Here is a 45,131-nt window from a genome sequence, read left to right as displayed (position 1 = left end):
CTTAGAGATCGGGGCTCCGCCCCGGGCCCCGCGCCTCAAACGCCGGCGAGGCTGGAATTGGCTGGTCTGGGTTGATTTGCCGTCGGCGAGATGGATGTGCGGCCGGGCAGGGTGGATGTGTCCCTGGTGGGGCTGGATGTGGCTGGCCTTGAGGGGCTTGTGCGGCTTAGAGATCGGGGCTCTGCCCCGGGCCCCGCGCCTCAAGCGCCGGCGAGGCTGGAATTGGCTGGTCTGGGTTGATTTGCCGTCGGCGAGATGGATTTGCGGGCGGGCGGGGTGGATGGGGGCTTGAGAGGGGCTTGAGGAAAACGGGGGTGGGGGTGGGGTGGGGCTAGCGTGCCCCCGTGCTCGACGACTTGGGGGAGTGGACCGTGCAGATTCAGGTTTTGGGTCCGTTGAGTGCCGAGGTCAACGGGGGGTCCATCGTTCCGACCGCCCGGAAGCCCAGGCAGATCCTCGCGCTCCTCGCCCTGTATCCGGGGCGGGTGATGCCGGTGCCCACCCTCATGGAGGAGATCTGGGGGACCGCTCTGCCGCAGAGTGCGCTGACGACCTTGCAGACCTACATACTCCAGCTGCGCCGGCGGCTCGGTACCGCCATGGGGCCCGGTGGGCCCGGAGGGGTGAAGGACGTGCTCGTCACGCGGCACGGGGGGTACCTGTTGCAGATACCGCCCGAGTGCGTGGACGTGCACCAGTACGAAACGCTGGTCGCTCGGGGGCACAGCGTCTTCGAGCAGGGTGACGACGAGACCGCCGCGGCCGCGCTGAGGGCGGCGCTCGCGCTGTGGCAGGGGCCCGCGCTGGTCGACGTACGGGCGGGGCCGATCCTCGACATCGAGGTGATGCGGCTGGAGGAGAGCCGGCTCGTCACCGTCGAGCGGCGGATCGACGTCGACCTGCGGCTGGGACGGCACACCGAGCTGCTGGCCGAGCTCACCGAGCTGATCGCCCGCCATCCGCAGCACGAGGGGCTCCACTCGCAGGCGATGGTCGCGCTGTACCGGTCGGGCCGGCAGGCGACGGCCCTGGACGTGTACCGGAGGCTGCGGGGCCGGCTGATCGAGGACCTCGGCGTGGAGCCGTCGCCGCAGTTGCAGCGGCTGCACCAGGCGATGCTGACGGTGGATCCGGCGCTGGACGTGCAGGCGGGGCCGAAGCGGGGCTCCACGTTTGATCTGTATGCCGTTTGACGTGCTTGGCTTCACCCCATGAGTGGTGGTGAGGGGCTGCGGGAGTTTCGGATCGACGTGGCGCAGGCGGAGCTGGACGACCTGCGCGAGCGGCTGGGGCGGGTGCGGTGGCCCGACGAGCTGCCCGGGGCGGGATGGGCGTACGGGATTCCGCTCGGGGAGATGAGGGAACTCGTCGACTACTGGCGCTCGGAGTACGACTGGCGCGCGGCCGAGGCGCGGCTGAACGCCTGGCCGCAGTTCACCACCGTCATCGACGGGGCGAACGTGCACTTCGCGCACCTGAGGTCGCCCGAGCCGGACGCCACACCGCTGCTGATGACCCACGGGTGGCCCGGCTCCTTCGTCGAGTTCCTGGAGGTGGCCGGCCCCCTGACCGATCCGCGGGCGCACGGCGGGGATCCCGCCGACGCCTTCCATCTGGTGCTGCCGCACATCCCGGGCTTCGGGCTGTCGGGGCCCACGGCCGAGGCGGGCTGGGAGTTCAAGCGGGTCGCGCGGGCCTTCGGGGTGCTGATGGAGCGGCTCGGGTACGAGGCCTACGGGGTGCAGGGCGGTGACTGGGGAGCCGCCGTGTCGAGGGAGCTCGGGCGGCTGCGACCCGGCAACGTGGTGGGGGTGCATCTGAACCTGCTGCCGGGCGGCGGGGCCACCCGGGAGCCGCTGCCCGAGGAGCTGGCCGCGCTCGGCCCCGCCGAGCGGGAACGGACGCTGGCCAGCTGGGAGCGGTACCGGAGCTGGGCGCGCGAGCGGCAGGGGTACGCGGACATCCAGGCGACCCGGCCGCAGACCCTCGCGTACGGGCTGAACGACTCGCCCGTCGGGCTGCTGGCCTGGATCGGGGAGAAGTTCGCCGAGTGGAGCGATCCCCGGTGCCCCGTCTCCCGGGAGACGGTCATCACCAATGTGATGCTGTACTGGGTGACCGGTACGGCCGGGTCCGCCGCCCGGATCTATTACGAGCGGGCGCACGCCGACTACGCCGGGCAGCCGCCCGAGGTGTCGCGGACGCCGACCGCACTCGCCGACTTCCCCCGGGACAACTTCATTCCGCTGCGGCACGTCGCCGCGCGCACCGACAACATCGTCCGCTGGACCTCCTACGACCGGGGCGGGCACTTTCCCGCGATGGAGGTGCCGGAGCTGCTGGTGGAGGATGTCCGGGCCTTCTTCCGCCTCCTCTGACGGCCGGCCGGCCGGCCCGGTCAGGCCTGGGCCGGGGCGGTGCGGGAGACGGCGTCCAGGGCGGCGGGCCACGGGAAGTGCGGCGGGGCGTCCTGGCCGGCCGGGCCGGGGACGAAGCCGCCCTCGCCGAAGAGGACCTCGACGCCGGCGGCGCGCAGGACGGCCAGGGACTGGTCGAACTGCGGGTGCGCGGCGAGGGCCGTGTTGGTGCAGGGCATGGCGACGGCGGGGACGCCCTTGCCGATCGCCTCGGCGGCGACGCCGACGGTGAAGCGGTCGGTGAGGCCGAGGGCCCAGGCGTTGACCGTGTTGAAGGTGGCGGGGGCGAAGAGCAGGGCATCGGCCGGCGGCCATACGTCGTCCTGCCCGGGCAGCTTGTACTGCCAGCGCACCGGGTGGCCGGTCAGGGCGGCCAGTCCGTCGAGGCTTCCGTCCAGCCAGTGCGCCGCGGTGGGAGTGAGACCGAGGCACACGTCCCAGCCGCGGGCCTGGGCGTCCTCGATCACGTGGGCCACGTCGAAGACGGGCGGGGCGGCGGAGCAGAACAGGTACAGAGTCCTCGTGGTCATGTCCTCATATGATCATATTGCTTGACCTCGGCCACGCCTGAGGGCCGCGCGGGCCCGGGCTACCTCTTCGGCCAGCCGATGTCGTCGTCCGGCTGCTCGTCCCGGACGGGGCCGGTGGAGCGGAGCGTGGCCGTCGGGGCCGCGGTGTGGGCTGCGGGCGTCCAGGACGCGCGGGACGCGCACACCGATGGCCTCATCGTCGACTCCAAGGCGCTGAGTTGCGGGAAGAGCAGGGCGCCGGCCGGTACGACGGCCGGATTCTGGAGAGTCTGCCTCGACGGGGTCGAGGTCCGCTCGAGGGCCGCACGAGGTCCGGATGAGGTCGGGACGAGACCGGCCGGGAATCCCTGGCAAAGGTTTGCCGGGCTGTTGCCGGGGACCCTACGCTCGGTGCCCGTTCCCGACAGATTCCTTGCCCGCTACCTCAAGGATGCCCATGCTGCGACAGCCTGCGTTCGGACACCGCCTGAGGAAGCTCCGGCTGGCCCGGGGCCTGTCGCAGACGGCGCTTGCGGGCGACGGGATGTCCACCGGCTACCTCTCCCGCCTGGAGTCCGGGGCCCGTCAGCCCACCGAGCGGGCCGTGGGCTACCTCGCAGGTCGGCTGGGCCTGGAGGTCTCCGACTTCGAGGAGCCCGCGACCGGCTCCCTGGCCCACGCCCTCACCCTCGCGGCGTCCACCGGTTCCCCCGACGCCATCGAGGCGCTCCGCCAGGCCCTGGCCGCCGAGGGCCACGAGAGCCCCGTACTGCGCTGGCAGGCACTGTGGCTGCTCGCCCAGGCCGCCCGCGTCCAGGGCGACCACGCGGCGGAGCGGGAGCGGCTCGCCCAACTGGTCGCGCTCGGAGAGGAAGTGGGCGTCAGCGAACTGCGCGTACGCGGCCTGACCCGGCTCGCCCGCTGTCTGCGCTCCATCGGCGAGATCACCCCGGCCGTCGACGCGGCCGTCGAGGCCCACCGGATCGCGCTGCGCGAGGAACTGGGCGTGGAGGACCGGGCCACCGCCCTGCTGGCGCTCGTCTCCGTACAGGCCGAGGCGGGCCGGATGGGGGACGCCCGGCTGCACGCGGACGAGCTGACCGCCCTCGTCCGGGGCCGCTCCGACGCGCTGTGGGCCGAGGCCATGTGGACCGCCGCCGCGGTGCGCATGCGCCAGGGCGACTACCCCGGTGCGCAGGCCTGCCTGGACGACGCCCTCGACCGGTTCAGCAGCCAGGAGGACCTGGTCCTGTGGATCCGGCTGCGCCTGGCCACCGGCCGGCTGCACCTGCAGAAGATGCCCGCCGACCCCGCGCAGGCGCAGCGCCGCGCCGAGGAGGCCGAAGCCGCCCTGGCCTTCGTGGGCACACCGGCCCTGCGGCAGGACCTGACCGCCCTCAAGGCCGATCTCGCCTTCGCCACCGGCCGCTACGACGATGCGCGCGCCCTGCTCGGCGAACTGGCCGCCGACCAGCCGAGGATGACGTACCGCGGGCAGGTGCGGCTGGAGATCCTGCGTCACCAGCTGCTGATCCTCGCCGGCGACCCCTCCGGCATCCAGGGCCTGCGGGCGCTGGCCCAGCAGGCCCAGGAGGACGCCAACATCGACCTCGCCGCCGAGATCTGGCGGGTGCTGGCCGATGCGCTGACGGAGGCGGGGCAGACCGGTCAGGTCGGTCAGGTCGGTCAGGTCGGTCAGGTCGGTCAGGCGGGCCAGGCGGGCCAGGCAGGTCAGGTCGTACGCGGCGGTCAGGCCGGCCGGCTCAGCGCGGCCGCGGCCGTCGGGGGTTGAGGAAGGCTCGAGTCCCCTGGTGCAGGCTTGGGCGCACCCGCACAAACGATCAGGGGAGGTGCCTCTCATGTCGTCGCAGCGCGTGCACGCGAGCGAGCAGACGGCGTGGATCGCCGCCCCGGCCGGCGTGGTCTACGGACTGCTGGCCGACGCCGTGCGCTGGCCCCTCCTGCTGCCCACGCCCGTCCACGTCGAGCGGATCGACTTCGACGGTGTACGGGAACGGCTGCGGCTGTGGGACGTGGCGGGCGAGCGGGTCCGGTCCTTCCACGTACGCCGGGTGCTGCACCCGCGGTCCAGGACCGTCGAGTTCGAGCAGGAGGACACCGCCCGCCCGGGCGCGCCCACGACCGGCACCTGGACCGTCGAGGCGCACGGCGAGGCGCAATGCCGCGTGACACTGCGCCAGGAGCGCACCGTGGAGGGGCTGCCCGCCGCCGGGACCGCGCGCAGCCGGCAGGAGTGGGACGAGGAGCCCGCCGCGCAGCTCGCCCACCTCACGGCGATCGCCGAGCGCTGGGAGCGCCTGGACGAACTGCTGCTGTCCTTCGAGGACAGCGTGCACGTCGACGGCCCCGCCGAGCTGGTCTACGACTTCCTCCACCGCATCGGGGACTGGCCCGAGCGCGTCCCGCACGTGGAGTCGGCGAGCGTGACCGAGGACGTGCCCGGCGTGCAGGTGGCCGCCGTCGACACCTGCGCCACGCCCGACGGCCGGACGCTCTCCACCAAGGCGGTGCGGCTGTGCTTCCCCTCGGCCGCGCGGATCGTCTACAAGGAGCTGGTGACGCCCGAGCCGATCGCCGCGCACACCGGCGAATGGTCCCTGCTCCCGGACGGCGACGGCGTACGCGTCGTCTGCGCCCAGCAGGTGGTGCTGCGGGAGGAGGCCGCCCTGCGGCTCCCGGGGGCGGGCGCGGCCGGCCTCGTCGAGGCCCGCCGGTACGTGCGCACGTGGCTGGGGCGGGCGAGTACCGAGACGCTGCGCCTGGCCAGGTGGCGGGCACAGACCACTGTGCGCCGGCTGCGATGAGTACGGGAAGGAGACCGTCGATGGCACCCGCACGGCCGGCCGCGGAGGCCCCCGGAGCCCTCGGAGCGCCCCTGTACGTCCCCGGCCCGGAGGGCCCCTGGGACGAGGTGGGCGACCGGCTCGACGACGTGGGCCGGGCGGTCGTCTGCACCACCTGGGGCCAGTGGCTGACCGCCGTCCTGCTCGACCCGGCGCTGCGCCCGCTGCTCGGGGACGACTGGCCGCGCTTCCGGCAGACGCCGGCCGCGGCCGGACGGATGCGGTTCGCCGTATCTCGCTTCGTCGTGAAGTACACCGCCGCCACCGCCCTGGACGTGCCCGTGGACACCCTGGACCTGGGCTACGGGCCGGGCGGGCGGCCCCTCCTGCAGGGGCAGGGCGCCGGCGTGGAGGTCAGCCTGGCGCACGCCGACGAGCTGATCGTGGTCGGCGTCAGCCGCACCGGGCCGATCGGCGTGGACGCGGAGCCCGCCGACCGGGACGTCTCCGTCGAGCTGCTGCGCGGCCACGTGTGCACGGCGCAGGAGGGGGCCGTGCTCGACGCGCTTCCCGAGGACGAACGCCGGGCGCGGCTGCTGCGGCTGTGGACCCTGAAGGAGGCCTACACCAAGGCCCTGGGGCACGGGGGGCGCCGTCGCTTCTCCACCTTCGGATTCGGCCTCGACGAAGGGGGCCGGGTGGCACTGAGCGAGGCGGCGGACGCGCAGGCCCCGCGGCCCGTGGGCGGGGAATGGAGCTTCGCCAGCCATCTCGTCCAGGACCGCTACCTGGTCGCCGAGGCGCACCGGTTGCGCCCCTGAAGGCCCTAGGCTGCGAAGAGGTCGAACGTCGAGGTGCGCCGCGGCCCGGCGACCACGTCGAGCTGCGGGTCGACGGCGAGCATGGCCTGGTGCAGGCGCTGCAGCTGGGGTGACGGCTCCACGCCGAGGTCCTCGATCAGCCGGCCCCGCAGCCTCCGGTACACGTCCAGGGCCGTCGCCTGCCGTCCGGACCGGTACAGCGCGACCATGAACTGCGAGTGGAGTCCCTCGTGCTGGGGATGGCGCGCGGTCAGCTCGGTGAGTTCCGCGATCAGTTCGGAGTGCCGGCCGAGCCTCAGGTCGGCGTCGATCCGCCGCTCCACCGTGACGAGGCGGCTCTCCTCCAGGCGCATCACCTCGATGTCCAGGATCGGTCCGACCCGTACGTCGACCAGCGCCGGGCCCCGCCACAGGTCCAGCGCGGCCCGCAGCCGGGCGGCGCAGGCCCGGTCGTCGCCGGACTCGAAGGCGCTCTGTCCCTCGCGGGTGAGGCGCTCGTAGTCGTACACGTCGACGCTCTCCTCGGGGACCTGCAGCAGATAGCCGCCGTGCCGGGTGGCCAGCACGTCCTTGGCGCCGCCCGGGGCGTCGGGGCCCATCGCGGTGCCCAGCCGGCGGCGCAATTGGAGGATGTACGTCTGGAGGGTGGTCAGCGCGCTCTGCGGCGGCTGCGTTCCCCAGATCTCCTCCATCAGCGTGGGAACGGGAATGACGCGTCCGGGATACAGCGAGAGAAGGGACAGGACCTGTCTCGGCTTCCCCGCGGTCGGAACGATGGATCCCCCGTTGACCTCGGCACTCAACGGACCCAGAACCTGAATCCTCACGGTTTCCCCCTCCGCACGCGTCGAGTTACCCGGCATTTTTCTGCCACCGGTGGCGAAGGAAGTGCCCCAACTGCCCCCGTGCCGCGCACGCTAGCCGGGGTAGACGTTTTTCATCCCTTTCCTTTAGTGGAATTCAAGCCACCTTCGGTTACGGCCAGTCGATCTGGCCGGTGGCCGGGCCGGCAGCCGGGCCGGTGGTCGAGGTCGGCGGGACGGGCCAGTCGATGGCGCCGCCGTCGGCCTGGGCGACGCCGCCGGCGGTGAACACGGCGGCGCAGACGAAGGCGGCGGTGGCGAAGAGGCGGGCGATGTTCTTCATGGTGACTCCTCCGTGGCAACTGTTTGATTCTTCTTGGCAAGTCCTCTGCCAAGAAGCTTGGCAACGCCCGCTCGGAATTCGCTCGGCAATCGCTCGAGACGTACTGGAGGGGGCTGCACAAACTGCTCTGACCTGCAAGGAAATTGACGGAGGAGGAGTGGGAAAGGGCGTTGCCAAGAGTTGCCAACGGGTCTGGAACTAGAGTTTCGCCGGAGCGGGTATTGCCCGACATTGCCAAAACCGCCGACCGCTGGGCAATGTATTGCCAAGCCTGTTGGCAATGCCTGGAAATGAGGGCGGCGAGCGTGCCGCGGTTCCGACAGCGGGGGGAGGCCCCTGAAATGAACGCGCCGACGTACCACGGGGAACGAACGGCCCACCTGAACACCGCGGGCACGGGCCGGATGCCGGACGGCGTGCGCGCCGTGCTCGCCGACTGCACGGCCCTCGACGACCGCTTCGGGCCGGCCGCGCTGGAGGAGCGCCTCGGCGAGGTCCTGCACACGCAGGTCCACGAACGCCTCGGCGGCCTGCTGGGCGTTCCCGCGGGCGACACCGTCCTCGCCGCCGGCGCCGCCGAGGCCTTCGAGGCCTTCGTCTCGGCCGCCGCCCTCGGCCCGCGCGACCGGATCTGGACCACGCCGCACGAGGGCGTGGACCGCCTCACCGCCCTGCACGCCCTGCGCGACCGCACCCGGTGCCGGCTGGAGGTGGTGCCGCTGCGCGCCGACGGGGACCTCGACCTGGACTGGATGCGGGCCCACCTCGACGAGGACGTCGCCCTCGTCTCCGTCGTCCACGTCTCCTCGGCCTGCGGAACCGTCAACCCCGTCGAGGAGATCGGCCGGCTGCTCGCCCCCCACCGGGCCCGCTACGCCGTCGACGCCTCCCACTCCGTCGGGCAGGTCCCCGTCGACGCCGCTCGCATCGGCTGCCACCTGCTCACCGCGGACGGCTGGCGGTTCCTGCGCGGTCCCGAGGGCGTCGGATTCGCGTACGTCGCCCCCGGCGCGTGGGAGTGCCTCCCGCAGCCGCCCGCCCCGGCCGCCGTCGCCGCACTGCACGCCGCCCTCGTGCACCACGCCGCCGCGCGCCCGCCGTCCGAGGACCTGCCGGCCCGGCTGCGCGCCGCCGTCGAGCGGACGCCCGGGCTGGAACTGCTCGCGGCGGGACGGGAACAGGCCGGCATCCTCGCCTTCCGGCACGGTGAGATCCCCGCCGCCGTCATCCGCAAGGGGCTGGCCCGGCGCGGGGTCGTCGTGTGGAAGACCGTCGCGCACGAGAACCCGCTGCACCCGGCCGGGCAGGACGCGGCCCCCGCGCTCCGCGCGTCCGTCCACCACGACAACACCGCGCAGGACATCGACCGCTTCGAGCGGGCGCTCGCCGACGTCCTGCGGGAGGAGCGGCAGGCCGCCGCTCCCGCTCCCGCTCCCGCTCCCGCCGAGGGGGCGCTCGCCGTCGCGGGAGCCTCCCGGGCGGCCGGCTTCGGGCAGCCGTCCCCCCACCGCCCGCGGCCGGTCAGGCGGCGCGGGCACCTCACGCTGCACCGGGCGACCTGAGACCCGCCATCTTCAGACCTGGAGGAGCACATGACCATCAGCGACGCGCCACCCCTGCCGGCCCTCGACAGAGCCGCGGAACTGGCCGCCATCAAGGCCCACGCCGTGGCCGGCCCGGACGAACGGGCCACCGAACGGCAGCACGCCAAGGGCAAGCTCACCGCCCGCGAGCGGATCGGGCTGCTGCTCGACGAGGGATCGTTCCACGAGATCGAAGCCCTGCGACGGCACCGCGCCAGCGGTTTCGGGCTGGAGGCCAAGAAGCCCTACACCGACGGCGTGGTCACCGGCTGGGGCACCGTACACGGCCGCACCGTCTTCGTGTTCGCCCACGACTTCCGCATCTTCGGCGGCGCGCTCGGCGAGGCGCACGCCGAGAAGATCCACAAGGTGATGGACCTGGCCCTCGCGGCCGGCGCGCCCCTGGTCTCGCTCAACGACGGCGCGGGGGCCCGTATCCAGGAGGGCGTCTCCGCGCTGGCCGGCTACGGCGGCATCTTCCAGCGCAACACCAAGGCCTCCGGGGTCATCCCGCAGATCAGCGTCATGCTCGGACCGTGTGCGGGCGGCGCCGCCTACTCGCCCGCGCTGACGGACTTCGTGTTCATGGTGCGCGACACCTCGCAGATGTTCATCACCGGCCCGGACGTGGTCCGCGCGGTGACCGGTGAGGAGATCACCCAGAACGGACTCGGCGGCGCCGACGTGCACGCCGCGGTGTCCGGAGTGGCCGCCTTCGCCTACGAGGACGAGCCGACCTGCCTGGAGGACGTACGGCACCTGCTCTCGCTGCTGCCCGCCAACAACCGCGAGACACCGCCGCGCGAGCACACCGACGACCCGGCCGAGCGGCGCACCGACGCGCTGTCCACCCTCGTCCCGGCCAACCCGCAGCAGGCGTACGACATCCGCAAGGTCATCGAGGAGGTCGTCGACGACGGCGAGTACTTCGAGGTCCAGCCGGCCTGGGCGACCAACGTGGTGTGCGCGCTCGCCCGGATGGACGGGCACGTCACCGGCTTCGTCGCCAACCAGCCCGCCAGCCTCGCCGGGGTGCTCGACATCCACGCGAGCGAAAAGGCGGCCCGCTTCGTGCAGTTCTGCGACGCCTTCAACATCCCGCTGGTCACCCTCGTCGACGTGCCCGGCTTCCTGCCCGGCGTGGACCAGGAGCACGGCGGCATCATCCGGCACGGCGCCAAGCTGCTGTATGCCTACTGCAACGCCACCGTCCCGCGGATCTCGCTCGTCCTGCGCAAGGCGTACGGCGGCGCCTACATCGTCATGGACTCACGCTCCATCGGCGCAGACCTCGCGCTGGCCTGGCCGACCAACGAGATCGCCGTCATGGGCGCCGAGGGCGCGGCGAACGTCATCTTCCGCCGGGAGATCGCCGCCGCGGCCGACCCCGACGCGATGCGCGCGCAGAAGATCAAGGAGTACACGACCGAGCTCATGCACCCCTACTACGCCGCCGAACGCGGGCTCGTCGACGACGTCATCGATCCGGGCGAGACCCGCTCGGTGCTCGTCGGAGCCCTGGCCATGCTCCGCCCCAAATACGCCGACCTGCCGTCGCGCAAGCACGGCAACCCGCCGGTATGACCGCCGGGGACGCGGCGCACGCGCCGCAGACGTGGCGGATCCTCGGCGGGGACCCCGACGAGGACGAGACGGCCGCCGTCCTGGCGGTCCTGACGGCCCTGCTGCTGAACAGGTCCGCGGCACGGGCGCCCGAGCCGCCGCGCACGGCCGCCGCCGGATGGGACCGGGTCCCGGCCGGCGGGTTCCGCCCGGCCGGCAGCTGGCGGCAGCGCTGACACCACCGGGGCCGCCGGGCAGGTGGCCCGACGGGCCGCCGCCCGGGGGCCGTGCGCGGGCCGCCGGGGGCCGCCTCCATCCCACTTCAGCCGCGCCACGAGTTCCCTGCGAGACGCTCGACAGGCAGAGGCGAGCGACGGAGGGATGAGGATGACGGTGAAGGCGATGGACAAGGCACCCGAGCGGCCCGTGGCCCTGGTCACCGGCGCCACCAGTGGCATCGGGCTTGCCGTCGCCCGCGACCTGGGCGCCCGCGGACACCGGGTGTTCCTGTGTGCCCGTACCGAGGCCAAGGTCAAGGAGACCGTCGCGGACCTCCAGGCCGAGGGGCTCACCGTGGAGGGCGCCGCCGCCGACGTACGCGACCGGACCGCCGTCGAGGGCCTGGTCGCCGCGGCCGTGGCGGCCTACGGCGCGCCCGTCAGCATCCTGGTCAACAACGCGGGGCGCAGCGGCGGCGGCGCCACCGCCGGCATCACCGACGAGCTGTGGCACGACGTCATCGACACCAACCTCAACAGCGTCTTCCTGCTGACCCGCGAGGTGCTCAACAGCGGCGGCCTCGGCGCCGAACCCTGGGGCCGCATCATCAACATCGCCTCCACAGCGGGCAAGCAGGGGGTGCTGCTCGGCGCCCCCTACTCGGCCTCCAAGCACGCCGTCGTCGGCTTCACCAAGGCCCTCGGCAAGGAGCTCGCGCCGACCGGCACCACCGTCAACGCGGTCTGCCCCGGCTACGTGGAGACGCCCATGGCGGCGCGCGTGCGCAGCGGATACGCGCAGGTGTGGGACACCACCGAGGACTACGTCCAGGAGCAGCTCGAATCGAAGATCCCGCTCGGCCGCTATTCGACGCCCGAGGAGGTGGCCGGCCTGGTCGGCTACCTGACCACCGACCTGGCCGCCTCCATCACCGCCCAGGCGCTCAACGTGTGCGGCGGGCTGGGGCAGTTCTGAGGCCGCCCGCCGCCGCGCGCGGAGCCGGACGTGCGAGAGGGCCCCGGACGGTCGAACCTCCGGGGCCCTCTCGGCCGCTCGTGCCGCGCCCTTCACAGGACCGACGGCGACCCCGACACGTCCCAGGTGAGGGCCTGCGGAGCGATCCCGGCGGACCGCCAGTCGGCCAGCACCGCGCCGTCCACCGGCTCGTCCGACAGCAGGACGTGCCGCAGCGCCGGCAGGCCGGTCCCCATCCCGCGCGCCGCCGCGTTCAGCCGCGCGAACGCGGACGGCAGCTGCGTCACCACCGTCACCTCCTGCTCCGCCAGCAGCCGCGCGAAGGCGCCCGCGTCGGAGGCCGTGTCCCGGTCCACGACGACGGTGCGGCCGCCCGACAGCAGCGGACCCCACATCTCCCGCATGCCGAGGTCCAGGCTCAGGGAGTGGAAGTACGTCCACACGTCGTCCGGACCCGACTCCAGCATCGGGACACAACCGTCCACCCACGACAGCACGTCCAGGTGGGACACCGGCCGCACGGCCAGCGCCCGCCCCGGGTCGCCACCCGAGGGCAGCGCCAGGAAGGCCGTGCCGGGCGGGATCTCGCGGCGCATCGCCGCCTCCGGCCGTACCGCGATGACGAACCGGCCGGACTTGGCCACCGGGATCTCGTCGCGCAGCAGTCCGCCGTCCGAGACGACCATCTCGGCGCCGGCGTCGCGCATCAGGAACTCCTGGAGCCCCGCGTTGTGTCCGGGCTCCAGCGGCAGCACCGCCGCCCCGGCGCGCAGCGCGCCGATCACGGCGCCGGCCGCCGTGCAGGAGCGCCGGGCGCGGACGGCGACGGCCGAGCCGGGGCCGGCCCGCCCCGACAGGCGCCGCGCGATGTCGTCGGCCAGCCACTCCAGTTCGAGGTAGGTCGCCTCCTCCTCCGCGTCCCGGGCGGCGACCCGCCCCGGATGGCGGGCGGCCGAGGCCGCGAAGCGGATGTCGAGGCGGTCCCGGCGCGCGGGCCACTCGCCGGCCGGGTCGAGCCCGATCCGTCCGAGCAGACCGGCCAGGTCGGCGGACAACCGGTCGAGCTCCGGATGGTCCGGAGTGGCGTTCATGCGGCCTCCCAGCGGCGGGTCGTGACTCCAGGGCCGATGGTGCCGGGCACGACATGAGAACCGCTCAAGTCTTGCCGCAGAGGACCGGTTGGGGGCGGGTCGGGGGCCGGTCAGGGACCGCTCAAGTTCCCCTGGACGGACCGTCCATGACGGGTCGAGGACCGCTCGGGACGCCCTGGCCCGCCCTGTGGGGGCATGCCTACGATTCTCGGGCTCATGCCGAAGCCACACGCTCCTCGTCGCGTTCCGAGCGACCCCTCGTAGACGCACGCATATGGAACTGAGCTTTGTGGCTATGGCTCGTCTCGCGAGACTGGACTTGACTGTACTCATGACTCAGAACGCGCAGAACACGCAGATCACCCTCGTCATCGGCGGACACGGCAAGACCGGCCGGCGCGTCGCCGAGCGGCTCACCGCCCTCGGCCGCCAGGTCCGGATCGGCTCCCGCACCGGTGAGCCCGCCTTCGACTGGCACGAGCCCGCCACCTGGGTGCCGGCGCTGGAGGGCGTCGACCGGGTGTACGTCACCTACTACCCCGACCTCGCCTTCCCCGGTGCCGCCGAGCAGGTCGACGCGTTCGCCAAGGTGGCCGTCGCGAACGGCGCGCGCCGCCTGGTGCTGCTGTCCGGCCGCGGCGAGGAGGCCGCGGGGATCGCCGAGGACAACCTGAAGGCCTCCGGCGCGGACTGGACCATCGTCCGCTCCAGCTTCTTCTTCCAGAACTTCTCCGAGAGCTTCTTCCTGGACCCCGTACTGGCCGGCGAGATCGCCCTGCCCACCGGGGACGCCGTGGAGGCCTTCGTCGACGCCGAGGACATCGCCGACGTGGTGGTGGCCGCGCTGACCGACGACAAGCACATCGGCAAGACCTACGAGCTGTCCGGTCCGCGCCTGCTCAGCTTCAGCGACGTGGCCACCGAGCTGACCAAGGCCACCGGCCGCGAGATCAAGTACATCTCCGTCACCAACGAGGAGTACCGCGCGGCCCTGCGCGAGCTCGGTCTCCCGGAGGACTTCGCCGACCTGTTCACCATGATCCTCGACGGCCGCAACGCGCACCTGGTGCACGGTGTCGAGGAGGCCCTGGGCCGCAAGCCCAAGGACTTCGCGGACTTCGCCCGTGCGGCGGCGGCCACCGGAGTCTGGAACGTCTGACCGGGCGGCTCCCCTTGCCGACCGCTCCATCCCTTTCGCTCCTTGACCGGGCGGCGACTCTGGTACGGCCGCCGCCCGGTACTCGGGGCACAGGAGGTTCCCATGCCCACGCCCCGGACGTACTCCAGCGAACACGGACTGGCCTCGCTCCCCCCGTACTTCCACGGATTCGCCCTGATGCACATCGCGATGCGACGCGACGCGGCCCGGTTGCGCGCCGCGGCCCCCGCGTGGAACGGCGCGGGGGCCGAATGGTGGCAGCGGCTGCGCGAGGTCATCGAATGGCACCACACCAGCGAGGACGACGTCCTGTGGCCGGGACTGCGCCGCCGCGACGCCGACTTCGACGCGCAGGCACGCGAACTGCACGAGGACCACGAGGAACTGGACGCCGCGATGGCCGCCGTGTCCACGGCGATCGCCCACCGGGGCGACGGCCTGGTCCGGGCCGCCCAGACCTTCGAAGGCGTGCTGCGCGACCACCTCCGCGACGAGGAGCGGATCGTCTTCCCCGTCTTCGACCGGCTCGGCGAGCGGGCCTACCTGGCCGAGGAGCGCAAGGTCGTCTCCAGCGCGCCGATGCGCGTGATGACGTACCTCCAGCCGTGGATGTTCGACGGCGCTCCGAAGGAGTCGGTCGCCCACGTCTCCGCCACCATCCCGCCGCCCGTCCGGCTGGTCGGTGCGACGCTGTTGCAGAGGCGCTACGCACGCACGCTGAAGGGACTGCAGAAGTGACCGGCACGACGACGCAATCCGTGACCCTGGTGGCCGCGACGGTGGGCACCGGCCTGATGGCCGGCCTCTACTTCGCCTTCGACATCTCGGTGATGCCGGGCCTGGGCCGCGGCGACGACCACACCTACGTGACCGCCATGCGCAACATCAACGAGGCGATCGACAACGGCCTGTTCGGCCTGCTCTTCCTGGGCGCCTTCCTGGCGACCGGCGTGGCGGCCGCGCAGCAGCAGCGCGGTGGCCGCCCGGACGCGGCGCGCTGGGGCTGGCTGGCCTTCGCGCTGTACGGGCTGTCGCTGGCCGTGACCGCGGTCGTGAACATCCCCCTCAACAACCAGCTCGCGCGCGCGGGCGCCGACGCCGCCGCGGCCCGTTCCCGCTTCGGCGGCCGCTGGGCCTCCGGCAACGTCGTCCGCACGGTGGCCTGTACGGCGGCCCTGGCCGCCCTGGGGCGCGCCCTGACGCTGCACGGCCGCGGCTCGGCGGCCTAGCACCCGGTCGACCCCCGCGAACGGCGCCCGCTCTCTTTCCGTCCCCCGCGGGAGAGCGGGCGCTTCGCGCGTCGTCCGCGCCGTGTTGTTTCCGTCGCGTTGTTCGAGAGGATGAGGCATGGACACGCTGACCGGTCTGCTGGAGGGTCCCAAAGCCCGCGGGGCCTTCCTCCTCAAGTCCGTCTTCAACCCGCCCTGGTCGCTGCGCGTCGAGGACCGGGCCCCGATCTCCGTCGTCACGATGGTGCACGGCGACGCCTGGCTGCTCCCCGACCAGGCCGCCCCCGTCCTGATCCGGCCGGGAGACGTGGCCGTCGTACGGGGGCCCGAGCCGTACACGGTCGCGGACGCCCCCGGCACGCCCGTCCAGATCACCGTCGGCCCGGAGCAGCGGTGCAGCACGGAGGAAGGGGAGGACGTCACCGACACGATGGCCCTCGGCGTGCGCACCTGGGGCGACACCTTCCAGGACGCCGGCTCCGCGGTGATGCTGAGCGGCACCTACCAGGCGCCGAGCGAGATCGGCCGCCGGCTGCTGAGCGCCCTGCCTACCATCCTCGTCCGCCCGGCCGAGGCCGCCGACAACACCCTGGTCACGCTGCTGACTTCGGAGATCTCCAAGGACGAACCGGGCCAGGAGATCGTCCTGGACCGGCTCCTCGACCTGCTGCTGATCGGGGTCCTGCGCACCTGGCTGGCCGCGCCCGGCAGCGGCGCCCCCGCCTGGTACCGCGCGCAGAGCGACCCGGTGGTCGGCCCCGCCCTGCGGCTGCTCCACGAGAACCCGTCCCACGGCTGGACCGTCGAGGAGCTCGCCCTGAAGGTCGGCGTCTCACGGGCCTCCCTGGCCCGCCGGTTCACCGAGGTCGTGGGCGAACCCCCGGTGGCCTACCTGACCGGCTGGCGCCTCGCGCTCGCCGCCGACCTGCTGCGCGAACCGGACGCCACGGTGGCGACGGTGGCCCGGCGCGTGGGCTACGGCTCCGCCTTCGCCCTGTCGACGGCCTTCAAGCGGGTCCGGGGCGTCAGCCCCCAGGAGTTCCGCACGGGCGCCGGACCGGCCGCCGCCCCGCAGGCCGCGCAGCCGCCGCGCACGGTGGTGCTGCCCGTTCCCTGAAGCGCACACCCCGAAGGCGGCAGCCCGCGGCCGTAGGAGGCCTACAGCGTCAGTGCGGCGACGGGCTGATCGCCGCTCAGTTCGCCCGTCGGGCGAAAGCCCAGGGCGGCGTAGAAGGGCGCCGGGCTGCCCTGGCCCGCGTGGTAGGTGACGTACGCGCGGGCGGCGCCGCGGCGGCGGATCTCGTCGGTGACGGCCCGGACGGCGAAGCTGCCGTAGCCCTTGCCCTGGTGGCCGGCGGAGATGTTCAGCCGCCACAGGCCCGAGCGGATGTCGGCCGGGTCCTGCGCCGGGTTCCAGGCGATGTCGAGGAAGGCCATGACGAAGCCGACCGGTTCGTCGCCGTCGACGATGAGCCGGGGCCAGGCGACACCGGGATGGACGTAGGCCTCGGCCAGGGACTTGACCACCGGCGAGACCAGGTGCTCCTGGTCGGGGCGGACGGAGATGGCGCAGGCCGCGTCGATGTTGTCGGCGGTGACCGGGACCAGGCGGGGTGACGGAGATGTGGTGCTCACATCCCGCACCCTACGAGGGCACGGGCGCGGAGATCATCGCGGGGGCCGGAACCATGGCCGGCCGGGCGACGGCGCGGGCCGCGCGGGTCACCGCGGTCAGGACCAGGCCCCGGCCGGCCAGCCAGCGGCCCTCGTACACCGGGTGCACGGGCGGCGGGACCGGCGGGTGCAGGGTGGCCTCGAACGTGCCCTCGGGGGAGAGGGTGAGGGTGGCTTCGCGGAAGCCGAGCCAGATGCCGGTGGCCGGGTACCAGGCCTTGTACGCCGCCTCCTTGGCGGAGAAGAAGACGCGGTCCCAGGGCACGGAGGGGTCCGCCGCCGCCAGGCCGGCCAGGTGGGCGCGCTCCGCCTCGGAGGTGATCAGCGCCAGGACGCCCGCCGGGAGCGGACCGGCAGGTTCCGCATCGATGCCCAGGGCCGCCACCGCCGAGGCCGGGGCGGCCACCGCCGCGCGGTAGCCCTCGCAGTGGGTGATGCTGCCGACCACGCCCGACGGCCACTGGGGGGCGCCGCCCGGGCCCGGGAGCAGGGCGACGGGCCGGCGGCCGAGCTCGGTCAGGCAGCGGCGGGCACAGGCCCGGGCCGTCGCGAACTGGCGGCGCCGCCGCTCCCGGCGGCCCTCCATCAGGGCCGCCTCGGCGGGGAAGAGAGGAGCGGGCGCCGCGTCGTCGAAGGCTTCCGATGACGTGACGCCCGGGGGCAGGAGTTCCTCGATCATCGTGAGGCGAGCTCGGACACCGCCGAGACCGCGAGGAGCGGGCGCTCCAGCGGGAGCATGTGGCCCGCGTCCGGGACGCGTTCGAAGCGGGCACCGGGGACGACCTCGGCGAGGGTCTCGGCCAGCGCGATGTCGATCACCTTGTCGAGCTCGCCGTGCAGGACCACCGCCGGGACGGTGACGGACTTCAGCGCCTCGCGCACGTCCCACCCGCGGGTGCAGCGGAAGAACTCCGCCCGGACCCGCGGGACCGCCGCCGCGAACAGCTGCCGGTTCACGTCACGCACGACGGGATCCACGTCCTTGCCCATGGTGGAGCCGAGCAGCTTGCGGCCCAGCCACGGCCGGCGCAGAGCCTTGGAGAAGACGGCGCTGCCCATCATCTTCACCTCGCTGTCCGGGGTGTCCTGGCCGTGCGCCGCCGTGCCCAGCAGCACCAGCCCGCGCAGCCGGCCCGCCGACGGCGAGGTGGCCGCGTACGTCAGGGCCGCGAACCCGCCGCCCGAGTGGCCGACGACCACCGCCTCGCGCGCGTCCGTCTCGCCGAGGACCGCCGCCAGGTCCGCGCTCAGCCGCTCCACCGAGACCGGCGTACGGCCCAGCGTGGAGGCGCCGTGGCCCCGCTGGTCGTACAGCACCACGCGGTGGCCGGCCCGGATCAGCCGGTCCGCGACGGTGCCCCAGACACGGCGGGTGTGCGCCCAGCCGTGCACCAGGACCACGTCGGCGGCCGAAGGCGTGCCCGCCAGCGGGGCGAGGACGGTCACCGCGAGGTCCGCGCCGTCGTCCGTACGGACCGTCAGTTCGTGCGTGGTCTCCGGGGCCGTCGTCACCGCGGCACCGCCGACAGCTGCCGGTTCAGGGACTCGAAGGCGGCGAGGGTGCCCTTGGAGTGCTCCGCGCCCAGGTCGGCGACCTTCGCCAGCAGCTTCAGCCAGCCGTGCGGGCTGCCGGTGAAGTGCATGGAGATCCGGGTGCGGCCGTCCGCCAGCGGTTCGAGGCGGAAGGTGCTGGGGCCCCGGAACACCCCGTCCACGTACTCGATGTCCAGGCGCCGGCCCGGCTCGACCGCCACCGTGCGCGAGGTGAAGCGCAGCTTCAGCCCGCCCTTGTCGGCGCCCTTGGTGTGCACCGTCACGCCCACCAGGCCACCGACCTCGTCGGGGGCGCCGGAGACCGTCTTGAACGTGTTGGCCGGGACCCACCACTTCTCCCCGCCGCGGAACTCCGCGACGAGCGCGTCCCAGACGGCGTCCGCCGGGGCGTCGATCACCGCCTCGTCGATCAGGTCGTACGTCGTCATGCCGAAGCCTCCAGGAGATACGGGGAACGTCCAGGAAAGGGAGCGGCGGGGGCGGGGTCCCTCTCCCCGCCCCCGCCCGGACTCCACGACCGGTAGGGCCGCCGTCAGGCGAAGAAGCCCTGGCCGGGCGTGAAGATGTTGTTGGGGTCGAACTTCCGCTTGGCGCTGCAGAAGCCCGTCCAGCGGTTGCCGAAGTGGGCCTTCCAGTCCTCCCGGGTCATGTTCGGCACCGAACCCACCAGGTACCGCTTGGCGCCCATGGCGCGCGCGATCTCGTACAGGCGGCGGTTCTGGTCGAGCATGCCCTGGATGTCGGCGCCCGGGTTGGGGAAGCGCAGCAGGTCGAAGAGGTAGCCGACCGACTCGTTCGGCTGCACCGCCAGCGGCCGCTTGATCTTCGAGGTGAAGTACGGGTAGAAGAGCAGGAACCCGCCGCCCAGCGACTCGGCGTTCAGCTCGCGCTCGACCTGCTGCATGAAGGTCTTCGTCTTCGACGCGGGCAGGAACAGGCTCAGCCACGGCTTGGGCTGGTACCAGTGGCCGGACTCCTTCAGGTACGCCTCGTACGCGTCGAGCCGGAACATGTACTCCCGGTACGTCACGTCCTCGATGACCGCGTCGGCCCGCACGTCGTGCAGGTCGCCGATCAGCGCGTCCCGGTTCGGCGGGGTCGTGTTGTAGGTGGCGCCGACCTCCATCTTGTAGCGCCAGCCCGACCCGTCGGCCTTTTGCAGCATCTCGCCCGCGTGGACCTGGAACCGGCCGTCGGCCAGCACCTTCTCCGAGTCGGCGAGGTACGTCGCCACGTCGTCGTAGAAGAGGCTGAAGATGACCGAGCGCTGCGGGGCCGGGACCAGCTTGACGTTGACCCGGACGATGATGCCGACCTGGCCGCCGCCCGAGAGCGCGGCGTTGAAGAGCTCCGGGCGCAGCCACGGGGTCGCCGTGACCAGCTTGCCGTCGCCGGTGATGATGTCGATGGCCTGCACGGTGTCGCACAGCAGACCGTACTTCTGCACGGTGCCGCCGATGCCGCCGATGCTGATGGTGCCGCCGACCGAGATGTACAGGTAGTCCGGCAGCGCCGGCGGGGTCTTGCCCAGCTTCAGGGTGGCGTCGGTCAGCTGGCCCCACGTCACACCGGCCTCGACCACGGCGTAGTCGCTGCCGATGGAGAGGATCTTCGACATGCCCTTGGCGTCGATGGAGATGCCGCCCGGCACCCGGGCCTGCCCGTACACCGAGTGCGACTCGATGTCGGCGCCCGTGCCGCCCTGCCCGTTGACCGCGAGCTTGATGCCGTTGACCCGCGCATAGTTGACGATCTTGACGATGTCGTCGATGTTGCCCGGCCGCAGCACCGCCCACGGCTTGTTGGCCGCCGCGTCCCACAGGTGGCCGAAGTCCTTGCCGAAGGAGTCGACCACGGCCGGCGTCGTCTCCAGCGTGCCGACCAGTCCCGGCACCGGGACGACGTCCGCGTTGCCCGCGGCCTCGGCGGCCGTCGCCCAGGTCTGGTCGACGGCGTTCCAGCCGACGACCGCGACGGCGGTGGCGGCGATCGAGCCGAGGACCTTGCGGCGCGACGGCTGCGCGGCGGAGTCCGCGGAAGTGCCGGCGGGGGTTCTTGGGGTAGTGCTCATCTGGGTACGTCTCCCGATTCCCATGGCGTGGCGTACTACTGCTGAGGTACCGGCTTGCCGGTGCGCACCTGCGAGGCGAGCTGGTACTCGCTCAGGTCGAAGCGCTTGGTGGCGCCGCGGAAGCGCCAGGTGTAGGTGGGCCAGATCGACGGGTTGCGGCCGTTGGCGTCCAGGTACCAGCTCTGGCAGTTGCCCGCGTTCCACACGCTGCCGTCGAGCTTGGCGTCGAGCGCCTTGTTGTAGGCGTCCTGCGCCTCCTGGCGGACCTCGACGCTGGCCAGGCCCCGCTTCTCGACCTTCTTCAGCGCGTCGAGGACGTAGGCGATCTGCGCCTCGATCATCACGACCTGGGAGGAGTGCCCCAGCGTCGTGTTCGGGCCGAGCAGCATGAAGAGGTTCGGGAAGCCGGCGATGGTGGTGCCGCGGTGCGCGGACATGCCGTCCTTCCACGCCTCGCGCAGCTGGACGCCGCCCCGGCCCCAGATCCGCTTCGCGACCGGGCGGTCGGTGGCCTGGAAACCGGTGCCCAGGATGATGGTGTCGACCTCGCGCTCGACCCCGTCCTTGCCGACGATCGACTTGGCGCGGACCTCGGCGATCCCGTCGGTGACCAGGTCCACGTTGGGCTGCTGGATCGCCGGGTACCAGGTGTTGGAGAACAGCAGCCGCTTGCAGGCCATCACGTAGTCGGGCGTCAGCTTGGCGCGCAGCGCCTCGTCCGGGACCGACTTCTTCAGGTGGTCGCTCGCCATCTTCTGCATCTTCCCGGCGACCTTCGGGCGGGCCATCACGAAGGCCAGGACCTCCCGGCCCCACATGTTGAAGTTCCGCCGGAAGTTCTGGTAGCCGGGCACCGAGCGCAGCAGCTTGGCCTGGAGCGGGCTGGTCGGCTTGTCGTTCTTCGGGCCGATCCACGGGGGCGTGCGCTGGTAGAGGTCCAGCTGCCCGACCTCGGGCTGGATCTGCGGCACGAACTGGATGGCCGAGGCGCCCGTACCGATGACGGCGACGCGGCGGCCGGTCAGATCGTGGTCGTGGTCCCAGTTCGAGGAGTGGAAGACCTTGCCCTCGAAGTCCGCGAGGCCCTTGATGTCCGGCACGGCCGCCTCGCTGAGGTAGCCGGTGCCGGTGACCAGGAACTGGGCGGTGTAGTCGCCCTGCGAGGTCTCGATCTTCCAGTGCCGCTCGCCGTCGTCCCAGCGGGCGGCGACCAGCTCGTGCCCGAACCGGATGTGCGGGCGCACCCCGAAGCGGTCGGCCGTGTCGCGCAGGTACGCGTACAGCTCGTCGCGCTTGCCGAAGGTGGACTTCCAGTTCGGGTTCTGGGCGAAGGAGAACGAGTAGAGGTGGGACATGACGTCGCACGCACAACCCGGATAGCTGTTGTCGCGCCAGGTGCCGCCGACCTCGTCGGCCCGCTCGAACACCAGGAAGTCGTCGATGCCCGACTGCAGCAGTCGGATGGCGGTGCCCAGGCCCGAGAAGCCGGTGCCGATGACCGCGACCCGCAGGTGGCGGGTCGGGCCGCGGCCGCCGGGACGCGTCTCGGTGCCCGTGCGGGCCCCGCCGTCCTTGGCCGGTTCGAGAATGCTCGTCACGTCGGCCTCCTTAACGGCGCGTGATGGTGACGCGGAAGTTGTTGAAGAACTTGTCCTCGAGCGTGTACGCGAAGATGTCGAGGTAGCGCTCGAAGCGGGAGACGACCTCTTCGCCCTCCATCGCCACGGCCTCGTCCCGGCGCTCGGCCAGCAGCACCAGCCAGGCGCGGCAGGCCATCGCGAAGGACTCGCGCTCGTTGACGATCTCGTCGATCTCGAAGAGGCCCTCGGCGGCGGCGCTCAGCTCGCTCAGGTGCGGGATGTGGCAGCCCTCGAACTCGGAGCGCTGCAGGAACTTCAGGTCGTCGAGGAGCGCGCGGTTCATCGGCAGCGCCTCGGCGGTCATGGTGTGCAGCACGAACTTCGCACCCGGGTTCAGGGCGTTCGCGACCTGCTGGAAGAAGTACCGGTAGCGCTTGGTGCGCTCCTTCGGCGGCAGGTTGGAGGAGACGAAGTGCTCCAGCGCGTTGATGCAGAACGCGGCGTCGTACTTCTCGCTGTCGTCGGCGACCTTGTAGTCGGCCCAGCTCTGGACCAGCGTGGTGATCCGCGGGTTGTCCAGGCCGGCGATGAAGGCCTCCTGGGTGCGGGAGAGGGTCAGGCCGACGGCCTGCTCAGCGCCGTGCACGGTGGTGAGGCGGTTGAGCATCGTGCCCCAGCCGCAGCCGATGTCCAGGACGCGCTTGGTGCGGCCGGCGGCGACGTTCGCGAGCTCGGCGAACTTGTCGAGCTTGCGCTCCTGCGCCTCGTCGAGGGTGGCGACCAGGTCCTCGCCGTCTTCCCAGTAGCCGCCGGAGTACATCATCGTGGGGCCCAGCAGGAGCCGGTAGAAATCGTTGCTGACCTCGTAGTGGTGCCTGATCGCATCGACCTCGGGGTCCACCGACTTGGGGGCGACCGTTGTCATCCTGATCCTCTTTCCTGCGTGTCCGGCGGGCCGTGTTTTCCGAATTCGCGTCGAGAAAACCGGATGCCCCGCAAGGCGTGCGCAAGTCGGTCCGGATTCGTGATCCGGCGCCGTGTTGCGCGTTCCTTGCGGGGGCGGGGCTTTCATCACTCTCGAAAACCAGACACGCACTGCCGAGTTGCATTGCCGAGAGAGGACCGACCCCATGTCGCTGCCCACCATCGAAGAACTGGCGAGCCAGCTCGAGGCCGTCTCGGGTGCCGCGGAGGTCAGCCCCGACGCCCCGCTCCAGCACATCGCGGACGTCGACTCGCTGGACCTGATGGAGTGGCTGTACGGATTCCAGAACCAGTACCCGCACATTCCGGCCGACGAGTCGCTCTTCGCCGACCTCGACGACACGACCACTCTGCGTGACGTGTACGCGAAGATCGTCGATCTCGTTCCGGCTCAGGCGTAGCGAGGGGTGACGTGACCGGCTTCGACATCACCGGGTGGGGCATGTCCGTACCCGAACGCATCGTCACCAGTGCCGAACTCGCCGAGCGTTTCGGCGTGGACGAGCACTGGGTCGTCAGCCGCTGCGGCATCCGCGAGCGGCGGGCGGTCAACCCGGGGCAGACCACCGCCTCCCTGGCCGTCGAGGCCGGCCGGCGCGCGCTGGAGAAGGCGGGCCTGACCGGCGCGGACATCGCCCACCTCATCGTCGCGACCGCCACGCCCGAGCAGCCGTCCCCGGCGACCTCCGCGTTCGTCCACCACGAACTGGGGATCGCGGGCAGCGCGCACGACGTCAACTCCGAGTGCGCGGGCTTCGTCTACGGGCTGGTGTCCGCGATGGCGCTCATCGCCATCGACCCCCGCCCGATCCTGCTGATCGGCTCCGACACCCACACCCTGACGGCCAACCCGGCCGACCGGGACCTGTCCATCCTCGTCGGCGACGGCGCGGGCGCGATCGTCCTCCAGCCGGGTCCGGAGAACCGCGTCAAGGCGTGGAACCTGGGCGCCGACGGGTCCTGCACCGGCTCGCTCAAGGTGCTCGCCGGCGGCAGCCGGATGCCGACCACCCAGGAGACGCTGGACGCGGGCCTGCACTACGCGCAGATCAACGGCAACGAGATCTACCTCAACGCCGTCCGCTACACCGTCCGCACGGTGCGCGAGACGCTGGAGAGCGCCAAGGTGGACGCCGCGGACATCGACCACGTCGTGCCGCACCAGGCCAACATCCGGATCATCAACTCGATCCTGTCGCACACCGGCCTCCGTCAGGAGGCTCTGATCACCAACCTCCAGAAGTACGGGAACACGGCCTCGGCGTCGATCCCGATCGCGCTGACCGAGGCCCTCGACGAGGGCCGTATCAAGGCCGGTGACAAGGTGCTGCTGGCCGGCTTCGGAGCCGGTATGACCTGGGGTTCGATGCTGATGGAATGGGGCGGTGTCGCGGCATGAGCAAGAACAGTGCGGGCGTGCGGCCGCAGTCCCCGGTCGCGCTCGTGACCGGCGCCTCGGGCGGCCTCGGCCAGGCCCTGGCGCTGGAGCTGGACGCGCTGGGCTGCAGGGTCGCGGTCCACTACAACAGCTCCAGGGAGGCCGCCGAGGCCGTCCGGGAGAAGCTGGTCAACCCGTCGGTGCTGGTCACCGGTGACGTCGGTTCGTGGGAGGCCACCCAGGCCCTCTACAAGGAGATCTCCGACGGGCTCGGCCCGGTGGACGTGCTCGTCAACAACGGGGCCATCCGCAAGGACAGCCTGATGGCGATGCAGAACCCGGCGGACTGGGCGCAGGTCATCCAGACCAACCTGATCGGGTCGTTCCACACCGCCCGGGCCTCGGTGCCGTACATGCTGCGGAAGCGGTGGGGCCGGGTGATCAACATCGTGTCCCCGTCGGGCATCATCGCGACCGCCGGCCAGACCGCGTACTCGGCGTCCAAGGCCGGGCTGATCGGCTTCACCCGCACCCTCGCGGCGGAGTGCGGCCGGCGCGGGGTGACGGTGAACGCGCTCTCCCCCGGCTTCATGATCACGGGCATGACCAACACCCTGCCGGACCGGGTGATCGAGGGCATGGAGGACAAGGCCCCGATCCCCCGCTTCGTCACGGTCGAAGAGGTCGCCCGCAGCGTCGGCCTCTTCCTCGACCAGGACTGCATGACGGGCCAGGTCATCAGCATCGACAGCGGCGTCTCCATCACCTGATCCCCCGCCGCTCCTCCAAGCGGTCTCGGGGAAGTGAGGCACGTCCCCACGCCGCCCGGCACGCACTCTCGGCGCACCGGCCGAAGACCCGCGTACATCCAGTACGAGGGCCCTCGGCCGGTGCGCCGAGAGCACGCACCGAACGACGTGGGAACGCACCACACTTCCCCGAGACCGCCCGGCCCCGGCCCTCCCTCCCCCCACAGGGAGGCCGGGGCCGCTCGGCGTTCCCGCGGACAGCCGTACGGGTACACGCAGGCCGCCGCCGCGCAGTTGCGCGGCGGCGGCCTGCGTGCGTTCGGGTCAGGCGGCGGGGGAGGACGTCATGCGGTGGGTGACGCAGCCGTGCTCGGCCAGCGAGCACGGGCGGGGGACCGGCACGCGGTGGTCCATCTCGAAGACCCCCATCAGCACCGGGTCCAGGCAGGTCAGGGTGCGCGCGGCCGCCCGGGGTTCGGGGGTGCGCAGCAGTTCCAGGTACGCGGCCTCCGTCTCGGGCGCCGGGTCGATGCCCAGCTCCTCCGCCAGCACCTCCCGCAACTGCTGGTAGCTGCGCAGCGCTTCCGCCCGGTTGCCGGCCCGGGTGTGGGCCGCCATCCGGCAGCGGTACGCGCTCTCCCGGAACGGGGCGCGGCGCACGGCCTCCTCCGCGTACCGCAGCGCGTGGTGCTCGTCGCCCAGCGCGGAGGAGGACAGGCTCGCGGTCTCCAGCGCCTTGAGGCGCAGCTCCTCGATCTGTTCGCGCATCGCGTTGACCCACTCGCCCTCGTGCGAGGGCAGGAACGAGCCGCGCAGGTTCGACACCGCGCCGGCCGCGAGCTGCTGGGCCACCGCGTAGGCGCCCTCGGCGTACGCTTCGGCCGCCTCGGTCACCGCGGTCTCCGCGACCTCCACGTCCACGGCCGCGTCCTGGGGCACCCGCAGGATGTAGCGGCCGCCCTGTGCGACCAGCGGAGTGACCCCCGGCTGGTCCTGCGGAGTCGTGACGAACGTACGCACCCGGCTGACGAGGCTGCGCAGCGCCGAGGCCCAGGTGTCCGGCAGGCCCTCGGGCCATATGGTCTCGGCCAGTTGGTCACGGTCCGTGCCGCCGGCCCGCTCGAGGAGCAGTCGGGCGAACGCCACCTGTGCCTGGGCGCTCGAGAGGTGTTGAGGCGGTGCTCCGTCCGGCTCGATCGTGACAAGACCTATCAGTCTGATCAGCACTATGCACTCTCCGAAACGGTCGCTTCCGGCCGTGTCCCCCATGGTCGTGTCGTGCGAATCAGAGGATACCGGCGGGCCTTCTCCGCATGTCAACACAGCCCGGCAAACATTCGCATCCGAATGAAATCCCAGGTCCAGGGCATTCTCCTGCGCTTTTCGAGTGCCGCTGTGGCGCCGCTGTGGTCCCGCTGCGGTCAGGCTCTTGCGCCGCTATTGCGCCCCCCGAGCCTTAATGGAATTCCACTAGAGCCCCGCCGGAAAAACGGCGGGGCGCCGATGGAGTTCCGGATCCGCCGGACGATCGCGATGAGGAGAAGCACGTGAACGCATCCGCCGCCTGGGACCGCCTCGAGCCGAAGCTGGCCTACTTCCGCGACCGGGTCCGGTCCCTGGAGTACGAGCCCAACCGCAAGAACAGCTTCGTCGCCTACACCGCCGAGCGGGACTCCGCGTACGCGGACCAGGACGGTCGCCGGCTGCTGATGATGTCCGGCTACTCCTACCTCGGACTCGCCGGCGACGAGCGGGTCGTCGCGGCCGCCAAGGCCGCCGTCGACCTCTACGGCACCGGTAACCACGGCGTGCGCGCCCTGGCCGGCACCACCCCGCTGCACGAGGAACTGGAGGCCGAGGTCGCCAAGGTGGCCGGCCGCGAGCGGGCCATGGTCTTCGGTTCCGGCTACGCCGCCAACGTCGGCACCGTCGGCGCCATCGTCGGCCCCGGCGACACCGTCTTCATCGACAAGTACGACCACGCCAGCATCGTCGACGGCTGCAAGCTCTCCGGCGCCACCGTCACCCGCTTCCGCCACAACGACGTCGCCCACCTGGAGCGCCGCCTGGCCGCCGCCCCCGACACCGGCGTCCGCCTCGTCATCGTCGACAGCGTCTACTCCATGGACGGCGACATCGCCCCCCTGGTCGACCTGCGCAAGGTCTGCGACGCCCACAACGCGCTGCTGATGGTCGACGAGGCCCACGCGCTCGGCGTCATCGGCGCCACCGGCAAGGGCATCGAGGAGCACTTCCACTACGAGGCGAAGGTCGACATCAAGCTCGGCACCCTCTCCAAGGCCATCCCCTCCATGGGCGGCTGGGTCGCCGGCTCCGCCGAACTCCTCCACCACCTGCGCTACGCGGCCCGCCCCTTCCTCTTCTCCGCCGCCCTCGGCGGAGCGCAGACCGGCGCCGCCCTGGAGTCCCTGCGGATCATGCAGCGGGAGCCGGAGCGCGTGCAGTTCATCCAGCGCGAGTCCGCGCGCTTCCGCGGGCTCCTCAATGAGGCCGGCATCTCCACCGTCGACAGCGAGACCGCGGTCGTCCCGGTCATCGCCGGCTCCGACGAGTCCGCCTACGACCTCGCGACCGTCCTGCGCAAGAACGGCGCGATCGGACTGCCCGTGGTCACCCCGGCCGTCCCCAACGACCTGGCCCGGCTGCGCATCGCCATCACCGCCGCGCACACCACGTCCGACATCGACTTCGCCGCCGACGCCCTCATCAAGTCGGCCCGCGAGTGCCGGATCATCTGACCGCCCTCGCGACGACCGCCCACACGCCTTAGGGAGCAGACATGCCTGGACCGTCCAGGGGCAGTTCGGCGCAGCCGCCCGTAGCCATCACCGGCATGGGCGTGGTCACCCCCGGCGGGTGCACCCCGGACGAGCTGTGGCACACGCTGCGGGCCGGCCGGTCCACCGCCGCCGAGCTCACCCACTTCGACCTCAGCCGCCACCGGGTACGGATCGGCTGCCGGGTCCGCGGCCTCGACGGCCTCACCGGACTCGTCCCGGCCAAGGAAGCCCGCCGGATGGACCCCTTCGCCCACTACGGCACGGCCGCGGCCCTCGCCGCCCACCGGGACGCGGGATCGCCCACCGCCGAGGCCGGGCGCACCGCCATCGTCGTCGGCAACGCCGTCGGCGGGCGCGCCACCAGCGACCTGGAGTCCGCCCACTTCACCGAGGGCGGCCCGGCCCGGGTCAACCCGCTGATGCCGTTGATGACGATGCCCAACGCGGCCGCCGCCCAGATCGCCATCCGGCTCGGCTGGACCGGTCCCGCCCTGACCGTCGCCAACACCTGCGCCAGCGGCGCCGATGCCATCGGTCACGCCCTGATGCTGCTCCAGACCGGCCGCGCCGACCTGGTCATCGCGGGCGGCACCGAGCACACGCTCACCCCGGTCACGCTGGCCGGCTTCGGCAACCTGAGCGCGGTCTCCTTCCGCAACGACGACCCCGAGCACGCCTCGCGCCCCTTCGACAAGGACCGCGACGGGTTCGTGATGGGCGAGGGAGCCGGGTTCGTCGTACTGGAACGGCTGGAGGACGCGAAGGCGCGCGGGGCGAAGACGTACGGGCTCGTCGCCGGGTACGCCGCCACCGCCGACGCCCACCACCTCGCGATGCCGCTCCCCGACGGCGCGGGAGCCGCGGCCGCCATGGCCGGAGCCATCGCCGACGCCGGCCTCGACCCCTCCGACATCGTGCACGTCAACGCGCACGGCACCTCCACCCCCTACAACGACCGGTCCGAGGCCGCCGCCCTCACCAAGGTGTTCGGCACCGCCCAGCCGCCCGTCACCGCGCCCAAGTCGGTCATCGGCCACCTCATCGGCGCCGCTGGGGCCGTCGAGCTCATCGCCACCGTGCAGGCCATGCGCCACTGCGAGGTGCCGCCCACCGCCAACCACGAACAGCTGGAGCCAGGAATGGACATCGACGTCGTCCACGGCGCACCCCGCGCCGTGCGCCCGGGACCCGCGATCACGAACTCCTTCGGATTCGGCGGCCACAACTCCTCCGTGGTGGTGACGCCGGTATGACGACCCTGACGCTCCCCTCCCCGGTCCGCACGCTCACCGTCACCGAGCCCGAGATCACCGACTACCGCGGCGCCGCCCGGCGCGGACTGCCGGCCGCCCGGCCCGGACAGGCCTCGCCCGTCCACACCTTCGTCCTCGCCCACACGGTGGCCGAGCAGACCGTCGCCGCGCTGACCGAGGCCGAGCCCGGCCCGGTCTCCGTGGTCCACCTCGGCCAGGACATCCGCACCGTGCGGCCGGTCCGCCCCGGCGAGGAGGTGACCGTACGCCTCGACGTGCTCGGCATCCGCAAGGAGCCCCGCGGCGCCCGCATCGCCCTGCGGGTCCGGCTGTTCGGCGAGGACGGCCCCGAGCCCTTCGCGGAACTGGTCATCTCCGCCCTGCTGGTCGGCGCGACCCTGCTGGAGCCCTTCGGGGACATCGCGGGCGGCCCCGCCGCCCCCGCCCCGCTGGGCGCCGGCGAACCGCAGAGCGCGGTGCACGAGCTGACCACCGACTGGATCAGCACGTACGCCCACGCCTCCGGCGACCTGAACCCCATCCACCTCGACGAGGACGCGGCCCGCGGGGCCGGCTTCGACACCGTCATCGCGCACGGCATGAGCGTCGTCGCCCTCGCGGTGGAGGAGGCCGTGGACCGCTTCGCGGCCGGCGACTCCGCCCGGGTGCGCGGCCTCGGCTGCCGCTTCTCGGCCCCCGTGCCCCCCGGCATCCCGCTGGAGATCACCCTCCAGCCCGACGCCGAGGCCCGCGTCGTCCGCTTCACCTGCAAGACGCCGAAGGGCGCCGCCGTGAAGTCCGGCTGGATCGAGTTCGCCGCCCCCGCGGAAGGAGGTCCCCGATGACCACGGCCGACGCGGCGGGCACCGGCCCCGCAGAAGTCGAACTGGGCCTGCTCGGCGGGTTCCTGACCCAGGTCCGCGACCGCCCCCACGCCACCGCGCTCCTCTTCAACGGGGAGGAGACCAGCTACCGCGAGCTGTACGAGCTCGCCGGGAAGGAACGCGACCGGCTCGCGCTCCTGGACCTCGCCCCCGGGGTGCCCGTCGGCGTCCTCGCCGACAAGTCCCCCGCCGCGGTGGCCCTCGTACTGGCCTGTCTGCTGGCGCGGCGCCCCCTGCTGCTCCCGTCGCCCGCCCTCGCCGACACCCTGCTCGCCGACCTCTTCGCCCAGGCCGGCTGCGCCAAGGTCCTCGCCCCCGGCGGGAAGAGCGCCCGGGTCGCCCCCAACCCGGAGGTCGAGGCCCGGCCGCTGCCGGCCGACGAGGCCTCCGAGGTGGCCTTCATGCTCACCACCTCCGGCTCCACCAGCCTGCCGAAGATCGTCCCGCTCTGCCTGGACGCCGTGGACCGCTTCACCCGCTGGGCCGGCAACGCCTTCGGGATCGGACCCGGCCGTACCGTCCTCAACTACGCCCCCCTCAACTTCGACCTGTGCCTCCTCGACGTGTGGACCACCCTGGCCCGCGGCGGACGCGTGGTCCTCGTCGACCCGGCGCTGGCCGCCCACGGCCGCCACCTGCGCGACCTGGTCCTGCGCCACGACGTCGACGTCGTCCAGGCCGTCCCGATGGCCTTCGGACTGCTGCAGGACGCGGCCGCCAAGACCGGCGACACCTTCCCCGGCGTCGAGCACGTCATGTTCACCGGCGACGCCATCCCCGACCGGGTCTTCGCGGCCCTGCCCCAGCTCTTCCCGCAGGCCCGCATCCACAACATCTACGGCTGCACCGAGACCAACGACAGCTTCGTCCACGAGGTCGACACGTCGGCCACCGCCTTCCCGCCCGTACCCATCGGCCGCCCGCTGCCCGGCGTGCACGCCCTGATCATCGACCCCGACACCCACGCACCCGTCGAAGGGCCCGGCAGCGGAGAGCTCTACGTCTCCACGCCCTTCCAGACCCGCGGCTACCTCGACCGCACCCGCCACGCCGACAAGTTCACCGGCCACCCGCTCGGCCTCGACGACCGCCGCTGGTTCCGCACCGGCGACCTCGTACGGCGCGACGCCGCCGGCACCCTGCACCTGACCGGACGCACCGACTTCCAGGTCAAGGTGCGCGGAGTCGCCGTCAACACCGCCGAGATCGAACGGGTCCTGCAGGAACACCCCGGAGTGCTCGAGGCGGGCGTGGCCGCCCTGCCCGACCCGATCGCCGGCAAGAGGCTCGTCGCAGGCGTGCAGCGGGCCCCCGGCTCCACCCTGACCGGCCTGCAACTGCGCACGCACTGCGCCCGGCACCTGCCCAGGGCCGCCGTTCCGCACCAGCTCGTTCTCACCGACGCGCCGCTGCCGAAGACGGCCACCGGAAAGGTCGACCGCAAGGCGCTCGACCGGCTCGACCGGCCCGCCCACACCACCGCACCCACGACGACACCCGTCGCCACACCTCTCGCCGAAGGAATCCCGTCATGAGCAACGTCGACACCATCAAGAACTTCGTCATCACCGAGTTCCTCCCGGGAACCGCCGCCGGTGAGCTCGCGGTCGACCACGACCTGCTCAACGACGGGGTCATCGACAGCCTGGGCGTCCTCAAGCTCATCGCCTGGGTCGAGGACCGCTTCGAGCTCGCCATCGGCGACGCCGACCTGGACCCCAACAACTTCCGCAGCGTCGAGGCGATCGACACCTTCATCGCCGAATCCCGCCGCACCGCGGCCGCGTAACGCACCGCCCCCCACCCCGACGGAGACGAGACGGAGACCGACCGTGCACGACGCACTCACCGGCCTGCTGGAGCAGCGAGCCCCGGTCGGCCGCGAGACCTGGCGGTCCTGGTGGGACCAGCTCGGCGACGGCGGCCTGGACAAGGCCGAGGTCGTCGCCCTGCTGGCCTCCCTGGCCAGCCGGCTCCCCGACCACCAGACCCTGCGCCACCTGCTGGACTCGCTCGCCGAGCGCCGGCCGGCGGCGGCGGTGACCACCCCCTGGGAGGGCACCGTGAACGTCGTCGGCACCGGCGGCGGGCCCAAGACCTTCAACATCTCCACCGCCTCGGCGTTCGTCGCCGCGGCAGCCGGGGTCAAGGTCGTCAAAACGGGCTCCCGCGCCTACACCAGCTCGCTCGGCTCCGTCGACCTGCTGGAACGGCTCGGTGTCCGTCTCACCTCCTCCTACGCCCAGACCGAGGACACCCTCGCCGCCTACGGGATCGCCTTCGCCGGGCCGTTCGTCTACCCGGCGCAACTGACCCGGCTGGCGCGGACCGTGGCGCCGTACAGCATGAAGCCCTTCGGCCGCTTCCTGAACGCGCTGGGCCCGTTCCTCGCCGACCTGCCGGTGGCCGCCCAGGTCACCGGGGTCTCGGCGGCCGCGCCCCTCGACACCCTGCGGCAGCTCGCCGCGACCACCACCACCCGCCGGATCTGGCTCACCTCGAACGACACCGGTGCGGACGAGCTGCTGCCCTTCGCGACCAACACCGTCCACGGGGCAGACGGATCGGCCCGGACCATCCGGCCGGGCGAACTCACCCCCGGCGACGGCTCCTTCGGGGACCTGCGGCCGGCCGCCGACCCGGCCGGAGCGGTCGACCACTTCCTGTCCGTGCTCTCCGGAGCGGCGGGCAGGGTGGCCACCCGTACGGTCTGCCTGGGCGCGGCCGCCCTGGTGGTGGCCTCCGGCACCCGCCGGGACTGGCTCTCGGCGGTCTCCGTCGCCGAGGAGGCGGTCCGCTCCGGCGCCGCCCACGACCTGGCGCAGCGCCTGGCGGCCGCCCCGGCCCCCACCGCCCCCCGCACCCTGGCGGTGGCCCGTGCCTAGGCCCGCGGCGCCGGCCCCGACGGCGGGGACGGGCTCCGCCCCGACCGCCACGCCGGCCCCGGCCCCCTTCTTCGCCCGCCGCACCCCCGGCGGTCCGCCCGGACTCGCCCTGTTCCTCAACGCGGGCGACCCGCCCCTGCCAGTCCTGCGCGACCTGGTCCTGATGCTCGACGAGGAGGGCGTGGACTGCCTCGAACTGGCCGTCCCCTTCCCCGACTCGGTCACCGACGGCCCGGTCATCCGGCGCTCCGCGCGCCGGGCACTGGACCGCGGCGGCGCCGGCCTGGACGACGTACTCGCGTTCATCGCGGACGTACGGCCGCAGCTGGCGCACCTGCGGATCGCCCTGCTCGCCGACTGGAGCCACTCCCTCAAGCACCGGGACCTGGCCGGCGCCACCCGCGAGATCGCCGCGGCCGGCGCGGACGGACTCCTCGTCCACGCGCTCCCCCCGCGGCTGCGCGAGACGCACCTGGAGTCGGCCGCGGAGGCCGGACTCCCGGTCGTCACCACCTGCTACACCAAGAGCCCGCCGCAGACCCAGGCCCAGGCCGCCGCACAGGCCTCCGCCTACCTCTATCTCGTCGCCCACTACGGACGCAGCGGGACCGCACCCGCCGCCGGCCATGCCGCGCTGGCGCAGACGGTCACCGGACTCCGGGCGCACACGACGTCCCCGATCGCCGTCGGCTTCGGGGTCAGCACACGGCAGGACGTGGAGGCCGTCGGAGCCGCCGGCGCCGACGCCGCGATCATCGGCTCCGCCGCGGTCGCCGCCGTCGAGCGGGCCCAGGAGGCCGGCACCGACGTGACCGGGGCCTTCCGCGGATTCGTCCGCTCGGTCCTGCCCGCAGCACCGCACCGAACCGCCTGACCGGCGGGAAAGAGAGCTCCACCCCTCATCCGAAACATCCGAGCACCACCCTCACACCGGGAGATTGCCATGATCGTTCGCGACATCGAGTCCGTGAAGACCGTCGAGTGGGGCAACGGCCTCAGCCGCCGCTTCCTCCTCGCCGAGGACGGCCTGGGCTACTCGCTCACCGACACCACCGTGCTGGCCGGCACCAAGTCCCGCCTGGAGTACGTCAACCACCTCGAGGCCTGCTACTGCATCGAGGGCTCCGGCGAGGTCATCGAACTCGACGGCACCTCGCACGAGATAGTCCCCGGCCGCATGTACGCACTCGACCAGCACGACGCCCACTACCTCGTCGCCAGCCCGCACGAGGACCTGCGCCTGGTCTGCGTCTTCTCTCCCGCCCTGCGCGGCGACGAGGTCCACAGCCTCGACGCGCACACCTCCTCCGCCTACTGAGGCGGCGCCCGCCGCACCACTCATCCGCACCATCACCGAATCAAAGCCAATCGAATCAAAAGGGGTCGTCGTGATCCGTTGGAACGCCGACCAGGCAGATCTGCGCGAAGGCCTGGAGAGGTGGGGAGACGCACTCAGCGCAGACCACATCGAACTCGACGAGCAGTCCGCCTTCTCGGAGGACAAGTGGAAGCTCGTCCAGAAGACCGGGATCCTGGGACTGCCCTTCGACGAGGACCACGGAGGCCTCGGGCAGTCGATCCTCACCACCATGTACGTGCTGGAAGGCCTCGGCGAGTACAACCGCGACTCGGGCCTCAGCTTCTCGGTCACCACGTCCATCTGCTCCACGGGAATCCCGCTCCAGCAGTTCGGCACCGTCGAGCAGAAGGAGCGCTGGCTGCCCCTGATCTGCTCGGGCGAGGCGATCGGCGCCCACGCCATCACCGAGGCCGAGGGCGGCTCGGACGCCATGGCGATGGCCACCAGGGCCGTGCGTGACGGGGACGACTTCGTCATCAACGGCAGCAAGGTCTTCGTCAGCAACGGACCGATCGCCGACGTGGTCGTGGTCTACGCCCGGACCCACCCCGACGGCGGCCCGCTGGGGACCACGGCGTTCCTGGTGGACCGCAGGACCCCCGGAATCACCGCCGGCAAGCCCATCAAGAAGATGGGCCTGCGGACCTCGCCGATCAGCGAGCTGTTCTTCGACGACGTACGGGTGCCCAGGAGCGCGGTGCTGGGCCGGGTCGGCGGCGGGTTCATGGTGATGGACCACGTGATGAAGCGGGAGATCCTCTTCTCCTTCATCGTCAACGTGGGCGAGATGCAGCACCGGCTGGAACGGTGTGTCGATTACGCGAAGACGCGTAAGTCGTTCGGAAAGGCGATCGGTTCGTACCAGACGATCGCCAACAAGATCGTCGACATGAAGATCCAGCTGGAGACCGCCCGCAAGTGGCTCTACGACACGGGCGAGAAGCTGCAGGCGGGCGAGAACGTCACCCAGGACCTCGCCATCGCCAAGCTCGTCACCAGCGAGGCCAACCTGGCCGCCAGCATCAGCGCCGTGCAGATCTTCGGCGGCCACGGCTACATGGCGGAGTTCGGCCTGGAGCAGGAAGTGCGCAACGCCGTCGGAGGCACGATCTACTCCGGCACGAACGAGATCCAGTACAACCGCATCGCCTCGACCCTGGGGCTGGGCAAGTGAGCACCACCCGCCCGCTGTCCCGGACGCTGCTGAAGGTCTGCGGGGCCACGGCCCCGCAGGACATCGAAGCGGCGGCGGCCGCCGGGGCGGACTGCGTCGGGCTCTGGCACGGCGTACCCGGCGGCCCCTCCGAGCTGGACCAGGACGGGCTCGCCGCCCTCGCGGCGGCGGCCCGTTCGGCCGGCCTCCTGCCGGTCCTGGTCACCTTCCTGGCCGACGCCGGTGAGCTCGCCGCGATCGTGCGGCGCACCGGCGCCGGCTGGGTCCAGCTCCACGCCTACCAGCCGCCGACGGTCGTACGGGCGCTGCGCGAGGCGCTCCCCGCGGAGGTCGGCATCGTCAAGGTGCTGCACGTCGAGGAGGGCGGCAGCTGTGTCGAACGCCCCCTGATCGGAGCCTACGACCGGGCCGGCACCGACCTCTTCCTCCTCGACACCGCCACCGGCGACGGCCGGATCGGCAGCACCGGCGCCGCCCTCGACCCGGACCGCGTCACGGCCCTGCTGCCCCGGCTGACCCGGCCGTTCCTGCTGGCGGGCGGCCTGACCCCGGCCAACCGCCCCGCGTACGAGGAGGTCGTACGCCACCCCCTGTTCCGCGGAGTCGACGTGGACACCGCCGCCCGCGACGGGGCGACCGGAGCCTTCGGCGTCCCGCAGATCGCCGCCCTGGCCCGCGCCTGGCGCACGGGCGCCCGTACGGCCCGCATCCCCGACCACCCCCAGCTGGAGCTGTCGCGATGACGAAGCAGAACCGGACCGGCTTCCCTTTTCTCGAGGCCCTCCAGGCCTCCCGGACGCCCGTGGTGATGGAGGTGAAGCGGCGCGACGCCCACGGCTACGACCTGGTCGGCGGCCGGACGCCGGCCGCGATCGTGGGGGCGTACGAGACGGCGGGCGCCCCCTGCATCTCGGTGGTGACGGGCCGCTGGTTCGGCGGCTCGCCGGCGCTGCTGCGGGACGTGGCGGCGCTGACCGACCTCCCGCTCCTGCAGAAGGACTTCATCACCAGGAAGGACCAGGTCCGCACGGCGAAGGAGCTCGGCGCGTCCGCGGTGCTGCTGACGGCGGCGCTGCTGCCGGCGTCGAGCATGCGGACGCTGGTGACGGAGTGCCTGCTGACCGGGCTCACCCCCTTCGTCGAGATAACGAACGAGGCCGAGCTCGCCTCGGTGCACCACCCCGAGGAATGCGTGATCGCGGTCAACAACAAGGACATCAAGACGCGGGAGCGCGGCGCCGGCGACCTGGGCCGCTCCCTGGACCTGCTGCCGGCGGTCCGCGAGGCCGGCGCCGCCTGCCCGGTCAGCGCGAGCGGCATCGACAGCCCGCAGACCGCCGCCGGCCTCCTGGACGCCGGCTTCGGGGGCCTGCTGGTGGGCACCTCGCTGCTGCGCACCGGCTCGCCCGCGGTGTGGGTGGACGCGATGGACGGTGCGCGGAAGGGGCTGGCGGTCCGATGACGAAACTCCTGGGCGGCGTACGCCCGTACACGCTGAACGCGGCGGGCATCCCGCTGTCGGCGCTCCTGGCCCTCCCGCACGGCGGTGCCCCCCGCTCCACGATCCTGGCGATCCACGGCCGCGGCATGCGGGCGGCGTACTGGGACTCCTTCGTCCCCCTGGCCACGAGCCTGGGCCACGCGGTCCTGGCGGTCGACCGCCCGGGGTACGGGGACTCGGCGAACCTGCTGCCCGAGGGCCAGACGCTGGCCGGCCAGGCGGAGACCCTCCACGCGGCCCTCAAGGAGCACGCCGCCGAGCACGAGATCGGCGCCGGGGTCTTCCTGCTCGGTCACTCCGACGGCGGCAAGGTCGCCCTGCACACGGCGGCCACCGACGGCGGTGTGCCGCTGCTGGGCCTGGACGCCTCGGGCGTCGGCTACCGGTACAACCCGCAGGCCCTGCACTTCCCGTCCACGCTGGGCGGCGGCGCCACCAAGCTCAACTGGGGTCCCCTGAACCTCTACCCGCGCGGCACCTTCCAGGCCAGCCGCACCCTGCTGGCCCCGACCCCGCCGCGCGAGTCGGCGGAAACTCTGCGCTGGCCCGGCCAGTACGAGGAACTGGCCCCGCGCGTCCGCGTCCCGGTCCGCCTCACCTTCGCGGAACACGAGGCCTGGTGGCACCTCGACGCCCCCACCCTGTCGGCGATGACCGCCCGCCTGACGGCCGCCCCGTCGGTCACGGTCGACCACCTCCCCGCCGCGGGCCACAACATCAGCCTGGGCCACACCGCCCCCGCCTACCACCTGCGGGTCCTGACCTTCCTGGAGGACTGCCTCGCGGCCGCGCGGGCGTAGACACCCCCCGGGGGCGGTTCACCCTGGGGGAAGGCCCGCGGACAGGGCCCGGGTGATCGCGGCCGTGTGCCGGTAGGCCTGCCGGGCGGCGGCCATGACGCGGTCCTGCGCGGCGGGTTCGGTGAGCGCCTCGTTCAGGCGGGCGGTGAAACGCGCCCAGCGTGCGCGGTCGCCGCTGCCGTAATAGGCCACGCCGTCCCCGGTGTGCAGCCCGTAGGCCTCGGTGACGTACGGGCGCAGGACCAGGCCGCCGAGCGTGGAGCCCTCCATGACGTACAGGAACCCGAGCAGCCCCCGGGGGTCCGACGCCGCCGTGCTGCGGATCTCCCGCGCGAACGCCGCCGCCTCCGCGGCCGCCCAGGGCACCGGGGCGCTGCCGGCGTCGGCGAAGTGCCTCAGGTCGCGTTCGACGAGGGGCAGTTTGCCCAGGTCCGGCGACCACACCTGGCCGACGCACGGGCCGGCGGCGCGCGACAGCTCGTCTTCGAGCGCCTCCAGCACCACGCGGTAGGCGGCGAGCTGCCCGACGTACCGGTCGAGCGGGAGGGTCCCGGCGGTCAGGGCGGTCGCGAACCGGGTGCTCTCCAGGTCGTCGTGCCAGGCGCGGGTGCCGGCCCGCAGGCGCTCGGCCACCGGGGCGCTCATGCGCCGCTCCGCTGCCGGACCGTCCGGTACAGCCGGTCGATGAGGTGCCCCTTGCGCTCGATGGTCACGTCGAAGTACGCGGCGCTGCGCTCGGAGCGGCACACGGCGTGCACGGCCTCCTTGGCCGCGCGCTTCAGTTCCACCGCCTCCGCGGCGAGCGCGAGCAGCGTCTCCTCCAGCTTCGGATGGCCGAGGACGAACGGCTTCAGCCACGGGCCGGCCGGCTCGCCCGGAGCGTGCGGTGCGGGGGGCGCCGAGTCGAGCAGTTCGAGGCAGACCCGGTTGCCGAGCCCGTCGAAGTCCTCGTGGGTATTGGCCCCGCCGAGCTCCGGCACGAAGTCGGTGAGGTCGTTGAACAGCTGGCTCGCCAGGCCGAGCCGGCGCATGGCGTCGTCCAGTGCGCGCCGCTCGTCCGGGGCGACGCCGAGGGCTGCCACCGCCGCGTCGAGCGGCATCCGGAAGAGCGTCCCGGTCTTGAGGGCGGCCGTCGCCTCCCAGAACTCCACGCGCGCCGCGTGGGGCGCGGCCATCAGCTCGGCGCGGGTGGCCGGCGAGCGCGTGGACATGTCGACGGCCTGGCCGGTCAGGCCCTCGCCGACGGCCCGCAGCAGGCTCGCCACGACGGCGGGATCGGCCGCGTGCCCCAGGGCGGCCGTGATCAGCCAGGAGCCGGCATTGAGGGCCAGCGGTATGCCGTGGGTGACGTGGAGCGCGGCCTCGCCGTAGCGGATGCCGCTGCCGTCCTGGATGTCGTCGAGCGCGACGGCCGCCTTCAGCAGGATCCGTACGGCGACGGCCGCACGGCGCACCGCCGCCAGATCCGCCGCGCAGGCTTCGTGGCCGGGCTCGTCGGGGAAGCCCCGGTAGTTGCGGTAGGCCCAGTACACCATCGAGGGGCGCAGCGGGGCCCGGCCGCTCCCCGGCGCCCCGGCGGCGGGCGGCAGGGCCTCCTGGCCCACCTTGGAGCCGACCGCGTCCGCGACCGGCTCGTACAGGGAACGCCGCAGCGCGGCCTCGTACACCGAGGCCGAAGCAGAAGCCGAGGCCGCCGGGCCCCGGTGCGCCCCCGCCGGTGCGACGGTCAGCGAGCCGAGGAAACCGGCCAGGTCTTCCTCCAGCAGTGCCGCGTCACCCCGCACCACCGCCTCGACGCCCGGCGCGTCCACCGTCTCCGTCACTGCGCCTCCGCACGTCGCGATCCAAGAAGCACGGGCCCCGACAGCTGCGGGCCCGGCAGGGGGAAGCGTGATCGTTACCGCCGGGTCCGACAAGCCTGCGTTCGGATGCCGGGCACAGAGGGGAGTGGTTTCGGACGTACGTCCGGCCCCGGCGGTGTGCGCCACCGGGGCCGGAACCGTACGAGGGCAGCGGTCAGGCGGTCACCACCCGGCTCACCAGCTGGTCCCGGATGCGGGCGGGAATGGCCGGAGCGAAGCGCTGCAGGTAGTGGTCCATGTGGGAGTCGTCGCTCACCAGGAAGGGGAGGTCGAAGACCAGCAGCTTGCGGACCGCCAGCAGGGGCAGCGGGGCGCGCAGCGGGCGGAAGTCCTCGTTGTAGAGGCCCGGTTCCTCGCACACCGGGTGGAACTGGCCGATCATCAGCCCCTCCGCCACGAACTCGTCCTTCGCCTTGCGCTGGAGTTCGTCGAGCTCCACCGAGTCCGTCGGGTCGAAGCCCGGCAGGACCAGGAGGATGGTCAGCAGTTCGCGGTCCTCCGGCGACAGCGGCTCCGAGAGGGCCGCGTGGCGGGTGCGCAGCGAGTCGACCGCCGAGGCCAGGTCCTCGCAGTCGGCGGACGGCAGGGCCAGGTGGAACAGCTCCTTGCGCAGCGAGGGCTGGGTGTACGGACACACCGGGCCGGTGCGGCCCAGTTCGGGGTGGCTGGAGACCAGGAAGTCCCGGCTCCACAGGAGCACTTGGAGCAGCGGGCCGAGGTGCTCCGCGGGTGCCTCGCCGCGGGCTATCTCGCCGGCGGTCCACGACTGGATCAGATCGTCGCCCCTCATCGGGGGTCCCTCCACATGGGTCGCAGTACGGGTCCTCCGCCGGGCAGGGCGATGTCCCCGCCCAGGCGCTCGAAGCCGGCGCGCCGGGTCGCGGCCTCGCCGCCCGGGGAGCTGGCCTCCGCGTACACGGCGACGCCCTCGGCGTCGGCGCGGGCCAGCAGCCGGCCGAGGAGTCCGGAGATCAGGCCCGCCTGCTGCCGGCCGGGGCGGACCGCCCCGAAGGAGACGTAGTAGTGCGGCGGGCCGTGCGGATGGCGTTCCTCCTGGAGGCCGGCGATGGTGCGCAGCGCCTCCGCGTGCTCGCCCAGGGCGGCGGCGAAGGCCGCGTCCAGGGCCGCCCCGTCCGGCTCGGCGCCGGGAGGCAGGAAGAGCAGCACCGCGTCGCCGTCCGGGGTGGTGAGCACCCCGTCGTGGGCGGCGGACAGTTCCACGAACACCCGGAAGAAGCCGGGCAGGAGCTCGGCTCGCAGCCGCTCGTCGGGGATCATCCAGCGGGTCAGCGCGTCCTCTTGGAAGGCGGTGGCGAGGAGCTCGGAGAGGTGGGCGACGGCCGATGGGGCGGGCCGGTTCACGGACGGGGAAGAGAAGGCGGACAAGGGAGACCTCCGGTCGGGTGACGGGGTTGGAGGGTGGATGGAGGAGGGTGGACGAGGCGGTCAGGGCGTGGCGCGGGCACGGGCCGCGAGCTCTGCCACCCGGGCGTGCAGGGTCGGCAGGTAGTGCTCGGACTCCGGCTTGATCAGGACGCTGCGGATCACCCGGGCCGCCTCCGCGTCCCGCACCACGCGCGGGTGGCGGTGGGCGAACGCGTCCGCGTCCGCGCGCAGCACGCTCAGGAACACGGGGTCCGCCTCCGCCGTCATGCCGTCGCGCAGCAACCGCTGTGACGCCGCGTCGATCGAGGACAGGGAGCCGTCGGCGGTCGCCGGGAAGTACGTCACGATGTCCAGGTCCGGGCGCTGGTACAGCTCCAGCTCGCCGGACGCGGTCAGCAGGTCCGCCCAGCGCAGCGCGGCCCGCCGGTTCGCGGCGAGGATCCGCCCGAAGCCGTCCGGGGTCAGCGGCAGCAGTTGCAGGGTCAGCCACAGGGCGGCCGCCGCCGCGCCCGCCCGCGAGCACTCCAGGCTGATCTCGCCCAGGTGCAGCTCCGCGTCGGTGAAGTAGGTGTACGGCGAGTCGTGCGCGAAGTGCCGCCCGGCGCGGGGGTCCGGGAAGAGCACCGCCCCGCAGCCGTACGGCTGCAGCCCCTGCTTGTGCGGGTCCACGACCACCGAGTCGCATCCGGCGATCGCCTGCCAGGGGGCGGGGTCGACCTCACCGGTGCCCGCCCGGCCGAGGATCGCGTAGAAGCCGCCGTACGCCGCGTCGACGTGCACCCGCGCCCCGTACCGGCGCGCCAGCGGCAGCACCTCGTGCACGGGGTCGACGGCCCCCAGGCCGGTGGTGCCGGTGGTGACGACGACGGTGCCGATCCGGCCGCCGCGCAGCGCGTCCTCCAGAGCGCCGAGGTCGATGCGGCCGTGCGCGTCGGCCGGGATGCGGTGGCCCTCCATGCCCAGGACGTGGCACATCCGCTCGTGGGTGTAGTGGCACTCGGAGCCGTAGGCGATCCCGCGGTCCGGGTGCAGCTGCCGGGCGACGTACAGGGCCTCCAGGTTGGCCATCGTGCCGCTGGTGGTGAGGTGCCCGACGTGCGCGTCCAGCCCGAACATGCCGGCCAGGGCGGCGACGGCCTCGCGCTCCATCTCGGTGGTCGCGGGCCCGCCCTCGGCGGCGTGGTTGTTGGGGTTGAAGAGCATGGCGGTGAGGTAGCCGGTGACGGCCGCCGGGTGTGGCGGCTTGACCATTTGTCCGGCGTAACGCGGGTGGAAGAACGGATAGTTGTGGTCCATCCGCTTGGCGAGGCGGTCGAAGGCCTCGGTGAACGCGTCCGGGTCGACCCGGTGCGCGTCGTGGGTCTCGTACGGGCCGAACTGCCCGCCCCACCGCTCGGCCACCCCGAGCGCGCGCGGCAGCCAGTCGCGTAAGTCGTGCAGGTCGTTCAGATCCATGGGTGCCTCCCCCGGCGGCCGCCCCGGTCGGCGGCACGCGTCACGCGTACGCGGTCGTACGTACGCACGAGGAGCCTTGCCCAGGCCCCGCAAGGCCCGCGCAACGCCGAACGCCCCCACACCATCTGGGCTCGAGCGATGCGCAAGCCGGGTCTGGTGCACTCGCGGCGCGCCGCCTGTGCGAGGAGTACCGCTCACCGGCTGCCCGCAGCGCGATCGGCCCTGCCCCGGGCGGCCCGCGCACCCCACCCCTTCCCAGGAGGACGAACCATGGTCACCAGACGCAGCGTGCTCGGCGGCGCCATCGCCGCGACCGGCGCCGGCCTGCTCACCGCCGGTGGGCTGACGCCGCTGCTCGGCGCCGGATCCGCGCAGGCCACCGCCGCCGCCGCGGGGGCCGTCACCGTTCCGCCGCCCTTCACCGTGCGGATGCCGACGCTGCCCGTGCTCTCGCCGATATCCCAGCTGGGCGGCCAGGACACGTACGCCGTCACCATCAGGGAGGTGGCCCGCGAGATCATCCCCGGGGTGCAGACCAAGGTCCTCACCTACGACGGCCACTTCCCGGGCCCGGTGCTGCGGGCGCGCAGCGGACGGAAGGTGGTGATCCGGCACCGCAACACCCTCACCATGCCGGTCTCGGTCCACCTGCACGGCGGCAGCGTCTCACCGGAGAACGACGGCGGTCCGATGGACACCTTCGGGCCGGGCACCTCGCGCACGTACACCTACCCGAACCAGCAGCCGGGCGCCGGACTCTGGTTCCACGACCACGCGCACCACATGGAGTCGGAGCACGTCTTCCGCGGCCTGTCCGCCACCTACCTGCTCTCCGACGACAACGAGCGGTCGCTGCCGCTGCCGGCCGGCCAGTACGAGGTCCCGATCGCGCTCCGCGACGCCCGCTTCGACGAGTCCGGACAGCTGGTCTACGCCATGGACGACGTCTTCGGCCGGACCACCATCCTGGCCAACGGCCGCCCCAGCCCGTACTTCGAGGTGGCCGCCCGCAAGTACCGCTTCCGGCTGCTGAACTCCTCCAACATGCGCTTCTTCCAGCTGCGCCTGTCGGACGGCGGCCAGATGATCCAGATCGGGACGGACGGCGGACTGCTGGAACGCCCCTTCACGACCGACACCGTCGGACTGTCGCCGGCCGAGCGGGCGGACGTGGTCATCGACTTCTCCCGGTACCCCGTCGGCACGAAGATCGTGCTGGAGAACACCCTGGGACCCGGAACGCCGGACCAGGTGGGCAAGGTGCTGCGCTTCGACGTCGTGCGGACCGCCTCCGACCCGAGCCGGGTGCCGGACGTGCTGCGCACGCTGCCGGCCATGCCGGCGGCCACCGTGCAGCGCAACATCGTCCTCAGCATGGACGAGGACGGCCGGCAGGAGCCGCGGGGGCTCATGGACGGCCAGGTCTGGGACGCGCAGCGCATCGACCAGACCATCGCGCACGGCACCTCGGAGATCTGGACGGTCACCAACGCGAACAAGATCGTTCCGCACAACTTCCACATGCACCTCGTGCAGTTCCGGGTGCTGGAGCGCAACGGCGCCCCGGTCGGGCCGGCCGAGGCCGGGCTGAAGGACACGGTCCGCCTCTTCCCGGGCGAGACGGTGAAGCTGCACGCCACCTTCGACACGTACAAGGGGACGTACGTCTACCACTGCCACCTCCTGGACCACTCGGCGATGGGCATGATGGCCAACTTCCGCATCCGGTAGGGCTGTCCGGCGCTCGATGCGCGCTCAAGGACGGGCCGAGGACCGGCCGGAAGAATCCTCGGCAACAGACCATGTCCGGCCGTGTCCCCCACGAGTCCCCACATGTGTCCGAAGCCGAAAGGGAAGAGGAGGGAAGCCGATGGCCGCCACCGTGGCCATGACCGTGGTCCTCACACCCGGCCCTCCGACCTCCCTCGACCTCCACGGCAGGCTCACCCCCGCCGCGCTCGACGCCGCCCTCGCGATGCTGCCGCCGTTCACGCCGACGCTGCACCGGCACACCGCCCACCACCACACGCTCACCCTGCCCCCGCCGCCGTTCCCCGCGGGACGGCTGTCCGACCTGCTGACCGGGGGCGCGGCGGCAGGCAGGGAACCGCACGCCGCCCTGGAGGCGGGCGGCGCCCAAGGCGCCCAAGGCGCCCAAGGCGCCCAAGGCGCCCAAGGCGCCCAAGGCGCCCAAGGCGCCCAAGGCGCCCAAGGCGCCCAAGGCGCCCAAGGCGCCCAAGGCGCCCAAGGCGCCCAAGGCGCCC

48 protein-coding genes are annotated in these 45,131 nt (G+C 72.6%); 30 read left to right on the top strand and 18 right to left on the bottom strand.

The genetic code is table 11. The annotated features are described in order from the left end of the window. Positions 1–371: 371 nt before the first annotated feature. Both ACIP5M_RS34770 and ACIP5M_RS34765 read left to right on the top strand, forming a co-directional pair. Positions 372–1,193 (top strand): BTAD domain-containing putative transcriptional regulator, encoded by an 822-nt coding sequence (locus tag ACIP5M_RS34770; RefSeq protein ID WP_401204800.1) that lies wholly within the window; start codon positions 372–374, stop codon positions 1,191–1,193. A gap of 18 nt (positions 1,194–1,211) precedes the next feature. Further along, entirely contained in the window at positions 1,212–2,378 is a 1,167-nt protein-coding gene (locus ACIP5M_RS34765; RefSeq protein ID WP_401204753.1) for an epoxide hydrolase family protein, read from the top strand. Positions 2,379–2,398: 20 nt separating this feature from the next. Here the strand turns inward: ACIP5M_RS34765 and ACIP5M_RS34760 are convergent, their stop codons facing one another. After that, a complete protein-coding gene (locus tag ACIP5M_RS34760; protein WP_401204751.1) occupies positions 2,399–2,947 on the bottom strand; it encodes a flavoprotein in 549 nt (182 codons plus the stop codon). Between the two features lie 59 nt (positions 2,948–3,006). After that, complete coding sequence (locus ACIP5M_RS34755; RefSeq protein ID WP_401204749.1) at positions 3,007–3,144, bottom strand: hypothetical protein; 138 nt, start codon at positions 3,142–3,144, stop codon at positions 3,007–3,009. A gap of 239 nt (positions 3,145–3,383) precedes the next feature. On the opposite strand from ACIP5M_RS34755, the gene ACIP5M_RS34750 reads away from it, so the two are divergent. The 3 genes from ACIP5M_RS34750 (at position 3,384) to ACIP5M_RS34740 (ending at position 6,551) form a co-directional block, all read left to right on the top strand. Continuing rightward, entirely contained in the window at positions 3,384–4,718 is a 1,335-nt protein-coding gene (locus ACIP5M_RS34750; protein WP_401204746.1) for a helix-turn-helix domain-containing protein, read from the top strand. 67 nt (positions 4,719–4,785) lie between these two features. Beyond that, entirely contained in the window at positions 4,786–5,751 is a 966-nt protein-coding gene (locus ACIP5M_RS34745) for an SRPBCC family protein (RefSeq protein WP_401204744.1), read from the top strand. A 20-nt stretch (positions 5,752–5,771) separates the two neighbouring features. Further along, positions 5,772–6,551, top strand: coding sequence for a 4'-phosphopantetheinyl transferase family protein (locus ACIP5M_RS34740; RefSeq protein ID WP_401204742.1), 780 nt, complete (start codon positions 5,772–5,774; stop codon positions 6,549–6,551). A 5-nt stretch (positions 6,552–6,556) separates the two neighbouring features. On the opposite strand, the gene ACIP5M_RS34735 is transcribed toward ACIP5M_RS34740, so the two are convergent. Both ACIP5M_RS34735 and ACIP5M_RS34730 read right to left on the bottom strand, forming a co-directional pair. Then, positions 6,557–7,378, bottom strand: a complete 822-nt coding sequence (locus ACIP5M_RS34735) for a BTAD domain-containing putative transcriptional regulator (RefSeq protein ID WP_401204739.1) — start codon at positions 7,376–7,378, stop codon at positions 6,557–6,559. A gap of 148 nt (positions 7,379–7,526) precedes the next feature. Further along, on the bottom strand, positions 7,527–7,697 hold the full coding sequence (locus tag ACIP5M_RS34730) for a hypothetical protein (RefSeq protein WP_401204736.1): 171 nt from the start codon (positions 7,695–7,697) through the stop codon (positions 7,527–7,529). A gap of 341 nt (positions 7,698–8,038) precedes the next feature. Here ACIP5M_RS34730 and ACIP5M_RS34725 point away from each other — a divergent pair, with 341 nt between their 5' ends. From ACIP5M_RS34725 to ACIP5M_RS34710, 4 genes are all read left to right on the top strand, one after another. Continuing rightward, a complete protein-coding gene (locus tag ACIP5M_RS34725) occupies positions 8,039–9,259 on the top strand; it encodes an aminotransferase class V-fold PLP-dependent enzyme (protein ID WP_401204733.1) in 1,221 nt (406 codons plus the stop codon). Between the two features lie 30 nt (positions 9,260–9,289). Beyond that, on the top strand, positions 9,290–10,864 hold the full coding sequence (locus ACIP5M_RS34720) for an acyl-CoA carboxylase subunit beta (protein WP_401204731.1): 1,575 nt from the start codon (positions 9,290–9,292) through the stop codon (positions 10,862–10,864). Further along, positions 10,861–11,079, top strand: a complete 219-nt coding sequence (locus ACIP5M_RS34715) for an acyl-CoA carboxylase epsilon subunit (RefSeq protein WP_401204729.1) — start codon at positions 10,861–10,863, stop codon at positions 11,077–11,079. Before ACIP5M_RS34720 ends, ACIP5M_RS34715 begins: the two co-directional genes overlap by 4 nt. A 151-nt stretch (positions 11,080–11,230) precedes the next feature. Next, on the top strand, positions 11,231–12,037 hold the full coding sequence (locus ACIP5M_RS34710; RefSeq protein WP_401204727.1) for an SDR family NAD(P)-dependent oxidoreductase: 807 nt from the start codon (positions 11,231–11,233) through the stop codon (positions 12,035–12,037). A 92-nt stretch (positions 12,038–12,129) separates the two neighbouring features. Here the strand turns inward: ACIP5M_RS34710 and ACIP5M_RS34705 are convergent, their stop codons facing one another. Next, positions 12,130–13,128 carry an AMP-binding protein gene (locus ACIP5M_RS34705; protein WP_401204725.1) on the bottom strand — a complete coding sequence of 333 codons (999 nt, stop codon included), beginning with the start codon at positions 13,126–13,128 and terminating at the stop codon, positions 12,130–12,132. Between the two features lie 331 nt (positions 13,129–13,459). On the opposite strand from ACIP5M_RS34705, the gene ACIP5M_RS34700 reads away from it, so the two are divergent. The 4 genes from ACIP5M_RS34700 (at position 13,460) to ACIP5M_RS34685 (ending at position 16,633) form a co-directional block, all read left to right on the top strand. After that, positions 13,460–14,287, top strand: a complete 828-nt coding sequence (locus ACIP5M_RS34700) for an NAD(P)H-binding protein (protein WP_401204722.1) — start codon at positions 13,460–13,462, stop codon at positions 14,285–14,287. 102 nt (positions 14,288–14,389) lie between these two features. After that, a complete protein-coding gene (locus tag ACIP5M_RS34695; RefSeq protein WP_401204719.1) occupies positions 14,390–15,025 on the top strand; it encodes a hemerythrin domain-containing protein in 636 nt (211 codons plus the stop codon). Further along, complete coding sequence (locus tag ACIP5M_RS34690; RefSeq protein ID WP_401204717.1) at positions 15,022–15,516, top strand: DUF1772 domain-containing protein; 495 nt, start codon at positions 15,022–15,024, stop codon at positions 15,514–15,516. The genes ACIP5M_RS34695 and ACIP5M_RS34690 overlap by 4 nt, the downstream gene beginning before the upstream one ends. 118 nt (positions 15,517–15,634) lie before the next feature. Further along, entirely contained in the window at positions 15,635–16,633 is a 999-nt protein-coding gene (locus tag ACIP5M_RS34685) for an AraC family transcriptional regulator (protein WP_401204715.1), read from the top strand. Between the two features lie 41 nt (positions 16,634–16,674). Here ACIP5M_RS34685 and ACIP5M_RS34680 read toward each other — a convergent pair whose 3' ends face one another. The 7 genes from ACIP5M_RS34680 to ACIP5M_RS34650 form a co-directional block, all read right to left on the bottom strand. Then, entirely contained in the window at positions 16,675–17,160 is a 486-nt protein-coding gene (locus tag ACIP5M_RS34680) for a GNAT family N-acetyltransferase (protein ID WP_401204712.1), read from the bottom strand. A gap of 1 nt (position 17,161) precedes the next feature. Then, positions 17,162–17,869 (bottom strand): 4'-phosphopantetheinyl transferase, encoded by a 708-nt coding sequence (locus ACIP5M_RS34675; RefSeq protein ID WP_401204710.1) that lies wholly within the window; start codon positions 17,867–17,869, stop codon positions 17,162–17,164. Beyond that, entirely contained in the window at positions 17,866–18,702 is an 837-nt protein-coding gene (locus ACIP5M_RS34670; RefSeq protein ID WP_401204707.1) for an alpha/beta fold hydrolase, read from the bottom strand. The genes ACIP5M_RS34675 and ACIP5M_RS34670 overlap by 4 nt, the downstream gene beginning before the upstream one ends. After that, positions 18,699–19,172 carry an SRPBCC family protein gene (locus ACIP5M_RS34665; protein WP_401204705.1) on the bottom strand — a complete coding sequence of 158 codons (474 nt, stop codon included), beginning with the start codon at positions 19,170–19,172 and terminating at the stop codon, positions 18,699–18,701. Before ACIP5M_RS34665 ends, ACIP5M_RS34670 begins: the two co-directional genes overlap by 4 nt. 104 nt (positions 19,173–19,276) lie before the next feature. Continuing rightward, positions 19,277–20,815 (bottom strand): FAD-binding protein, encoded by a 1,539-nt coding sequence (locus ACIP5M_RS34660; RefSeq protein ID WP_401204702.1) that lies wholly within the window; start codon positions 20,813–20,815, stop codon positions 19,277–19,279. A gap of 35 nt (positions 20,816–20,850) precedes the next feature. Next, a complete protein-coding gene (locus ACIP5M_RS34655) occupies positions 20,851–22,413 on the bottom strand; it encodes a flavin-containing monooxygenase (protein WP_401204699.1) in 1,563 nt (520 codons plus the stop codon). A 10-nt stretch (positions 22,414–22,423) separates the two neighbouring features. Beyond that, positions 22,424–23,320, bottom strand: a complete 897-nt coding sequence (locus tag ACIP5M_RS34650; RefSeq protein ID WP_401204696.1) for a class I SAM-dependent methyltransferase — start codon at positions 23,318–23,320, stop codon at positions 22,424–22,426. Between the two features lie 205 nt (positions 23,321–23,525). Here ACIP5M_RS34650 and ACIP5M_RS34645 point away from each other — a divergent pair, with 205 nt between their 5' ends. From ACIP5M_RS34645 to ACIP5M_RS34635, 3 genes are read left to right on the top strand one after another with little or no spacing between them, the layout of a single operon-like run. Further along, positions 23,526–23,780, top strand: coding sequence for a hypothetical protein (locus tag ACIP5M_RS34645; RefSeq protein WP_030390264.1), 255 nt, complete (start codon positions 23,526–23,528; stop codon positions 23,778–23,780). Between the two features lie 11 nt (positions 23,781–23,791). Continuing rightward, positions 23,792–24,778 (top strand): 3-oxoacyl-ACP synthase III family protein, encoded by a 987-nt coding sequence (locus tag ACIP5M_RS34640; protein WP_401204694.1) that lies wholly within the window; start codon positions 23,792–23,794, stop codon positions 24,776–24,778. Further along, positions 24,775–25,527 carry an SDR family NAD(P)-dependent oxidoreductase gene (locus ACIP5M_RS34635; protein WP_401204691.1) on the top strand — a complete coding sequence of 251 codons (753 nt, stop codon included), beginning with the start codon at positions 24,775–24,777 and terminating at the stop codon, positions 25,525–25,527. The genes ACIP5M_RS34640 and ACIP5M_RS34635 overlap by 4 nt, the downstream gene beginning before the upstream one ends. A gap of 303 nt (positions 25,528–25,830) precedes the next feature. On the opposite strand, the gene ACIP5M_RS34630 is transcribed toward ACIP5M_RS34635, so the two are convergent. Continuing rightward, positions 25,831–26,652 (bottom strand): BTAD domain-containing putative transcriptional regulator, encoded by an 822-nt coding sequence (locus ACIP5M_RS34630; protein ID WP_401204689.1) that lies wholly within the window; start codon positions 26,650–26,652, stop codon positions 25,831–25,833. Between the two features lie 401 nt (positions 26,653–27,053). Between ACIP5M_RS34630 and ACIP5M_RS34625 the strand changes: the two genes are divergently transcribed. The 12 genes from ACIP5M_RS34625 (at position 27,054) to ACIP5M_RS34570 (ending at position 38,164) form a co-directional block, all read left to right on the top strand. Continuing rightward, complete coding sequence (locus ACIP5M_RS34625; RefSeq protein ID WP_401204686.1) at positions 27,054–28,265, top strand: aminotransferase class I/II-fold pyridoxal phosphate-dependent enzyme; 1,212 nt, start codon at positions 27,054–27,056, stop codon at positions 28,263–28,265. Positions 28,266–28,306: 41 nt separating this feature from the next. Then, positions 28,307–29,560, top strand: a complete 1,254-nt coding sequence (locus ACIP5M_RS34620; protein ID WP_401204683.1) for a beta-ketoacyl-[acyl-carrier-protein] synthase family protein — start codon at positions 28,307–28,309, stop codon at positions 29,558–29,560. Continuing rightward, on the top strand, positions 29,557–30,405 hold the full coding sequence (locus ACIP5M_RS34615) for a MaoC/PaaZ C-terminal domain-containing protein (protein WP_401204680.1): 849 nt from the start codon (positions 29,557–29,559) through the stop codon (positions 30,403–30,405). The genes ACIP5M_RS34620 and ACIP5M_RS34615 overlap by 4 nt, the downstream gene beginning before the upstream one ends. After that, positions 30,402–31,979 (top strand): AMP-binding protein, encoded by a 1,578-nt coding sequence (locus ACIP5M_RS34610; protein WP_401204678.1) that lies wholly within the window; start codon positions 30,402–30,404, stop codon positions 31,977–31,979. The genes ACIP5M_RS34615 and ACIP5M_RS34610 overlap by 4 nt, the downstream gene beginning before the upstream one ends. Continuing rightward, positions 31,976–32,233: a phosphopantetheine-binding protein gene (locus ACIP5M_RS34605; protein ID WP_382643707.1), complete on the top strand. Its 258-nt coding sequence runs from the start codon at positions 31,976–31,978 to the stop codon at positions 32,231–32,233. The genes ACIP5M_RS34610 and ACIP5M_RS34605 overlap by 4 nt, the downstream gene beginning before the upstream one ends. 43 nt (positions 32,234–32,276) lie before the next feature. After that, positions 32,277–33,329: a hypothetical protein gene (locus ACIP5M_RS34600; protein ID WP_401204675.1), complete on the top strand. Its 1,053-nt coding sequence runs from the start codon at positions 32,277–32,279 to the stop codon at positions 33,327–33,329. Then, a complete protein-coding gene (trpA, locus tag ACIP5M_RS34595) occupies positions 33,322–34,203 on the top strand; it encodes a tryptophan synthase subunit alpha (protein ID WP_401204672.1) in 882 nt (293 codons plus the stop codon). Before ACIP5M_RS34600 ends, trpA begins: the two co-directional genes overlap by 8 nt. 69 nt (positions 34,204–34,272) lie before the next feature. Continuing rightward, the gene (locus ACIP5M_RS34590; protein ID WP_360869686.1) at positions 34,273–34,647 is read left to right on the top strand and encodes an ectoine synthase; all 375 of its coding nucleotides are present in this window, start codon (positions 34,273–34,275) and stop codon (positions 34,645–34,647) included. A gap of 70 nt (positions 34,648–34,717) precedes the next feature. Further along, a complete protein-coding gene (locus ACIP5M_RS34585; RefSeq protein ID WP_401204670.1) occupies positions 34,718–35,863 on the top strand; it encodes an acyl-CoA dehydrogenase family protein in 1,146 nt (381 codons plus the stop codon). Next, positions 35,860–36,606 carry an N-(5'-phosphoribosyl)anthranilate isomerase gene (locus tag ACIP5M_RS34580; protein WP_401204668.1) on the top strand — a complete coding sequence of 249 codons (747 nt, stop codon included), beginning with the start codon at positions 35,860–35,862 and terminating at the stop codon, positions 36,604–36,606. Before ACIP5M_RS34585 ends, ACIP5M_RS34580 begins: the two co-directional genes overlap by 4 nt. Next, positions 36,603–37,325: an indole-3-glycerol-phosphate synthase gene (locus ACIP5M_RS34575; RefSeq protein ID WP_401204666.1), complete on the top strand. Its 723-nt coding sequence runs from the start codon at positions 36,603–36,605 to the stop codon at positions 37,323–37,325. The genes ACIP5M_RS34580 and ACIP5M_RS34575 overlap by 4 nt, the downstream gene beginning before the upstream one ends. After that, the gene (locus ACIP5M_RS34570) at positions 37,322–38,164 is read left to right on the top strand and encodes an alpha/beta hydrolase (RefSeq protein WP_401204664.1); all 843 of its coding nucleotides are present in this window, start codon (positions 37,322–37,324) and stop codon (positions 38,162–38,164) included. The genes ACIP5M_RS34575 and ACIP5M_RS34570 overlap by 4 nt, the downstream gene beginning before the upstream one ends. Positions 38,165–38,182: 18 nt before the next feature. On the opposite strand, the gene ACIP5M_RS34565 is transcribed toward ACIP5M_RS34570, so the two are convergent. From ACIP5M_RS34565 to ACIP5M_RS34545, 5 genes are all read right to left on the bottom strand, one after another. After that, positions 38,183–38,809 (bottom strand): biliverdin-producing heme oxygenase, encoded by a 627-nt coding sequence (locus ACIP5M_RS34565; protein ID WP_401204661.1) that lies wholly within the window; start codon positions 38,807–38,809, stop codon positions 38,183–38,185. Beyond that, entirely contained in the window at positions 38,806–39,987 is a 1,182-nt protein-coding gene (locus ACIP5M_RS34560) for a polyprenyl synthetase family protein (protein WP_401204659.1), read from the bottom strand. The genes ACIP5M_RS34565 and ACIP5M_RS34560 overlap by 4 nt, the downstream gene beginning before the upstream one ends. Positions 39,988–40,180: 193 nt before the next feature. Continuing rightward, positions 40,181–40,816, bottom strand: coding sequence for a DUF6875 domain-containing protein (locus tag ACIP5M_RS34555; RefSeq protein ID WP_401204656.1), 636 nt, complete (start codon positions 40,814–40,816; stop codon positions 40,181–40,183). After that, positions 40,813–41,412, bottom strand: a complete 600-nt coding sequence (locus tag ACIP5M_RS34550; RefSeq protein WP_401204653.1) for a hypothetical protein — start codon at positions 41,410–41,412, stop codon at positions 40,813–40,815. The genes ACIP5M_RS34555 and ACIP5M_RS34550 overlap by 4 nt, the downstream gene beginning before the upstream one ends. Positions 41,413–41,472: 60 nt before the next feature. Then, positions 41,473–42,867, bottom strand: coding sequence for a pyridoxal phosphate-dependent decarboxylase family protein (locus ACIP5M_RS34545; protein WP_401204650.1), 1,395 nt, complete (start codon positions 42,865–42,867; stop codon positions 41,473–41,475). Between the two features lie 270 nt (positions 42,868–43,137). Here ACIP5M_RS34545 and ACIP5M_RS34540 point away from each other — a divergent pair, with 270 nt between their 5' ends. Further along, complete coding sequence (locus ACIP5M_RS34540; RefSeq protein WP_401204647.1) at positions 43,138–44,598, top strand: multicopper oxidase family protein; 1,461 nt, start codon at positions 43,138–43,140, stop codon at positions 44,596–44,598. Positions 44,599–44,737: 139 nt separating this feature from the next. Further along, positions 44,738–45,131 (top strand): hypothetical protein (locus ACIP5M_RS34535; RefSeq protein WP_401204644.1); only part of this gene is annotated, 394 nt, incomplete at its 3' end.

This window comes from Streptomyces sp. NPDC088762 (genome assembly GCF_044750905.1).
Lineage (GTDB): Bacteria > Actinomycetota > Actinomycetes > Streptomycetales > Streptomycetaceae > Streptomyces.
Note: the sequence above shows the minus strand (reverse complement) of the source record. Positions and strands in the feature narration are given on the sequence as shown.

What these genes read in the sequence shown, in the direction of transcription:
- ACIP5M_RS34620 (WP_401204683.1), top strand. Translation starts at nt 28,307, where the DNA reads ATGCCTGGACCGTCCAGGGGCAGTTCGGCGCAGCCGCCCGTAGCCATC.
- ACIP5M_RS34545 (WP_401204650.1), bottom strand. Translation starts at nt 42,867, where the DNA reads ATGGATCTGAACGACCTGCACGACTTACGCGACTGGCTGCCGCGCGCG.
- ACIP5M_RS34565 (WP_401204661.1), bottom strand. Translation starts at nt 38,809, where the DNA reads ATGAGCGCCCCGGTGGCCGAGCGCCTGCGGGCCGGCACCCGCGCCTGG.
- ACIP5M_RS34750 (WP_401204746.1), top strand. Translation starts at nt 3,384, where the DNA reads ATGCTGCGACAGCCTGCGTTCGGACACCGCCTGAGGAAGCTCCGGCTG.
- ACIP5M_RS34610 (WP_401204678.1), top strand. Translation starts at nt 30,402, where the DNA reads ATGACCACGGCCGACGCGGCGGGCACCGGCCCCGCAGAAGTCGAACTG.
- ACIP5M_RS34745 (WP_401204744.1), top strand. Translation starts at nt 4,786, where the DNA reads ATGTCGTCGCAGCGCGTGCACGCGAGCGAGCAGACGGCGTGGATCGCC.
- ACIP5M_RS34710 (WP_401204727.1), top strand. Translation starts at nt 11,231, where the DNA reads ATGACGGTGAAGGCGATGGACAAGGCACCCGAGCGGCCCGTGGCCCTG.
- ACIP5M_RS34575 (WP_401204666.1), top strand. Translation starts at nt 36,603, where the DNA reads ATGACGAAGCAGAACCGGACCGGCTTCCCTTTTCTCGAGGCCCTCCAG.
- ACIP5M_RS34715 (WP_401204729.1), top strand. Translation starts at nt 10,861, where the DNA reads ATGACCGCCGGGGACGCGGCGCACGCGCCGCAGACGTGGCGGATCCTC.
- ACIP5M_RS34660 (WP_401204702.1), bottom strand. Translation starts at nt 20,815, where the DNA reads ATGAGCACTACCCCAAGAACCCCCGCCGGCACTTCCGCGGACTCCGCC.
- ACIP5M_RS34695 (WP_401204719.1), top strand. Translation starts at nt 14,390, where the DNA reads ATGCCCACGCCCCGGACGTACTCCAGCGAACACGGACTGGCCTCGCTC.
- ACIP5M_RS34700 (WP_401204722.1), top strand. Translation starts at nt 13,460, where the DNA reads ATGACTCAGAACGCGCAGAACACGCAGATCACCCTCGTCATCGGCGGA.
- ACIP5M_RS34760 (WP_401204751.1), bottom strand. Translation starts at nt 2,947, where the DNA reads ATGACCACGAGGACTCTGTACCTGTTCTGCTCCGCCGCCCCGCCCGTC.
- ACIP5M_RS34555 (WP_401204656.1), bottom strand. Translation starts at nt 40,816, where the DNA reads ATGAGGGGCGACGATCTGATCCAGTCGTGGACCGCCGGCGAGATAGCC.
- ACIP5M_RS34645 (WP_030390264.1), top strand. Translation starts at nt 23,526, where the DNA reads ATGTCGCTGCCCACCATCGAAGAACTGGCGAGCCAGCTCGAGGCCGTC.
- ACIP5M_RS34570 (WP_401204664.1), top strand. Translation starts at nt 37,322, where the DNA reads ATGACGAAACTCCTGGGCGGCGTACGCCCGTACACGCTGAACGCGGCG.
- ACIP5M_RS34730 (WP_401204736.1), bottom strand. Translation starts at nt 7,697, where the DNA reads ATGAAGAACATCGCCCGCCTCTTCGCCACCGCCGCCTTCGTCTGCGCC.
- ACIP5M_RS34755 (WP_401204749.1), bottom strand. Translation starts at nt 3,144, where the DNA reads ATGAGGCCATCGGTGTGCGCGTCCCGCGCGTCCTGGACGCCCGCAGCC.
- ACIP5M_RS34540 (WP_401204647.1), top strand. Translation starts at nt 43,138, where the DNA reads ATGGTCACCAGACGCAGCGTGCTCGGCGGCGCCATCGCCGCGACCGGC.
- ACIP5M_RS34725 (WP_401204733.1), top strand. Translation starts at nt 8,039, where the DNA reads ATGAACGCGCCGACGTACCACGGGGAACGAACGGCCCACCTGAACACC.
- ACIP5M_RS34590 (WP_360869686.1), top strand. Translation starts at nt 34,273, where the DNA reads ATGATCGTTCGCGACATCGAGTCCGTGAAGACCGTCGAGTGGGGCAAC.
- ACIP5M_RS34740 (WP_401204742.1), top strand. Translation starts at nt 5,772, where the DNA reads ATGGCACCCGCACGGCCGGCCGCGGAGGCCCCCGGAGCCCTCGGAGCG.
- ACIP5M_RS34615 (WP_401204680.1), top strand. Translation starts at nt 29,557, where the DNA reads ATGACGACCCTGACGCTCCCCTCCCCGGTCCGCACGCTCACCGTCACC.
- ACIP5M_RS34765 (WP_401204753.1), top strand. Translation starts at nt 1,212, where the DNA reads ATGAGTGGTGGTGAGGGGCTGCGGGAGTTTCGGATCGACGTGGCGCAG.
- ACIP5M_RS34720 (WP_401204731.1), top strand. Translation starts at nt 9,290, where the DNA reads ATGACCATCAGCGACGCGCCACCCCTGCCGGCCCTCGACAGAGCCGCG.
- ACIP5M_RS34675 (WP_401204710.1), bottom strand. Translation starts at nt 17,869, where the DNA reads ATGATCGAGGAACTCCTGCCCCCGGGCGTCACGTCATCGGAAGCCTTC.
- ACIP5M_RS34705 (WP_401204725.1), bottom strand. Translation starts at nt 13,128, where the DNA reads ATGAACGCCACTCCGGACCATCCGGAGCTCGACCGGTTGTCCGCCGAC.
- ACIP5M_RS34685 (WP_401204715.1), top strand. Translation starts at nt 15,635, where the DNA reads ATGGACACGCTGACCGGTCTGCTGGAGGGTCCCAAAGCCCGCGGGGCC.
- ACIP5M_RS34635 (WP_401204691.1), top strand. Translation starts at nt 24,775, where the DNA reads ATGAGCAAGAACAGTGCGGGCGTGCGGCCGCAGTCCCCGGTCGCGCTC.
- ACIP5M_RS34665 (WP_401204705.1), bottom strand. Translation starts at nt 19,172, where the DNA reads ATGACGACGTACGACCTGATCGACGAGGCGGTGATCGACGCCCCGGCG.
- ACIP5M_RS34605 (WP_382643707.1), top strand. Translation starts at nt 31,976, where the DNA reads ATGAGCAACGTCGACACCATCAAGAACTTCGTCATCACCGAGTTCCTC.
- ACIP5M_RS34650 (WP_401204696.1), bottom strand. Translation starts at nt 23,320, where the DNA reads ATGACAACGGTCGCCCCCAAGTCGGTGGACCCCGAGGTCGATGCGATC.